Below are 57,671 nucleotides of genomic sequence, written 5' to 3'. Positions count from 1 at the left end.
GGCACCGTCGTCTCGCTCACCGCCGTCGGCTCCCTTCTGGGAGCCCTGCTCGCCCCGCGCATCCCGCCCCGGTGGCGCTCCGCGACCCTGATCGCGGCGACCTGCTGGGTGTGCGGCTTCGACGCCCTGCTGTTGACGGTCAGTCAGAATCCTTTGTACGTAGGCGCGTTGTGCGCGGCCTGCGTCGCGATGGCGGCCGTCGCCGGCATCGGCTTCCTGACCTCCCTGCTGGAGTCGGCCCCGCAGCACATGGTCGGCCGGGTGCAGAGCGCCGCCGGATTCATCTCCTCCCTCGTCCAGCCGCTCGGCCCACTGGCCGGAGGCACCCTGCTCGCCGCCTACGGCGCGCGCACCGCCTATGTCGCGCTCGGAGCGGTGTTCCTGGTCTGCGCGGTCGTCCTGACCACCGCGCCCTCGGTCCGCCGAGCCGACGCCGTACCGGTCGCCGTCCCCACCGAGGCACTCGGCGCCGACTGAACACTCCGCCGGACAGCCCCCGCCTCTCCTCCGACCGACCCGACGGGAGACTCACCATGGCCGAAGCACGCCAGTCCCTGACCTACTGCGTCGCCGACCGCGACTTCTTCGAGACGCCCGCCCGGCTCCCGGACGACGGCAACCGCTACCCCCTGGCCTGCGGCGAGGCGCCCGCGGGCTGGAACCGTGCGGCGCGCGGGCTGTGGAGCGTACTGACCCCGGACGGCGTCCGGCTGCCCGAGCAGGGCTGGAAGATCCATCTGTCGGCGACCCCGCGCGTCGCCGGCGTGACGCTCGACCGGGCCACCGCCGTCCTGCTGCGCCGCCGCGTCCCCTTCAAGTTCCTGCGCAGCCGTGACGCGCTGCTGCTGATGGTCGACAAGCACATGGCGCGGGGCAGCAGCGGCAAGTTCATCACCGTGTACCCGGCCGACGAGACCGAGTTGGAAGAGGTCGTGGCCGAACTCCGGTCCGCCGTCGACGGGTTGCCCGGTCAGCACATCCTCAGCGACCTGCGGATCGGCCCGGGCCCCGTGCACGTCCGTTACGGGGCGTTCGTGGAACGGTGGTGCGCGGACGAGGACGGGCAGCAGGTCCCCGCGCTGCGCGACCCCTCCGGCACGCTGGTGCCGGACGTACGCTCGCCCGTCTTCGCCGTGCCCGACTGGGTCACCCCGCCGTCGTTCCTGGACGAGCCGCTCGCGGCCCTGCGCGCGGCGGGCTTCGGCGACTTCCCCTACCGGGTCGTCAAGGCCCTGCACTTCACCAACGCCGGCGGCATCTATCTCGCCCGCCACCGGGTCAGCGGCCGGACGGTGGTGCTGCGCGAGGCACGGCCCTTCGCCGGACTCGACGGCGCCGCCGCCGACGGTGTCGAGCGGCTGCACCGCGAGTACCGCGCGCTGACGGCCCTGCGCGGACTGGACTGCGTCCCCGAGGTCCTCGGCCTGCACACCGCGTGGGAACACCACTTCCTCGCCGAGGAGTACGTCGAGGGCGAGACGCTGCTGGACGCCGTGCTCAACCGCTACCCGGCCGTCGGCCGGGACACGGGCGAGGAGGCGACGCGCGCCTACGCCGACTGGGCGAGCGCCGTCATCGCCAACCTGGGCCGGGCACTGGACGCCGTCCACGAACGCGGGCTGCGCTTCCGAGACGTACACCCCCTCAACGTCATCGTGCGCCCCGACGACTCGGTGGTCCTGGTGGACTTCGAGTACGCCACCGACCTCGACGCGTCGGACGGACTGCGCGTCGGAGCCCGCGGATTCGCCGCCCCGGCCGGTACGGCACCCTCGGAAGTGGACGACCACGGCCTGTGGGCGACCTGGCTGTTCACGCTGCTGCCCATGACGGAGATGGCGGAATTCGCCCCGGACAAGGCGCCCCTGCTCGAAGCGGTGGCCAGGGAACGCTTCGGTCTGTCACCCACCGAAGGCCCGCGCCGACCCGACGCGGCACGGTCCCGGCCGACCGCCCCCACCGCAGACACTGTGCACGCCGACGACGTGTTCGGTCCCTCCGAGTGGCCCGCACTGCGCGACCGGCTCGCCGAGGGCATCCACGCCTGTGCCACACCCGACCGCGAGGACCGGCTGTTCCCCGCCGACTGGGAGGTCTTCCGCACCGGCGGCCACACCCTCGCCCACGGCGCCGCCGGTGTGCTCCTCGCCCTGCACCGCGCGGGCGCCACCGTGCCCGACCCCTACGTCGACTGGCTGACCGCGGCAGCCCGCCGGGTCCGCCCCGAAGCGGGCGGCGGACTGTACGACGGTCTGTACGGCGCGGCCGTCGTCCTCGACGAACTCGGCCGTCCCGACGAGGCGTCGGAGATCCTCGCACGAGCCCGGTCGGCCGGTGACACACCCCGGGCCGGCCTCTTCGGCGGCCAGGCCGGAATCGCCCTCACCCTGTGCCGCTTCGCCGTCCGCACCGGTGAACCCGCCCTGCTCGACGAGGCCGTACGCATCGCGGAGCGCCTGGAGACGCTACGGCGCGAGGGTTCGTCGCCGGGCCTAGGCCTGCCGTCCCACGCGGGCCTGATGTACGGCCTCGGCGGCCCCGCGCTGCTCCAGCTCCGCCTGCACCGCGTGACCGGTGAGGGGCGGTATCTGAAGGCGGCGCGGGCGGCCCTGGAGTGGGACATCCGGCAGTGCGTCCCGATGGCCGACGGGACCGTGCAGGCCAAGCAGGGCCACCGGCATCTGCCGTACCTGGACGAAGGCAGCATCGGGATCGCCCTGGTGGCACGGGAATACCTCACCCATGCCGACGATCCCGCGCTCGCGGCCTTCGTCGCCGCGGCGACACCCTGCGGCGCGGCCCCCTTCGTCCGCGAGCCGGGCCTGTTCCACGGCAGGGCGGGACTGGTCGCCGGGTTCGCCCTGCTCGCCCCGGCCGACGAGAACGAGGAACTCCTCGCGGCGGTACGGAACTTCTCCTGGCACGCGCTGCGCAGAGGCGAGGGACTGTATGTCCCCGGCGCCGGTCTGCTGCGCCTGTCCGCCGACCTCGCGACCGGCTCGGCGGGCGTACTGCTCGCCCTGCACACGGTGTTCGAGGGCAAGGGCGACCTGGGCACCCTGCTGCCGGTGAGCTGACGGGCCCCCGCCCGGGAGGCAGGTCCGGCCTCAGACGCGGGCCGCCTCCCGGGCATAGAGGTGTGTCAGGTACGGCAGCGAGTAGGCGGCGGTGTGCGCGGTGACCTCGCTGTCGGGCAGTACGACCGCGCCCGCCTCGATCATCCGCTCCAACTCCCGCTGAGCGCCTCGCTGTTCACCGTCCAGCACCGTGGCGGCCTCCGCCGCGGTGAACCAGCCGGACAACGGCAGGCGCGCGAGGCGGCACAGCGCGTCCTGGTGCCGGTCGGTCAACTGCGCCCAAGCGTCGGCCACATGGGAGCGCACCTGGAGATCACCGACGGTCAGTTCGTCCAGGAGCGCCCGGGGATCGGCGAGCCGCTCCGCGTACTCGGCGAGCGGCAGATGCTGGAGCACGGCCAGTTTGAGGCCCGCGGCCCGTATCGCCAGCGGCAGTTCGCCGCAGGCGGCCACCACGCGCGCGGCGGCGGCCCGGTCGCACAGCACGCGGCCGGTGCCGATCAGCCGGCCCAGCAGCTCCAGGGCCTCGGCCGTCGACAGCGGCGGGACCTGTACCCGATGGGCCGGGGCCAGTCCGGCCAGCTGCGTCCGGGCCGTGACGATCACCGTGCTCCGGCCGGTGCCCGGCAACAGCGGCCGGACGGCGGCCTCGTGGGGCGCGTCATCCAGCACCATGAGCGCCTTGTGCTCGGCCAGCCAGTCCCGCCACAGCGCGGCGGCCCGCTCCGGAGAGGTGCCCGGAGCCACGCCGAGACCGGTGTGCGCCAGCAGTTCCGTCGTCACCGACTCCAACGACTTCGCACCGCCGTCCCGCCGCCGCAGGGACACGAGGATTCGGCCGCCCGGGAACCCGCCCTCCAGCCGGTGCGCGGCGCGCACGGCGAGGGCGGTCTTGCCCACCCCGGCCGGACCGACCAGGACGTGGGTGACACCGTCGCCCCCGGCGATCGTCTCCAGCAGCTGGGCGAGGGTCTCCCCGCGGCCGGTGAAGTCCGCGGTGTCGACGGGCAGTTCGACCGGTGCCGAGGGACGGGCGGCCGGTGCCGGGGCGGCTTCCTCGTCGGCGAGGACCGTACGGTAGAGCGATTCCAGGGCCGGACTGGGGGACAGCCCCAACTCCCGTGCCAGGTGCTGCCGTAGTTCGTCGTAGGCGGCCATCGCCTCGCCCCGGCGGCCCGATCGGTGCAGGGCCGTCATCTGGGCGGCGCGCAGTCGTTCCCGTAGCGGATGGCTCTCCACCAGTCCGTCGACCGTCTCCGCGACCTCGCCGGGCCGGCCGGCCGCGAGGGCGGCCTCGGCCCAGTCCTCGCAGACGCCCAGATAGCGGAGGGTCAGGCGGTCGGCCTCCGCCTGGAGGACCTCGGAGTGGCCGAGTCCGGGCAGCGGCGGCCCGTTCCACAGGGTCAGGGCCTCGCGCAGCAGTCGCGCCGCGCGTTCCACGTCGCCGTCGGCGAAGGACTCGCGCCCGGCCCGGGCCAGTTCCAGGAAACCGAGGGAGTCCAGTTCTTGGGCGTCCGCCCGGAGCACATAGCCGCCGCAGCGCAGGGAGATCCGGTCGCCCGCGCCCGCCAGGGACAGCGTCTTGCGGAGCGCCGAGACGTACAGCTGAAGGTTCTTGCGTGCCGTGCGGGGTGGATCGTCGTCCCACACCGCCCTGGTCAACAGCTCAACCGAGACAGGGGAGTTGGGGTGGCACAGCAGTGCCGTCAGCACGATGCGCTGCTTGAGGGGACCGAGCGGGAGGGCCTGTCCGCCCGCCTCGGCGGAGAGCGGCCCGAGGACGGAGAGCCGCAGGGGGGAGGTCACGGTGGTCGGGTTCGCGGGAGTGGTGTACACCGGGCGTTCCTGTCTCACGGGACGTGGGACCGGCTCCGGCCCACGCGGTGATCGCGTGGGCCGGAGCCGGTCCGGGGGCCGTGGACGACTGTGCCGCGAAGCATGATCCCTAACATCGGGGAAAACCCGACGCCCGGCCGAGGGACCCTACGGCCCGCCGCCGCAGGGTCCCCCGCCTTCGTCACGCCGTGTGAATGCTCCAGGTGCTCCAGCCGGAGCTGATGCAGAAGGCCGCGGTCTCGGTCTCCGTGTCGGTGTCCAGGGTTTGCAGGGCGAGGATCTGGGTCATCGGGGTTCTCCTGTTCGACGGTGAGGAAAGGGACGTACCAACCCGGCGGACGACAACGGGTCTATCCGCCGGGCGCTGTGGATCCGGCGGCGGGGCCCAGGGTGAACACCTCGTCACCGGGGCCGTGCAGGACACGGCGGAGCGCCAGGAGCACCCCGGCCGCACCGCTCGACAGATCGGCACTGAAACGCTGCGCCCCCGACCCGAGGAAGCGGACCCCCCGGGTGTGCGGCACGGCGTACTTGAGCAGACCGGTGGCCGCCCGCACGGCGGCGGCGCGAGCGTCGGCCCCACCGTCCGTGTCGGCGCGGTCGGCGAGGAACCAGGCCAGCCCGGCCAGCCCCTGATACAGCCCGGCCTCGTTCGGCCAGCAGGACGCGGACGTCCCCGCCGCCACCAACGGGATTGCCGCTACGAGGCGTTCGTCGGCGCAGGTGGCCGCGTACCGGGTGAGGACCGTACCCACGCCCGCCGCTCCGACGGCGAGATACGGCATGGCTCGCTTGAGGACGGCGTTGTCGGCGAAGGACAGCGTGCCGTCGTCCATGGCGATCGCGCGGTCCAACTCCTCGTGCAGGAGCCGTACTCCGGCCGCGCGGTAACGGTCGTCGCCGGTCTCGCCGCCCAAGTGGTGCAGGAACAGGGCCAGTCCGGAACGGCCGTGGAACAGCCCGCGGGCGTCGTCGCCGCCGAGGGCGGGTACCAGGTCCGGGGCCGCGAGGAGGGCGTCCCCCGCGGCGGCGGCCCGCTCCAAGTGCCGTTCGTCGTCCGTCCGCCGGTGCAGGGCGAGCCAGGTCAGTCCGACCCCGGCCAGTCCGCCCGCCAGGGTCGCGCACGACGCGGTGAGGGGGTGGCGGTCGGCGTGCCGGGCGAGGTCGACCGCCTCGTCCAAGTGGCCGAGCGAGGCCAGGACGCGTGCGATCCCCGCAGTGCCCGCGTCGAGCCCCGGGGGCAGTTCGTCACGACGGTCCAGCGCGTCGTGACGCAGCCGCTTCTCGACGGCCTCCGGGACGGGTGCCCCCGCCTGATGCAGGGCGTGGACCACACCCGCGGTGCCGTAGGCCACGCACACGGTGTTGACACCGAACGCCTGTGGCGACGGCGGGAACACCCAGTCGGGCCGGCCGGTGTCGGCGGTCTCCAGCAGACCCGCCACCACGTCGTCGGCGAGCCGGGCCAGCGCGCCCAACGGATCGGCGTCGATCTCGGCCGGAGAGAGACCGGCCGGGCAAGGCCCCCCACTCGCCGGGTAGTTGGAGACGGCGCGCGCCCACAGATCGTCCGGGGGCACGGCATCCGCCAGATCGTGCCGGAGCAACGTGAGCCCGCCGGGGACCAGTTCGGCCGTCTCGTGGAAGGGCGCGACAAAGGCGAGGGCGAGCGCGGCCGTGCCGTACCGGTCCGTCAGCAGCGGATCGTCACTCGCGCCGAGCAGCGCGGCAGGGGGAGTGAAACCCTTGGTACCCATGGCCGCCGGGGGCCCGTCGAGCGCCGAGGCCGACTCGAAGTCGACGAACCGGGCGGTGCCCGACGGGGTGACGATGATGTTGCCGAGGCTGATGTCCCCGAAACGGTGTCCCAGCGCGTGCAGTTGCTCCAGCGCGGCGTCCACGTCCCGCAGAAGTCCGCGGCAGCGCGCGAAGAACTCCGCGCGGTCCTCCGCCGTACGGCCGTACCGCATGAGGGGGGACGTCCGGCTCAGCCATCTGCGCAGGGGATCACCCTCGATGAACTCGGTGACCAGGAAGTCGTGTTCCCACTCGGAGAAGTGCTCCAACGGTTCCGGGCACACACCGGGAGCCGCCGCGTGCACCGCGGTCAACACCTCGTACTCGTGGCGCAGCCGCTCCCGCGCGCTCGTACCGTCCCAGATGAGGCCGTTGTGGGCGCGGGCCTCCTTGATGAACACACGGCGGCCGGTGCGGGTGTCCCGCGCCTGGTATGTCCCTCCGGCGTTGCTCGGCTGCAACGCGGCGAGAATCTCGTAGTCGCGGATGAGGATCGCGCCCGCATGCGGCACCTGCTCCTCGGCGACGAACGGGTCGGTGATCCCGGCGGGCAGCACGAAGAACGGCCGTCGTTCGTCCGGGACATCACGCCCCGAGGCGTCCCTGACGAGCCCCTGCCGAGTGCCGTCGGGCAGCAGCCCGCTCCGGGCACCGAACGCGCCGTACCGGTAGTGCACGGTCTTGGAGTCGCCGAAACGGCGGTCCGAGAGGATGTACGGTCCGTCCTCGTCGCGCAGCGCGTCACGGAGCAGACCGAGCAGCTGTCGCGCGGTCTCGGTGTCCGGAGGGTAGATCGCGCAGAACTTGCCCGCCTGGGCGCGGTGGGCGTGCTTGTGGTGCAGGGCCAGGAAGAACATGCGGGCGGCCAGGTGCTTGAACGGCACGCCCTGCGCGAAGCAGACCGCTGCCACCTGGTCGAGGACCTCCTGGGCCCGGTCGAGGCGCGCCGACACATGGATCTTCCACCCCTGTTCGGGACGGCGGGCGTGCGGCCGGCTCCACACCGTCCAGACGTCCTGACGCACGTGCCGCCAGTCCGGGGCCGGACGGCTCGGTGTGAAGCGCGGGCCGGGGTCGGCCATCGTCGCGAGGGGAGCGTAGTACTCCTGGTCCGCGAGGGTCTCCGCGAAGGCGTCCAGCACGGGATCTCTCCTCAGGGCATGTGGTGGGAGCCGGGGATCACATCGTGCGGACGGTGATCGTGCTCGCGGAGACGCTGAAGCAGGGAGCCGCGCCGTTCTCCTGCTCCACCTCCATTTCCTGAAGGGCGAGGATCCCGGCCACGTCGGACGTCTGGGCCGGCTCGATCATCTGGATCACTTGTGCCTCCGGTGGGGTTGTCGTGCGGCGGTGGGAGTGACGGGCCGGCGGGTCGGGCGGCGCCGGTTCCTGTCGGCCGGGGTCGACGGTAGGCAGTCCCGGTTCAGGGTTCTGCTGCGATCGGTATGCGACGGGTACTGCCGCAGGTGGGGATGGTGTCGGAGGGGCCTCTGTGCCGCAATGGACCACTTCGCGACGTACAACCTTCCGGAAGGTCGCTGGTCTGAACAGGCACACACCTACGCGAACTACTGGGGGGTAGTCATGCGACGGTTAGCCACTGCACTGGTCACGATGATGCTGGCGGGCGGCAGCCTGCTGGTCGGCACGGCTTCGGCGGTGGCCGCGCCGACGACCGCGGACTGCGCCGTGACGTGGGGGAGTCTGGACAAGACGGGTGCCTCTGTCGCATCCCGTCGACTCACCGACGTCAGGGCTGGACAGCACGAGTGCTTCGACCGACTGGTCTTCGACGCCCAGGGCACGGCGGCCGATCCGATCGGCTACAGCGTCCGGTACGTCGACGTACTGCACCAGGACCCGTCCGACGTCGTGATTCCGGTCAAGGGCGGAGCCATTCTGGAGATCTCGCTGTTCTCCCCCCGCTACGACCCGGCGACCGGACAGCCCTACCCGGCGCTCCCGGGCGTCGACGTCACCGGGTACCGGACCTTCCGGGAGTTCAAGTTCACGGGTGGCTCCGAGGGATACACCCAGGCCGGACTGGGCGTACGCGCCCGGCTGCCGTTCCGGGTCTTCCAGACGGCCAACCATCTCGTCGTGGATGTGGCTCACACCTGGTGACCCCGTGAGGCCGGGGCGCGTCTCCTTGGCGCGCTCCGGCCTCCACTCCACCCCGGAGGATGGTTGCAAGGGCGGGCGCCCGCTGGGCGCCGGTCCGGAGCGGGATACGGACGCCTGGTGAGCCGGCATACGACGGGTGGAACCTGGCCGGACGGGCGGGAACTACGGGAGGCATGTCACGGTCCGGACGAAGTCGGCGACGGCTCTGGACCGGCTGTGCGGTGGCCAGGCGATCACGGTGGTGACTTGCGGCGCGTCCAGCACGGGCACGGCCGCGACGTCACCGTGCAGTTGGGCTCGCGACGACTCGGGTGTGACCACACAGGCCCGGCCGAGTGCGACGAGTTGCAGCACCTGGGCGTGGTCGCGGACTCGGGGGCCGGGGCCGGGCGGGTAGGTGCCGTCGCGGTTGGGCCAGCGGGGCAGGGGCAGGCCCGGCAGCCCCGTGATGTCGGCCATGTGCACATGGGACCTGACGGTGAGCGGATGCCCGGCCGGCAGGACCACCACTTGGCCTTCCGTGCCGAGTTCCTCGGTGTGGAGTCCAGCCGTCGAGTCGAAGGGCCGGTGCAGCAACGCCACGTCGGCCCGGCCCTCGCGCAGCAGTCGTTCCTGCTCGGCCGGGCCGCACAGGATCACGTCGACGGGGACCGCGTCGGGTTCGGCGGCGTACGCGTCGAGCAGTTTCGCCAGCAACTCGCTGGACGTGCCGGCCTTCGTGACCAGGACCAGGCCGGGCCGGCCGGTCACGGAGAGGGCGACGCGGCGGGTCCTGCGCTCGGCGGCGTCGACCGCGTCGAGGGCGGCCCGGCCCTCGGCCAGCAGCACCGAACCGGCCTCGGTCAGAGTGACCGTACGGCTCGTCCGGTCCAGAAGTGCCGCACCGAGGCGGCGCTCAAGCTGCTGGATCGCCCGTGACAGGGGCGGCTGTGCGATGCCGAGCCGCTGCGCGGCGCGCCCGAAGTGCAGCTCTTCAGCCACGGCGACGAAGTAGCGCAGTTCCCGGGTCTCCATCCGGCCACCGTACTCCGGACCGATACCTGGAAGGTATCGATGCCCCCTCGATCGGTCTTGGACCCCCACCGGGGTCCAAGAGCAGCATGGACGCCATGAGCGAACGAACGATCGCGCTGGTCACCGGCGCGAACAAGGGAATCGGCTACGAGATCGCAGCGGGCCTCGGCGTCCTCGGCTGGAGCGTCGGGGTCGGCGCCCGCGACGACCGACGCCGCGAGGACGCGGTGGAGAAACTGCGCGCGGCCGGCGTCGACGCGTTCGGAGTACCACTGGACGTGACCGACGACGCGAGCGTGACCGCCGCCGCACGGCTGATCGAGGAAAGGGCCGGGCGCCTCGACGTGCTCGTCAACAACGCGGGCATCGCGGGCGCCATGCCGCAGGAACCCACCCGGATCGACCCGGCCACCATCCGGACGGTCGTGGAGACCAACGTGATCGGCGTCATCCGCGTCACCAACGCGATGATGCCGCTGCTGCGCCGCTCCGCCTCGCCGCGGATCGTGAACATGTCCAGCAGCGTCGGCTCCCTCACCCGGCAGTCAGGAACGGCCGCTGAGCGGACGACCGGGCCGGTGGCCGCGGCGTACGCGCCGTCGAAGACGTTCCTGAACGCCGTCACCCTCCAGTACGCCCGGGAGCTGAGCGGCACGAACATCCTGATCAACGCGGGCTGCCCCGGCTACGTGGCGACCGACCTCAACAGCTTCCACGGCGTGCGCACCCCTGAACAGGGCGCGGCGATCGCGATCGAACTCGCGACCCTGCCCGACGACGGTCCGACCGGTCAGTTCTTCGAGGACGCCGGCGAAGTGCCCTGGTGATGTGCGCGGCGGTCACGAAGTCGTGGAAGGAGAGACCCTCTCTCCTTCCCGGCGGAACAACAGGGTGTCTACCGGTTGGCGCCCGGCTGCCAAAGGACGTCCCCCCGGGCGACGTTGGCCTGCCGGGCGAGAATGAAGAGCAGGTCGGAGAGGCGGTTCAGGTACTTCGCCGTGTTGCTGTTCATGGTCACCCCGTGCTCGTCGAGAGCGGCCCAGGTCGTGCGCTCGGCACGGCGCGCCACGGTCCGGGCCTGATGGAGGAAGGCGGCACCGGGCGCTCCACCGGGGAGGATGAAGCTGCGCAGTTTTTCAAGACCCTCGTTGAAACGGTCGCACTGCTCCTCCAGGAACTCTATGTACGAGTCCTCCACCCGAAGCGAGGCCGTGTCGCCCCCGGATTCCGACAGGGGCGTGCAGAGGTCCGCGCCCACGTCGAACAAGTCGTTCTGGATCCGCACCAGAAGCGTGGCGATCTCGTCGGAGAGGTCTCCTGCCGCGAGGGCCACGCCGATCGTGGAGTTCGCCTCGTCCACGTCGGCGTAGGCGGCGAGGCGCTTGTCCAGCTTGCTCGTTCGGCTCATGTCGCCGAGGGCGGTCGTGCCGTCGTCTCCCGTCTTCGTGTAGATACGGGTGAGGTTCACCATGGCTGCTCCGAGAGGTTCGAAGGGGAATGAACGGTCACGTGTGACGCGCCGTCACCCTGAGGGCGAGTTCTCGCGCGTGGTCGGCCGCGGCCGGTCCGCGGCCGGGGTCGGGCGCCTCGGAAAGGAAGACGAGAGCCAGCATCAGCGCGGCGTCCAGTCGGCACACCGACAAGCACGGATCGCTGTCGGGCGGAACCGTCGCCGTCCTCGCGTATCCGCTGCGGATCGCCTCCACATCGAGCTCGTTCTCCGGATACCGGGCGTACTCGACAAGGCGCCCGAACTCCGCCGAGGGGGCGCCGAGCAGGGCGTTCGACCAGTCCAGCAGGGCGACGGTCCGCCCCTGCCGCCGCCGGATGTTGTCGCTGCGCACGTCGAGGTGCAGGAGGCAGGCCTCGGTGAGGCCGGTGAGACGTCCGGCGAGGAGGGATGCGTCCGGCGGTTCGGGCCAGTCGTCGACAAGGCGGCCGATCTCGGCCCAACGGCGCCCGATGCGTGCCGTGATGGCACTCGCCGTAGGAACTCCCTCCGACGCGACGGGCGTCAGACGCGGTGGCGGCACCTGGTGAAGCCGCGCGAGGAGTTCCCCGAGGGCGAAGGAGTCGAGTTCCGATCCGTCGTCGGGTACGTAGGCGGACAGCAGTACGTCAGGGGACGCCGGTTCGTCCGCCAGGACGAGTTCTCTGGCCTCGGGGACGGGCAGACCGTGGGCGGCCAGATGCCTCGCGATCTCGTACTCCTGAACGAGCAGGGCCCGGGTGTCGACATGGGGGTCGTTGGCGTTCGAGTCGAACCGCCGGTGCGCGAGACGTACGGCGACGGGCCGCCCGTCGCGCTCCCGCGCCCGGTAGACGGAGAACTCCAGCCCCTTGCCGACCAGTTCGAGGCCGCTCAGGCCCCACCGTTCGGCCAGGCCGTCCAACTCGGCGAATCGCTCACTCATCATGTGCACCCTCGGGGGTCGTGCGGTCGTCGGTGATCCTGCTGTCCTTCAGCAAGGTGAGAGCAATGGGCAGGCACATCACCAGTGTGACCGCGCCGCCGACCGCGAAGGCCGTCCGCGGTCCCGCCGACGTGCTCAGCCAGCCGAAGACCAGCGCGCCGAGGGGCATCGTCCCCCAGGCGAACAGCCGGTACACGCCCGTCGCCCGGCCGAGGAGGCGATCCGGGACGAGTTCCTGCCGCAGGGACACGGCCACGACGTTCCAGACCATGAGGCCGAACCCGGCGGCGCCGTAGCCGATGGCGACGACGTACACGCTGTCGGTCGCCGCCACCGCCAGACCGCCGACACCCATCAGCGCCAGGTTTCCCACCAGGGTGGGGACCCGGCCCATCGTCGCGGTCATACGGCTTGCGGCCACGCTGCCCACCACGCCCCCGGCGGCTCCGGCGGCGAGCAGTGCCCCGTATGCGGCGTCCGGGAGCTTGAGCACGTCGCGCACCAGGATCACGAAGACGGCGATCTGCCCGAGGTACACGGCGTTGATGACGCCCGCGGAGAGAGTCAGGGCGCGCAGCAGCGGGTCACGCAGCACGTGGACCAGGCCCTCGCGGATGTCGGCCAGGAGCCGCGGCCTGGCCGTGGACCGCACCGGCTGCGGCCCGCGCACGCCGGACAGCAACGCTGCGGACATCAGGAAGGACAGCGCGTCGAGCAGCAGGGGAATCGCCCTGCCTGCCACGAAGAGCACACCGCCGAGTACATGGCCCAGCAGATCGCGGCCCACGGTCTGGAGCGCGAAGAGCCGGCCGTTCGCCGCCTCCAGCTTCTCCTTGGGCACGATGCTCGGCAGCAGGGCGAAGGACGCGCAGTCGAACAGCACCTCCCCGACACCCAGCAGGAACGCCGCGATCAGCAGGGGCCACAACGTCAGCCGGCCGGCGGCGAGCAGCACCACGGTGACGATCAGGGTCACGGCGCGCAGCAGATCGGCGATGACCATCAGCCGACCGCGCTCGAACCGGTCGGCGTACGCTCCCGCCGGCAGGCCGAACAGCAGCCAGGGCACGGTCGTGGCCGCGGTGACCGCGGACACCTGGAACGCGTCGTGCAGCAGCGCGGCGGCCAGCAGCGGAAGGGCGGCGAACCGCATGCCGTCGCCGACCGCCGACGCGCTCGCGGCACCGATCACACGGTGATAGCCGGAACTGAAACGGAAGGCGGTGTGCGCGCTCACCTCTGGGCTCCCGGTGAGAACACGGCGCACCGCAGCTCGCTGGTGTAGCGATGACCGCGCAGGCTCAACCAGCGTTGGTCGGGCGTGGGCAGCATTTCGGAGATCTCCAGCGTGCCGTCCTTCCGTGCGGCCAGGCGGCACAACTGCCGTACCAGGAGCGGCGCGTGCCAGTCGACGTAGATCGGCTTCGGCTCGCCGGGGACCTTGACGAAGACGTGCCGGGGCAGGCCGAGCTGGGAGCGCAGCCGACAGGCCGCGACGAACTCGGCGGCCTCCTCCCCGCCCGTAGGTCCGGCGGGGCCGTCGAAGGCGGCCATGCCACGCAGGCGGGCGGCGGGGACCCGCCAGGTCTCCCGTTGCAGGACGACACGGCCGCAGCGGATACGGGGGATGTGCTCCAGGGCGGGGGCGTCCAGTCCCGCCCCGCCGAAGTGACGCGGGAAGGCGAACGGGGAGAGCGGGTCCTGACGGATGCTCGGTCCGCCGGCCGGGGGTGCCATGAGGCGCAGCCGTCCCGCGACACCGTGGGCGCGCAGCTCCAGCCGTTCGTCACGCAGCACGACGTACAGCTGGGAGGGCTGCATGACCCGGTCGCGCGACTGTCCGGAGCGGCCGTACACCTCCAAGTCGTAGCAGGGGTAGACGAGTTGCGTCGACGACTTGTCCGGATGGCCGCGCGACAGGTTGGCGAGGACCTCGCCGTCGTCCAGCAGGGACAGGTAGCCCTCGTAGACCTCCGGCAGCAGCTCCGGGGCGCGCTCCTGGATCAAGGGGCCGAAGCTGGTGTGGGTGATGACCTCCCGTACGGCGTGGCAGTCTCCGATCACCGCGGTGAACCGGCCCTCGCGCAGGTCCTGACGGCTCGTGGCGGCGAACAGCACGTCCGGATCGACGACGGCAGCGGGCGTACGGGGACGGGCGGCGAGGATCGCCTCCATCCGGTCCCGCTCCACGACGACCTCCGGCCGGTCCACACCCCCGTCCCCCAGCAGGGCGTCGGTGATCACCCGGTCGAGCGCGGCCAGTTCGGCCTCGACGGCGGCGCACTCCTCCTCAAGGGCGTGCCGGTCCCGGAAGAACTCCGAGTAGAGGCGGTCCAGGGGGACCTCGACATCGGCGCCGAAGCGCTCCGCCACCCATCGCGTGAGGATGGCGAGCTCACGCCGCATGCGAAGCCGTGGGCGCGCGAGCACGGTCTCGTACACGATGGACAGTTCGTCCGTGATGAAGCGGGCGATGTCCGGGCCGATGGTCAGGCCGGCCGGTTCGCCGTGGGCCTCCTCGAACAGGATGCTCCGGTCGGCGTAGTGCAGGCCGCTGTTGCGGTTCGCGGCGGTTCCCGTCAGGTTCTCGAACCTCGCCTTGGTCGCGGTCAGCGCGGCCGGGCGCTCGGCGAGCGGCAGCTGCGCGAAGCGGGCCAGGTCCTCCTCGAAGCGGCCGATGGCCGAGAGCATCGGTGCGGCCTCTTCCGGTGGAGCGGAGAGCAGGAGTCGGCGCAGCGCGGTCAGGGGCTCGTGGTCGCCGACGGGGATCTCGAACTCGGCGACCACCCATTCGCGCGCGACCAGTTCCTTCAGCACCTGCTCGAAGGGAACGGCGGTGTGGGAACCGGGGCCGGTGTCCCACTGCGAGCGCAGCTCGCGAAGCGTCCGCCCGCCGTCGCAGCGCCGCCACAGCCATTCCTCGTGCGCCGCCGCCCGCCTGCCTCCGAGGTGCTGGAAGTTCCAGTCGGTGTCCAGTCCGTCCCGGGTGGTGAACGCGTAGAGGTCGATACGGCCGTCGCGGAGGAAGGACAGCGGGCGCCTGCGAGGACGTACGAAGTCGAACAGGCCGGGGACCGCCGCGGCGCTCTGAGCGAGCTTCTCGGCGGCCCAGTGGCTGAAGAGTGTCCGGCGCTCCATCTCCCGCTCCGAGGTCCATGCGATGCCCGGCGCGTCGCCGACCCGGCCCACGGTGAACGGTCCGAAGTGGGAGTGGGTCTCGTTCTTCGTCGTCACTCGCTGGAGGTACATCGTGAGCAGGTCGGTCATCCTTCGGGTGTGCCGACCCATGTCCCCCTCGAAGGAGTCGAGCCATGCGGCGAACTCCGGATACGCGGCGTCGTTCGACAGCAGCAGCACGTGCCGCAGGCGCTCGTCGCCGAATGCCTCGACCACGGCGATCCGTGCGCGGTCCAGGCGGGCGCGGTGCCGGGCGGTGAAGCTCTCCTGTTCTCTGGCGAACTCCGCTGCGAAATCCTGGTAGGCGCGCAGGGCGCGCGCCGCCTCGTCGGGAAGTGCCCTGACGGCACGCCGCAGTTCACGGCCTGGCAGGGGCCGTAACTGGCCCACGCGCGACGCCGACTGCGGGCAACCGGGTACCGGGTGCCGGCGCAGCACCGGTTTGAGGTCCCGCGCCAGCGAGGTCAGCCTGCTCCGGCTCTCAAGGAGAGCGTGGGCCTCGTCGACGGAGGCGGTGTCCACGAGGCGGGTGAGCGCCTCCATCGGAAAGCCGGCCTGCCGGAGTACGACGATCGGGACGAGCCGCCACGCCCCGCCCGGGACGGGGTTCGTGGTGGTCTGGGAGTCGTTGACGCTGATCACAACCCTGCCTCGGTGCTCGTGCGGACGGGACGACGGTCGTGCAGCGCGTCGACGACGGCCAGGGGATCCGCGGGGAGAGCGGGCAGCAGGCCCGGTCGCGGCGCCCAGGGCTTGACCCGCACCCCGTGGTAGTCGGACCCGGCGGTCGCGACCAGGCCGAGCCGGTCGCACAGCTCGCCGAGGCGGTCGCTGTCGGCGGGCGTGTGCCAGCTCGTCCACACTTCGAGGCCGGCCAGTCCGGCTTCCCGCAGCGGCTCCAGCAGCGCCACGCACTCGGAGCCGTCCAGGGCGGTGACGAACTGACCGGGGTGGGCCAGGACGGCGACCCCGCCCGCCTGCTCGATCCAGGACAGGACGTCGACCACGTCGGGCTTCTCAGGATGCTCCACATGGAGCGGCCGACCGGGACGGCACCAGTCGGCCACGAGGCGGCCATGCACCTCCGCCGTGTAGTCGGCGAACCTCGGGTCGCCGTGCGCCGCCTCCAGCAGCAGGGCGAGATAGTCGCCCACGTAGGCCACACGGTGGCCGCCGAGGCGCCGCACCACGTCGTCCCAGGCGAGTGGCACGCCTATGGCCCGCGCGCGATCGGTCCAGCTGCGCCACCACGCCAGCTCGGCGTCGTGGACACCACCGATGCGTTCCTGGAACCGCAGGTCATGGGGGTCGACGAAGTAGGCCAGACAGTGGGTCTCCTCGCCCCGCCAGGTGGCGGTGACCTCGCAGGCCGGTACCACGGTGAGGCGTCCGTCGACGGCCTGCTCGAACGCGGTGAGGCCGGCCATCGTGTTGTGGTCGGTCACGGCCGCCACGCGCAGCCCCGTCTCGACACAGTGCCGTGCCAGCTCGGCCGGGGCCTCGTCGCCGTCGGAGTGCCGAGTGTGCAGGTGCAGGTCGACCGGGCCGGCGAGAGTGGCCGGTGCCCCCCGCATCAATGCGCTCCGGGCAGGGAACGCCGCCAGGACGCGGCCAGCCATCGCTCGTATGCGAGGCCGGCCGGGGTGTCGATGACCAGGCACAGCGGCTCGATGACGCGCCCCGGGCCGCCCGCCAGGCCGCCGTGGAGCATGGTGAGGTTGTGACCGAACAACAGGTCGCAGTGCTCACCCGGTGCCAGTACTTCCCAGCGGCGTCGGAACTGCGCCCAGGTCAGGCCGGTGGCCATGAGCACTTGGTGGCAGAAGAGACGGGCCGCCTCGCCCTCGCACTCCCCGCAGGCACAGCGCTGGACCAGCGGTACGGCGGCGGGATAGCGGACCCGCTCCTCCTTCGTCAGCACGGCCTCGCCGTGGTGGAAGGACAGGCCGTGCCACAGGGGTTCCTCCAGCCCGAGCATGGCCCCGAACGACGGATAGGCGCAGCCGTGCTCCGGCTGACGCTCCAGCCCCCGGCGCAGGTTGTCACCGATCCAGCGTGCCGCCGTGGCCGGCCGATCGTCCCCTGCGCCGATGCCCCGCCGGTCGAGCACGTCGTCGATGACGCCGAGCCAGTCGTAGTACGTGGTGACGCTCAGCCCTTCTCCCACGTCGGGCAGGAAGATGCCCTGGTACATCTTGTGCGCGGGAGTGGTGGTGTAGCCGGAGCCGCCGAACTCCCGCCAGGCGGGATCCCAGCCGGACGCGTCCAGGAGACTGGGCGTCAGGTACGAGCAGTGCTGTCCGTCGTGATGGGGCAGCAGGGTCCGGGTGGAGAAGCCCTCGGGTACGTACGTCTGCTGCGGTCGGTCGATCTCCAGCCGCATCTGCCCGGGGGCGCCACGGGCGATCAGCGCCGCGCGGATCCGTTCGGCCAGCGCCGCCGACAGCCGGCGGCTCTCCTCGACGCCCAGCCGCAGGCGGCCGATGCGGAACACCGCGAAGCCGACCCGGTGGATGATGTCGACGGACGCGGCGGCCAAGTCGTCCAGTGCCCGCTCGCGCCGGTCCGGCGACCCGGAGACGAGACCGGCGCAGTCGAACTGAGCCTCGGTGGGGGTGAATTTCACTGCTGCTCCAGGGGTTCGGCGGAGGCGCTGTCGGACCAGGGCGCGAACTCGGGCGGTGTGCACTCGGTGCGGAAGAGGAACTCGAAGAGCAGGCGGGCCGCGATCTGGGCGGTGCCACCGGACGGGTCGTAGCGGGGTGCCACCTCCGCCACGTCGACGGCGCCGACGGGCAGCGCGCGGAGTTCCTCGTAGACGTCCAGGAGGTCCCCGGTGCTGATGCCGCCCATGGTCACGTGGCCGGTGCCGGTTGCCGAGGCGTTGTCGAGCACGTCGATGTCGAGCGAGACGTAGACCGTGTCGCACCGTGAGCCGAGTTCCTCGACGAGGGGGCGCAGCGCGGCGGCGCCGTCCCTGACGAGCTGGGAGCCCGGCACGATGTGGAAGCCGCTGTCGATCAGCCCTCGGTACTGGTCGTACTTGGTCACGTCGCCGACACCGACGAAGGCCATGTCCTCGGGGCGCATCTGCGGGATCTCGCTGATCCTGCGGGAGTTGGAGCCGTGGTAGAGCGGCCCGTGCAGTGTGCTCCAGTTGCCGAAGTCGAAGTGGTGGTCGATGTTGATGAAGCCCACGCGGCCCGCGCCGCGGTCGAGCCGCCCCGCGCGGAAGCCGGCGAACGTGGGGAACGTGCAGGAGTGGTCACCGTTGAGGAAGACCAGCCGTGGCGCGGACTGGCTCAGCCGGCGGCTCTCCGCCGCGACGGCCTGGAATGTCCGCACGGTGTTCGTCGGGTAGACGTGCAGGTCACCGGCGTCCGCGACCTGGGGGGCGCGGTAGCGGAAGGACTGGCCGGTGCGGGTGTCCAGCATCCGCCACTGGCCCAGACTGGTCAGATAGCTGGAGAAGACCAGGCTCGCCTGTCGGATGGCCCGGGGGCCCTCCGCGGCACCCGGCCGGGAGCTGGCGGTGGCGTCGAAGGGGACGCCGGACACCACCCAGCCGTCCTCTCCCACGTCCACCCGGTCGGCGGAAGTGGTGGGGGTGCCGAAGAGCGTCGCGACGCCGGCCCATCCCGGCAGCGGGTCCTCTTCGAAGTCCTCGGCCTTGACGCTGTTCTGAAGTGCTTCGAAGTCGGGGAGTTCGGTCATCTCACTTCACCTGCGCAGAGGACGTGGGAACGGGCATCGGAGTGCGGATGATGTCGTGCGCAGCGGCGATCTTCTCCTGGAACAGGTCCCAGCTCGCTTCGGGAGACAGGTGCCGCGGCCGGTAGACGACGGGCAAGTCCTCCCGCCAGTCGGCGAAGTCCCAGTTGAATACGCGCTCGCGCAGCCTCGGGAAGTCCGGGGTGAGCGGATAGGGCACGAAGTTGTAGAGATTGAAGAGCCACAGCGCCGAACTGTTCTCCCGCATCCAGTCGACGGTCTGGCCGTGTGCGGCCTCCGTCTCCTCGTCGAGGCCGCCCATCATGTTGAGCACGACCTTCAGGCCGGCGTCGCTCAGCTTGCGGATCTTCGTGGTGTAGTCGTCGAGGCCGCGCGAGAGCTTGTTGAGCCGTTTCAGCATCTGGGAGTCGGCGGACTCGAAGCCGAGTTCCACGGCGACGACGCCGAGTTCCAGCATGGCGTCGACGATCCAGTCCTTCACCTGCATCACATGTGTCTGCACGATGAACCGGTATCCGGGCCGGTCACGGAAGACGTCCAGCAGGTTGGCGACCGCTTCGCGTGACTGGCCGAACGTCTTGTCGCCGATGTAGAAGAGCCGGGTGTCCGGGAACCGGGCGGTGAGTTCGTCCACTTCCTGCTTGAGGGCACTCTTCTCGACGAGGGTGAGCTGCTTGCTCCAGGCGTCGCCGCAGAAGGAGCACTGGTACAGGCATCCGTGGCTGGCGTTGAGCCGCAGCAGCGGGACGCGGCCCTCGTAGCCGCCGAGATGGCGGTAGTCCGGTGCCCAGGTGATCCGCTCCGACGCCAGCCCGGGCAGAAGAGGTTTCTCCAGGTCCCCGCCCGTTCCGGAGGCGAGCCCCACGAGCCTGCGGACGAAGGTGGCGTCGAGTTGGCCGCGGTGCACGGCGTGGACGGCGCCGTCCGGGGCGAGCGGGGCCATGTTCCCGCCGAGGACGACACGGCGTCCGGCGTGCTCCAGGTGTTTGGCCACGTCCAGAGCGAGGCGGAAGTTCTGGGCGAGAGGCGACATGAGGACCAGATCGCCGGGGGCTGTCGCCTCCAGCAACGGTGCGGAGCAGACGTCCGATTCCGGCGGTGTCCTCGACAGGTCACGGAAGACGGAGTCGATACCCGCGGTGTCCAGCAGGGCGGTCAGATGAGCGACCCACAGCGGCATTTCCCATAAGCCGTCGCTCGGGATGAAGTATTCGGGAAGTAACGCCTTGAATCTCCGGTCGTAGTCGTCGTAGTAGTCCGACAGACGGGGGTCCGGGTCATGACTGGACGGGAAAGGAAGTTGGACTATGCAGCTCTTGGGCATGGTTGTCCCTTTGTTCGATGATGATGCGGGCATCCTCGAAGTGGAATGGTCAGCGTGAACCGGGGGAGAAGACCGCACAGCGCAGTTCGCTCGTGTGGCGTTTCCCGTCGATGTCGAGCCAGAGTTGTTCCGGTGCCGGAAGCATTTCGCTGAATTCCACGGGGGAATCGGACTTCCGGGCAAGACGGAAGATCTGCCTGACGACGAGAGGGGACTCCCAGTCGACGTACACCGGTTTAGGCTCGCCGGGGATCTTCAGAAAGCCGTGGCGAGGCAGGCTCAGGTCACGGCGGAGCCTGCGAGCGGCGGCGAACTCGGCCGCGTCGCCCTTCGCCGATCGGGTGCCGGGGCTCCATCCGCGAAGGACGTCCGCCGGTATACGCCAGCGCTCGCGGTGCAGTACGACTCGGCCGCAGCGGATGCGCGGCACATGGTCGTGGCCGACGCTGCGTATTCCGACGCCTCCGAAGTGCCGGGGGAAGGCGAACGGGGACAGCGGGTCCTGGCGGATGCTGGGTCCGCCGGCCAGCGGGGCGAGCAGTTTCAGTCGGCCCTCCACTCCCTGCGCGCGGAGCTCCAGGCGTTCGGCGGTTGCCACGACGTAGAGCTGATGAGGTTGGAGCACGGCGTCCCGTGTCTTCGGGGACAGTCCGTGGACCTCCAGGTCCGGGCAGGGGTAGGTGAGTTGGGCGGCGGTCTTGTCCGGATGCGCGCGGGAGAGGTCGATCAGCACCTCGTCCTCATCCAGAAGGCTCTGGTACCGCGCGTAGATCTCGTCGAGCAGTTCGGGAGCCTCGGCCTGCATCATCGGGGCGAAGCTGGAGTGGGTGAGCGCCTCGCGGACGGCATGGCAGTCGCCCACTACGGCGAGGAAGTCGCCGTCGGCGAGCGCGTCGGTGTCCCGCGCGGCGAGCATGACGTCCGGATTGCACAGCGCGGGTGGCGTGGCCGGATGGCGTGCGAGCAGTGCTTCCAGCCGGTCCCGGTCGACGACGGTCTCCTGCTGATCGCCGGTGGTCCCGGCCAGCAGTACGTTCGTGATCTCGCGGTCGAGCGCCGCGATGTCCCGGTCCACTTCCTCGCACGCTCGGGCGAGTTGGGGCTTGTCCTCGAAGAAGCCGGCGTAGAAGTGATGGAGCGCGACAGGGTTTCCCAGGCCGAAGCGTGCCTCCATCCAGCGGTGCAGGATGTCCTGCTCGCGGCGGACCCGGAGCCGGGGAGCGAGCAGTGTCAGGTCGTAGACCACGGACAGCTCGCGGCTGATGACCTTCTCGACGTCCTGGCCTAGGGTCATGCTCCGGACCGGGCTGTACGCCTCCTCGTAGAGGACGCTCCGGTCGGCGTAGTGCAGACCCTGCGACCGGTTGGCAGGGGTCCCGGTGATCTCCTCGAAGTTCTTCTTGAGGCGGCTCAGGAGAGTTGCGCGGTCTTCGACCGGACCGCCGGCGAACTGCCGCAGCGTGTCGTCGAACCACCGCACGACCGCGAGATCGGCCGCCCCTTCCTCCAGGTGCCCGGTCAGCGCCCGGAGGGGATCGGCGGCCCCGACGGGTATCTCCCAGCGGGCCGTCAGCCAGTCCTTGCTCACCAGTTCACGCAAGGTCTCGTCGAAGGTCCGGCGGGGCGGGGTCCCGCGTCGCGCCCATGCGGCACGGAGCCGGGCCACCGTGCGCTCGCCGTCGCACCGCTCCCACAGCCATGACTGGTCGTCGTCGAACGTTTCAGCCGTCACCTCGACGAAGCGCCAGTCGTCCGGCATGCCCGTCCGCGTCTCGAACGCGTACAGCCGGACCCGCGAGTCCTGGCTGAACGCCAGCGGGCGCCGCCGAGGACGTACGGTCTCGAAGTGCTCGGCGGCGCTGCTGAACGTCTCGGCGATGGCCTCACCTGCCCAGTGACTCAGGAAGGCGACGCGACGGAGCGGACCGGTGGACCAGGAGATCCCCGTGGCGTCGGGTGCCACCCGGGCCACCGCGAGAGGGCCGAAGTGCGAATGCGTCTCGTTCTTCGTCGTGACCCGCTGGAGGTACATGGTGAGCAGGTCGGTCATACGCCTGACATGGCCGTCCGATCCCCCTCCGCCACCGTCGATCCAGCCGACGAACTCCTCGAAGCGCGCGTCGTTCGACAGCAGCAGAACCTGCTGGAGCGCGGGGTCCCTGAACAGGCGTACGACAGTCTCGCGACCGCGAGCCAGCGCGGCGGCGTGATCCTTCTCGAAAGCGACCCACACGCTGTCCAGGGCCAGAACCGCGTCCTGGTAGCGCCTGACCATCTCCACGGACGCCGGGCCGAGGTCCGCCTCCAGGCGCGCGAGGTCCCGCGGCGGGAACGGACGCAGCATGCCCACCCCGGAGGCGATGTCCCCCTTCGTACCCACGCGTTCCTCGCGCAGCAGCGCTTTCAACTGCTGCGCGACCCGAAGCGCCTCGTCGCAGCGGGTGAGTACGGCATCCGCGGCGTTCGGACTCGACGAATCGGCCACTTCCTGCAGGAGAGAGCACGGGAATCCGGCGTGGCGCAGGAGCATGATCGGGGCGAGTGCCCACTCGTTGCGGTGATGGGATCGGCCGGTCAGGGTGGTGCCGCCCCGTAGCCGTGCGTCGTCCTTTTGCTGTCCTTGTCCGTCCATGACTGCCCCCGTTTGGCCGTTCAGTGCCCAGACACTGCGTGACGCTAGTCATGCGATGAGGGGTCTTCAATGGCATATGCGCGGGTTGGCTGAGTTCAAGCCAAAGATGGTGTCGTCGCTCTCAGCCGGTACGGAAGAAGGCTCGCGGACACGGCCATCGGCGGGAAGGAGACCCGGGTCGGCCTGGAGGTCCGCCGCTTCTTCCGTGCCGACGCGGAGTACCCCAGGAAGACGTTCGTCGAGCCGGTCGAGGGGCTGACCCTCCGCCACGAACGTCGGACGGTTCCGCTCCAACAAGCCCTGGAACAGCTGGCCTTGGCACGGGTACGGGTACGGCAGGCTGAGACCGGGTTGGCCCCGAACACGGGGACGGGCGCCGCCGATTCCGCGAGAACGACCTCCGCCCTCGCGGGGTTCGAAGACGACGGTGTCGTCACATCGCTCATGGCAGCGGGTCGCCCTGTCCGGCAGTCGTGCCCTGGTGGGCCCGGATCGCCGAGATCACGGAGTCGGTGGTGCGGTCGAGGTGGCTGCGGCCATCGGGGAGTTCAATCGGGGAGTTCAGCGGTGGGGCTGATGGATGCGCATGCCCTGGAGATGCCCATCACCGCGGCACCGCGGGCGATCGGGCGTGACTGGCATCGCTCGACAAGTCGCCTACGGTCCTCAACGGAGAGCGGCGCGTTGCCGTGGCTGCCCATCACGTCGCGGCGAGGCTGTTGAGCAGGCGCCCCAGTTCTGCCGGCGCCTGAATGTGGGCCAGGTGACCCTGGCCAGGAAGTTCGTGGACCGCGGCATGCGCGACGTGCTGCCGCACAAGGTCGAATGACGTTCCGTAGGGGGCCGTTCCTCGATTACGCCGGCCGATGATCAAGTCGACTCGCTCCGCCTGCTGCGCCATCACATCCGGCGGCGGTGTCGCATTGAGCGCGCCGAGTTCGGCGTACAGCGGTCTGCTCAAGCGACGCAGTATCGCCCAACTGTGGGGATCGGCCCGAAGGTCATCGACATACGCTGCGGAGAAGCCGGAGATCCGCCGATTGACGATCTCGACGCAGCGATCCCAGTCCGCCGTCTCCGCTGCCGCTTTCAGGTCCGGCAGCGCATGGCGTCCGAACGGCCGCATCACCGGCTCATAGGCGATCACCTGGTGAATCGGGCGCTCGTTGGTGGCCAGCAAGGTGATCATGCCGCCGTAGCTCCAACCGAAGAGAGCCCGCGCGCTGTCGAACTCGTCGAGGACCACGCCGAGGTCCTCAACCTCGGTCCGCAATGAGTACGAGTTGGTCAACGGCCCCGAGGGGGCACGGCCACGACGGTTCACGACCACCACTGAGGGCCAAGCGTCGATGGCGCCCGCCACATCGCGCCACGTATGCGCGTCGCTCATCACGCCCGGGACGACGACGAGGCCCGGAGTGTCCGGCTCCCCGTACACATCGACCGTGACCCAGCTGTCTCCACCGACCGGCAGTGTTTTCTGAATCGTTCGCTCCATAAATCTATTATGGAGCGAACGATCTACAATGCAAACGTGACTGAACGCAACCGCGGACGCCCCCGAGCCTTCGACCGCGACCGAGCGGTCCTTGACGCCGCTCGCCTCTTCTGGCGACGCGGCTACTCCGGCACCTCGACCCGCACCCTGGCCGCGACCCTCGGGCTTTCCACCTCCAGCCTCTACGCCGCCTTCGGCAGCAAGGCCGGACTGTTCGAGGAAGCGGTGCGGACCTACGCCGAGCGTTACCGCGAGATCTACCAGCAGGCAGTCGCCGAGAACGACATCCAGACGGTCATCGACCGCATCCTCACCGACTCGGTCCACGAGTTCACCCAGCCGAGCGAGACGCACCCCGGATGCCTCATCAACAGCGCCGTGATGACCGACAGCACAAGCACACTCGATACCAGCGCCTACATCACCGAACTGCACAGCACGAACGAGCAGGCCCTCCTCGCGCGCATCGAAAAAGCGATCCAGGACGGGGAACTAGCCGCAGGCACCAACGCATCCGCCCTGACCGGGCTCATCCAATCCGTCTGGCACGGACTGTCGGTGCGATCCAACATCGACACGGCTCGCGAGGACCTACTCGCGACAGCGCAACTTGCTCACCGGCTGATCTGCCAACAACTCACGTCACCAACGTCCTGACCCGCAACGACTAAAGGGCGTGAAATGCAGCACGCGGCGGTCCACGGCCTGGAGTTCGGCGAGGATCTCACTGCTGGGCATCGCCATTGGTTCGGCCCTTCTGGCGCGAACTTGGCGAATGTGGCGAACGTGGCGAACAGAGCAGGATCGGGCTTCGGTGCGATTGGGGGTAAGCAGACTATCCCCGAGGGGCTCGGCGCCCGGCCTGGACGAAGCCGTAGCGTCATCGAGAACTTGCCCAGCTCGTCACGAGGGTGCTCGGTAGGCTGCGTCGGGATTGTTCGGGAGATCAGATGGGGAGGGCCGATGCGCAGGCTCCTTGTCGAGCACCGTTTCGTCGTGCCGGTGTCCTTCTACCTTTTCGGTATCCAGGACATCGACGAGACCGCCCTCGACTCGCCCTTCCCCGACGGGGCGGTGAGCGGTGAACTGGTCACGGTTCTTCCGGGCCGATTGGATGTCACCACGGGGGTGCACACGCAAGCCGTGGCCTTGCATGTCCAGTGCTGGTCCGGCGAGCCGGGCCGCCTGGAGGGCGGGGACGGCTGGGATGCGACGGCGTCGGGGTCGCTCACGGTGCCGAGTGGGGGTATGGCGGTCTGGGAGGTGATGGGCCGGACGCCTGACACGTTCGCTCTGCCGGATGGAGCCGGGGCCTACCAGTTCGATGCCTACGACTCCGGACGCGAACAGGCCCGCTCGCTCTCCCGGCACAAGGCCACATGCATACCTCAGGAAGTTGAGGAGATCACCGTGCGGTTCTGGCCCAGCTAAAGAGCTCGTGCACGGTTGGCCGTAGCTCGGCGCTCAGGTGGCTCGTTGAACTGTGCATGGTGGGGGCTGGGGCTCGTGAGTTGATCGTGGAGGAATACCGGATCACCGGGTTGTGTCCGGTGGTGATCGCTGAACTCATCGCCGAGATAGGCCCGTTGTGACACGAACGGCATCAGGCGCGTCTGGCGGAACGGCCGTGGCAACGGGCGGTGGGAGCCGGGGCGAAGCACCGGTTCGTCTTCATCTACCGGCTGCTGGCCACGCTGGTGAGTCTGCGCCACGGCACCACGCATGACGTGCTGGCTTGCTGGTTCGGCGTGGACCGCTCCACCATCACCCGCGCCATCGGCGAGGTGCGGCCCCTGCCCCCAGTGGACACCCTTCTCGCTGCGGATGCGGGCTCGTTTCACTCCGTGCGGCCCGCCCGGACGGCGCTCCGATCTACGTCATCCTCGATAGCCTGTCCGCCCATAAGGGCGAGACCATCCGGCGCCGGGCGAGGAAGGACCGGGTCGAGCTGTGCTTCACCTCGACCTACGCGTCCTGGGTCAACCTGGTCGCGGCCCACTTCGGACCCTCGCGGTAGTTCACCGTTGCCCACTCCCATCACCGCAGCCACACGGCCCAGACCGGGGCCCTGCACGCCTGCCTCCGCCGGCGCAACACCCATGCCCGCCGCCCTGACGTCCTCGCCGCCCAGCGCCGCGAACGCGCATGTATCCGCAGCGATAAAGGCATCCGATGGGGCGGGCGGCCCGTCGATGAAGCAGGGTGAGGTCAGGTCTCAGGCCTGAGGTTCGCTCCGCAGGTCGACGAAGCCGGATTCGATGTCACCGCGGAAGGTGAGGGCTTCTTCGCCGATACCGAGGGCACCCAGCAGGAGGGCGAGAGCCGCGTCGACGTCAGCCTGGGCGCGGCTGACCCAGACGAAGACATCGGGGCAAGGGTTGCCCTCCAGTCGGCTGAGCGCAAAGTCGATCTTCTGGATACGGAACATCGCCGCATCCACCGCGCCCAGGTCCTCCCAACCTCGTTCGATGTTCAACCGCAGCCGCGTGGCCAGAACGTCCAGCGACGGCGACAGGCCGGCAACCAGCCGGAAGGAACTCGCCGCGTACTCCCACATGCTGGCCTGGAAGGCCGGGTTTCGCTTGCCGCCCTGATACTCCAGCGCGCGTTCCCAGTCCGACTCCGCTCCAGGAACCTCGACCTCCGCCATGCGCCCCCCACCACGCCGCTGAGCCGTGACCGCTCATTCTAGAAGCTCAGTTCCTGGCGTCCCGGATCACCAATCCGGTGAACGTATGCGGTCACAGCACGAGCCATACCCGGCACGGCGACCAAAGGTCCAACGCGAGTTCGCGCAGTGCACCTCACCGGTACCCCGCCGGATCGAGTCGGAACAAGTCTTCCATCTGGACCTCCGCCCGCGATGCGTCGCACTCCCATGGCTCCGCGACGGCCTTGTCGGCCTGGTGGAAGCCGTCGCAGATCTGACTCGCGAGGGTGAACCCGAAGAGACCTCATCCTGACTGCCCGTCACGAGACGTCTTCATCGTGGTCGTTGAGGGACATCCCGCACGTCAGAGCGCGGGCGACGTCGGCGAAGTACTGCTCGTCGGCATCAGGTGCGAGACCGAGCGGGACGCCCTGGCTGAGGCCGATGAACAGTGCCCTGAGCGCCGTGGTCAGGCGTTGCGCCTGTCGCGGCGTCACGAGGGTTCCGTTGTGCGATCTTCCGGTGAACAGCGAGATCAGGTGGTTCTCCTGCGCCCGTACGGATGTGGCGAGTTGGGCCCCAAGTTCTGGGTCGTGCAGGGCCATGTCCAGCAAGGTGATCTGGAGTGACAGGCCGGACAGCGCGTCCGGGGCGTCGCAACTGCGCCAGTAGTACCGGGCGAAGGCGTCGACCGCTTCCAGCAGATCGAGTCCAGCGGGAACCGTCTGCTCGATCTCCTCGTAGTAGGGCCGCAGGTGGTCGGCGACCAGAGCGACCACCAGGCCGTTCTTGCTCCCGAACAAGGAGTAGACGGCGCCGGTGGTCAGGTCGGCGCGTTCGGCGATCTCATCGAGCCTGGCCCGGTATCCGTCCCGCGAGACGACCTGGAACGCGGCGTCCAGCAAGGCGCGGCGGTTGCGTTCCTTGGCCTCCGCTCTCGTCATTCTCATAGTTTGATTATTACCATAATCTACTTACGAAACTAGTTCAGGACGAGTTTTGAGGAGGACGCTCATGGCCCAGGTCGTGACATCGCGGGTGACCCGCCAGACGGTGGGGGCCATTGCCGATGGCGCCTTCAAGGTGCTGCTCGGCGCTGTCTACATCGCCGGCGCTGTCCCACTCGGCCGGTTACTCGGCACGTCGGCCTGGCTGATGGTCCTCTCCGGCGTGGCCCTGCTGATCGGCGGCGGCATCGAGATCAGATACACGGGCAGCCGGTCGATGCGCACTTGTACGTGGCTCATGCTCGCCTACGACAGCGGCTGGGTGCTGACAGCCCTGACCGGGCTCCTGATGGCGCGACACGGCAGTACCGCCGGGGGTGAACTCTGGATGGGGTATCAGGCAGCCGCCCCCATCATGTTCGCCGCACTGCTGATCGCCGCCGCCCCTGCGCAGATGACCACCGGCACTCAGCCCGACACCTCGGTTTGAGGGAGACGGTCGGCCCAATCCCGTTTCCCTCAAGCCGAGGCACCCCAGGTCGGGCACTCACGCCGCCTCACCTTGAGCGAGACCGGACACGGCTCCGCCTAACGCCTCGTCGCTGAGCCGCCGTTGGACTGCGTGTCGGTCAGGTTCGAGGACGCGATTCCGGTACGGCCGTCTCGGTACGGCCGTTTCGGTGGCCGCCGGGTGGGCGCCATTTCCCAGGCTGGTACTGGTCGGCGACGACCGGGCAGCACCGCAGAGACGGGTCCCCTGACCGACCCTGTCACAGGCGAACTCGCCGACCTGGTCGAGAGCATGATCATCGGTAGGAAGCTCAACGGGAGGCAGATCTGGAAAGAACTCATAGACCACCACGACTACTTGGTCACATACGACAGCATCCGCCACTACATCCGATACACACGATCCCAACAGTGCCGGCACGAGCAGAATCGTTGACATCCAGATGCGGGGCGCGCCCGCCGCGGGCCGTTGGCGACATTCGTACAAGACCGGCAGCCGCCGCCTTTGCACTATCGCTCCATGAACACCCACGACGCACAGCACGCGCAGCCGATGCATGTCGACCGTGACGGACCGCGGGACGCACCGCCACTGCTGCTCATCCACGGGTCTGGAGCCTCGGGCGCCTCCTGGGGGCCGGTGGTCCCGGCCCTCGCAGCCCGTCATCATGTCGTCCGGATAGACCTCCCGGGCTGCGGCCAGTCCCCGCGCGCCAGGTCCTACAACGTTCCGGCGCAGGCGGGCCGCGTGGCGGCGCTGCTCGACGAACTCGGGCTGCGCGCCGTCACCGTGGCCGGCCACTCCAGCGGCGGATACGTCGCCACCGCGCTCGCGGAGCAGCGCCCCGACCTGGTGGGTTCGCTGGCGATGATCAGCACCGGCCCGCACCTCGACGCGCTCCTGCCGCAGTCGGCCATCCTCCGCGTGATGCTGGCACCGCCCTTCGGGCCGCTGCTGTGGTGGCGGCGTTCGGATGCGATGATCCGCAAAGGCATCGGCGCCACGCTCGCCGGGCCCGCGCCCATTCCGCCCGGCATGGTCGCCGACGCGCGGAGTACCACGTACCGCGCGTTCCGCAAGGTGCTGCGCGAGAACACCACGTACCTCGCCGAGCAGTCCGTGCCCGAGCGGCTCGCCGCTCGCGGGCTCCCGGTGCTCGTGGTCTTCGGCGCCGCCGATCCGCGGTGGGATCCGGCGTCGGCACGCCAGTACGACGTCGTGCCGGACGTGCGGGTCGAGATGCTGCCGGGCGTTGGGCACATACCCATGCTGGAAGCGCCCGAGCTGGTGGGCCGGCTGCTGCTGGACTTCGCGACTCTGTGCGCCGGAACCCCGCCGGCAGGCCCGGCCTAGACTGGCGCCGTGTTGTCGCAGGGCGTGCCACCCGCGTGGTCGGGCGTTGACATCGCAGTACCGGAGCCCTTGGACCGGCTGCCGGGCATCAGCATGGCCGGATTCCGCCACCGTGTCCTCGCGCCCGTCGACATCGCGATGGTCGCGCATCCGTCCGTCACCTTGCTCATCGATCTGAGCGACGATGACGGCCTGGTTCACGACACGCAGGGGCGGCACGGACGCGGCAGTGTCGTGATCGGCCTGGCCCCGGGGGAGTTGCGGGTGTCCGGCCTGGTGGGCGAGTGCTTGCAGATCCGGCTGCAGCCGGGTGTGGCGGCCGCAGTACTCGGCTCACCGGCCGGGGTCAGCGGGAGCGTGGAGTCCTTGGGGGGAGTCTGGGGTCGCGACGCCGAGCGCTTCGAGGAGCGGCTGCGTACAGCCGGATCGTGGGACGAGCGGTTCGCGATGGCGGCGGACGCCGTCCGCCGGCGGATCGGGGACGGCCTGCGGGTCGATCCGGAGGTCGCCCACATCTGGAGGCGGACGGTCGCCAGCAGGGGCCGGACGCGTATCGACGGCCTGGCGGACGAGGTCGGCTGGAGCCGCAAGCGCCTGTGGGCGCGTTTCCGGGCGCAGCTCGGCGTCACCCCCAAGCGGGCCGCCCAGCTGGTGCGGTTCGACCATGCGGCCCATCTGCTCGCGGCGGGTGTCCCTCCCGCCGGTGTCGCGGCCGAGAGCGGTTATGTCGACCAGTCCCATCTGCACCGCGAAGTGAAGGCGTTTACGGGGATCACGCCGACTGCCGTCGCCGCCGCACCGTGGCTGGCGATCGACGACGTCGCTTGGCCCGCCTCCTGGCGGGCAGGGAGGCCCGTGACAGGTGACGCACGCGGTTCCGGCCAGCGCTGAACCGCCCGGCCGCGGCCTTCCTATGGCTCGGGGATTGCGATCGCGCGCTTGGTCCCGTGCCTGTCGGCGGCCTTCGGCCTGCTTGCGCGGATGGCGGAAGATCTTGCTGGCGAGACCACGAACGCTTCTGCCGTGGTGGTGTTGTTGTAGTTGACGTACCAGCCCCCGGTTGGTGCCAGGCAGCCAGCTGCTCGGCCAGACGTTCGACGTCGACCTCCTCGGTGTTCGATCATGGTGCTGGCGTGCCGGTAGTCACCGTCAATACGCGTGATCGCGTCGGTCGGTGCGGCGACGAGCATGGATCCTGGACCCTGGGTGCTGCGGTTGGGTGGGGCGGTTCGGACGTGCTGCCGGCAGCGGACGGTTCGTGTCGAGCGTCGTAGGGCGGCTGTGTTCTGTTGCCCGAGATACCGGACGCCGGGTGGACGGTCTTGGGCGCACACAGGATTCCGTCACCCTCACCACGGCCACCGCGGGCGGCGGCTCAGGCATCCCTCTGAGCACCAGGTTTGTCTACGACGGGCCGGGCTCGGTCATTCGGTCATCAAGAGATCTGCGGCTTCCTCCTTGGGCCGGGGGCGGGCCCGCTCCCTCGTCTTCGAGGGGCCCGGTAATGATCTCGATATGACTGGGACATTCGATCCGCTCGTCGCGATGATCTGCGATACACCTCCAGCGTCCGGAGTCCGTTGGCTTCGGGCGCGCCCGGCGGTGCGCGGGTGGGACGGCGTGGGGGTGCCGATCGGTCGTGCGCGTGTCGCCAGGGCGCTGTGCCTTCTGGCTTGACCGCGCTTGGAGAAGAACTGGTGTTTGCGCATGGACAGTTGCCCGGACAGCTACTGCGTTCGCGCAGATTGCGATGGCCACGGGCCGTCGGCCGGGCGGTGGAGCTTGGCCCACACCCTGGCCTCGGTCCACTCGGTGAACCGTCGGAAGGCGGTGATGCCCGACAGGCCGAAGCCCGGCGGCAGTTGGTTCCAGATGCAGCCCGAGGTGGCCACGAAGATGATCGCGGCCAGCACCTCACGATCCCCTCGACGACGATACCCACCGCCTTGCGGACGTTGCGGGGCTGGCGGTACCACCCGCTGGAACAACTCCCACAGGTCTTCCGGCGCCAACCTTTCGACAAGCGCAGCAGTCATCACCCCGGACTGCCGCAAGATCAAACCAACTGAAATGGCGTCTTATGCCTGGCAGCAACCCGCGACAATCAGCTTGAAATGCCTCAGAAAAAACCGGTCCCGATGCTGCTACAGGCCTCAACTGTTCGGCGAGGTCGAACCGGGAGCTGCCCCGGCCGCCACTCCGGTGATCGCATCGATGTCTACCGGAGTGGAAGTGGCTCTTGGCGGCGGGGTGAGGACCGTCATCGGCTGCCCAAGAGCCGGGGGTGGTGGGGTCAGGGCGGACGAAGGCAGATCAGGCGGAGTGGTCTGTCGCAAGAGGGTCTGGTCGAAGTTGACCAGTCTCGTCTTTTCCATGACCGTGATGTGATCCAGTACGGTGTCGTTGGCTTGGTCGGCCAAGGCGCGGACGAGCGTGTTCTTCGTGGTAGAGCGGATTTTTGCCACCGTGTTGAAGATCGATCCGTGTGTCATTCGCAGGATGTTGGCAAAGTCCGAATCGAATTGCTGGCTGGTGTCTGCCGTCAGTGCGGAAACAAATCCTTGCTGCTGAGGGCTCGCGACATTGGGCAGCATGATGTTCAGCATCGGCGCTATCTTGCGGCAGGTGGCGTCCAGTGCGGCGTGCCCGTCGATGAGGTGTCGACTCGCAGTGATGACACTTTCTGTTGTGCCTTTCTGTAGGCCGAGCTGTCCGACAGGGTATTCCCACAGCCCGGCTGCGCGGACCTTCACGACGAAGTCTCGGTCCGACTCGGTCAGGGGGCCCCACGGCGTTTCGGAAATGATGCTGTCGTGCGCGGTGGTGGCGGCACTGGCACCCGGAGTGCTCGGGTGGATGAGGGACGCGACCGTAAGACTCACGGCGCCGCCGACAATGAAAGCTCCCGTCACATTCCATGAGAACCGCACTGTGCCTCCTGTAGGTCATAGATCCGTCCACCGGCGGGTGTAATCAGCGGTACGCGCGTGGCGCGCACGCGACTCGACGTCTTTGGCAAAGAATTGACGGATTCTGGCTCAAGTCCATGCCGTACCTCGGCGGCGTGTGGGTGCTGCCTGGATCCAGTTGCCGAGTTGCCTCGGCAACTACGTCCTGCAACGCGCTCGATGTTCTCCTTTGACCTGATTTGCCGAAGGTGGCGGCGTGACTTCCTTTAGGCCACCTCCAGAGCTCGTAACACGATCTTGTTGAGGTTCCCTGGGTGGGCGTGTCCGATGCGAAAGTCCCCGCACGGAAACCGAGACGATCTGTTTGCGGAGGCGCAGCGGGTGGTGGTGCCGAAACCGCCACCCGCGCGGACCTCATCGCTCCTGTCGTCCCCCACACGGTGACAGGCCACTTGGTCGACGCGAGGGGATCGACCGGTCCGCGCGGCCCCAATAGCGACCGCGCGGACCGGCAACGTGGCTTCGTCTGGCCCTGAATTCCGAGCGCCCATTCATCCGTAGCCGGTCGCGCTGCGGATTGGTCCGGAAAAAAGATTCATCCGATCGGGCAAACGGCCAATCCGCCGGGCCGCCGGGGCCGGATTCCCCACGTGACCGACGAAGAGAAAGAACCGCGAACCATCGGGAAATCACCCGTCGTTCAGCGGTTCATTCCGGCCGGCCCACAGACCTCGAAGATCCATTCATCATCCCGTCCACAGACGCCACGCATCGCATCAGCCACAGGAGAAACACCATGACTACTCGTATTCGCCGTACCGCGGTCGTCCTCGCTGCGACGGCTGTGCTTCCGCTGGCGCTGAGCGCCTGTTCGAGCGGGAGTGACTCCGCGAAGTCCGATGCCTCCACCAAGGCGTCCGCCTCGGCGTCGGCGTCGAGCGACGGCATGACCGGCGCCGGTGCCACGACCTCCGACCAGCCCTTCGGCACGGCCTGTTCCGGTGTGCCGAAGACCGGTGCCGGCTCCTTCGACGGCATGGCCAAGGACCCGGTGGCCACCGCCGCCTCCAACAACCCCGCGCTGTCCACGCTGGTGGCGGCGGTGAAGAAGGCCGGGCTCGTCGACACCCTCAACAACGCCCAGGGCATCACCGTGTTCGCGCCGACCAACGACGCCTTCGCGAAGATCCCGAAGGCCACGCTCGACAAGGTCCTGGCCGACAAGGCACAGCTGACGAAGATCCTCACCTATCACGTGGTGGGTCAGCAGCTCACGCCGAAGGACCTGGACAAGGGCTCCTTCACCACCCTGGAGAAGTCGAAGCTGACGACGTCCGGCTCGGGCGAGTCCTACACCGTCAACGACTCCGCCAAGGTCGTCTGCGGCAACGTCAAGACCGCCAACGCCAACGTGTACATCATCGACACCGTCCTGATGCCCACCAGCTGACGGACCACCAGCAGCACCGGGCACCCGATCTCGTGGTGCCCGGTCGCAGGCCTCCTGTGACGGGGAGATGGGTGAGGGGCGGGGCATGTGCCCCGCCCCTCACCGCTGGGCCGGCACGGGGCGGTACGACGACGAGGGCTCGGCCTTCGCCCCGGAGACGCGCGTCCCGTTGCCGGAGCCGCGCCGCCCGGAGCAGGAACAGTCCCGGGCGAAGCGGCTCGCGGGCAGTGGCTCAGGTGTACCAGTCGTGCGGGGTCGCAGCCATTCCCGCGCTCCCGCCGGAGGTCGGCCGTACGCTCAGGATCTGGTCGACTCCCATCCGGCGCTCCTCGAACGCCAGGGCCCCGCCGACCAGATACAGCCGCCACACCCGAGCCGTCTCCTCGCCGACGAGCCCTGCGAACTCGTCCCACCTCTCCTCCAGGGTGCGGTGCCAGGCTGTGATCGTACGGACGTAGTGCTCGCGCAGCGACTCCACCGAGCGCACCTCAAGACCGGCCTCCTCCAGCAGCGCGACCGTCTCGCCGAGGGGGCGCATGTGCATGTCGGGTGCGATGTACGCCTCGATGAACGCGCCGCCGCCGGGCGCCTTCGCGCCGCGGGACATCTGCTGCACTAGCACGCGGCCCTGCGGGCGGACCAGGCGGTGCAGGGCGGCGGTGAACGCCGGATACTCCGCGTCCCCGACGTGCTCGCCCATCTCGATCGTGGAGACGGCGTCGTAGCCGCCGCCCGTGATGTCGCGGTAGTCCTGGCACACCACCTCGACGAGGTTCTCCAGACCGCGCCCGGTGACCTGCTCGCGGACGTGGGCCGCCTGCTCCCTGGACAGGGTGACGGCGGTGACCTGCACCTTGTGCCGTTCGGCCGCGTACAGGGTGAGCGAGCCCCAGCCGCAGCCGATGTCCAGCAGCCGCGCGCCGGGCCGCAGCGCGAGCTTGCGGCAGACCAGCTCCAGCTTGGCGCGCTGGGCGTCGGCCGGGGTGAAGTCGGCCTCCTCGCTGGTCCAGTAGCCGCACGAGTAGGCCATCGTCTCGTCGAGGAGGAGACGGTAGAAGTCGTTGGAGAGGTCGTAGTGGTGGCTGATGGCCGCCCGGTCACGGGCCTTGCTGTGCAGGCCGCCGCGCAGCCGCGCCTGCGACGCGGGCGCGGGCGGACGCGGCCCGGCCGCGCCCAGGAGCACGGCCGACCCGGTGGCACGGGCGAGCTCGGCGAGTCCGAGCCGGGGCGCATGCAGCCGACGCTCCCGGGCCGCGGCCCACATGGTGCGCAGCCCTTGTGCCAGGTCTCCTACGACGTCGATCTCGCCGGTGACGTACGCCTGGGCCAGGCCCAGTTCACCGGGCTGCCACAGCAGGCGCCGTAGCGCCCGCCGGGAGCGGAGCACGACGACGGGTCCTTCGGCCGGGCCGGTCTCGCTCCCGTCCCAGGCGCGCAGCCGCAGCGGGAGGGGACCGCCGAGCGCGGTCTCGGCGAGGGCGGCGAGCCGGTGGGCGACACCGGGCCGGGTGGTCTGACTGGTACTCATCGTGCGGTGTTCTCCTTGGTGAACGTGTACTGCTGAACGTGTACTGCTGCATGCCGAGGTGTTCACAGCGCGATCCGGCTGCGGAGCGGGGGAGCGCGTGCCATCGCCCTGCCTCCCAGCCGACCGCGGACACCCATGTCGCGCGTAATCCGAAGCCGCCGCCACGGCGGATTGGGCAAAGTCGGCGACAGGGCCGTCACACCGCGGCCGAAGCATGCCGGGGCCGCACGTATCCGGCCGGCCGACCCGGCTGCTCTGCGGCTGTCGTCCGGCCACGTGACGCGACAGCGGTTCTAGACGAAGACGGGCCCCGGGCCGGACCACGCCCCGTGCGGTCCGGGCGCCAGGGGCTGCGGCACCTGGCTCACCGCGGACACCGCGATGCGATGCCAGGCGGCGGCCCGTCGCATCATCCACGGACCGCCACCCCGGACGACCACCACACCCGCCCGCGCGCCTGCCGCGCGAGCGCGCTCGACATAACGCCACGCCTCCACCTCGGCGTCGGTGCCTTGGCCGTCGTGCCCCCGCACCAGCACGACGCTCCGGCCGGCCAGGTGGGCGGCGGGCTCCTCCGCCGACAGCCATGGCGCCAGCGCCACCACACCCCGCACCTGGGGATGCGCGGCGACCCGTAGAGCCGTACGACCGCCCATCGCGTGCCCCACCAGGACCACGGGGACCTCACCGGCCAGCCGCCCCAATTCGCTCAACGCCCGCAGCGCGTCCTGCTCCGCGTCGCCGTCGTTCCATCCCCGGCACCGATAGCGGACCTGTCCCAGGAGCACCTCGTCCAGCGACACGGCCGACGCCGAGGACCGCAGCACGGGCCGCATCCGCAATGCCGCCAACTGCCAAGGGCGGGTGGGGCGATGCCCTACGACAGGACCAGCGTGCAGCGTGATCACGGCCCCGCGCGTCCGCCGCGGCATGTGACGCACCCACAGCGCCGACCCGGGCGCCGACTCCCACCAGACCGTCATGACACCGCTTCCCTTGACGAACGCGGATCTCGCGCCCCGGGGAATCCGTTGCCACGGCCGCGCCCGCCTGCCCGGATCACGGACTCGATCGGGTGAACCAGCAGGCGGCCGACGGTCGAACCGGTCGGGTCATCCGAAGGTGAAGGAGTACGCCTGGATGCCTGGTGTGACGCGGAGTTCGAGATGCGCGGTGCGGGCCGTCCTCTCGTCGACCAGGCGGTAGAGGGTGGGTGTCCCGGAGACCGGCACCGTCTTCATCGTTTTCCCGTCGATCAGGACGGTGACCGTCCCCGTGCCCCCGAGGACGAGGTTGACGTTCTTGGCCCGGTAGGTGAAGGCGAGGCGGGCATCGGAGCCCGCGGTGAAGTACTGGTAGCCGGCCGTCCATGTGCCGTCCAGGGAGAGGCTGTTGACCGGGATGTCGGCGGCGAAGCGGTACGTCTTGGCCTTGTCTGGCTGGAGCGGTTCGCCGACGTAGCCGCTGATGCGCTGGTTGCTCAGGTAGGTCTCGGGGGTGCGGTCCTTGGTGAGCTGGTCGTCCTTCTGCCCTGTCTTCGGGGGGAGTTGGACGCTCGGGTTCGCCTGCTTGAGCAGCGTGCGGATCAGGTCCTCGGTCTGCGCGTACTGTCCCTCGCCGAACTTGAAGTAGCGCACCGTGCCGTGGGCGTCGATCAGGTACTTGGCGGGCCAGAACCGGTTGCGGTAGTTGTCCCAGGTCGTCAGCTTGTTGTCGAGGGCCACCGGATAGGTGACCCCCAACTTCCGTGCCTGGCCTGCCACGTTGGAGGCGTTCTTCTCGAACGCGAACTCGGGCGAGTGCACCCCGATGATCTCAAGACCGGAACTCCTGTAGGTGCGGTTCCACGCCTCGATGTACGGCAGACTCCGCTGGCAGTTGATGCACGAGTAGGTCCAGAAGTCGATCAGGACGACCTTGCCGCGCTCCTGCTTCAGATCGACAGGCTGCCCGCCGGGCGTGTTCAGCCACTTCGAGATCCCGGCGATCGGCGGCGCCTGCCCGCAGGAACGGAGTTCGTCGACGCCGTCCTCACAGCGCGAGAGTTCCCTGTTGGAATTGTCGTACAGACCCGACAGCTTCTGCCGGGCCACGTCACTGTCCTCGATCTTCTGCTGCGCCGCCGAGGTGTAGTCCGGCAGCGCCCGCTGGATCGCGTCGGTGACGTTGAAGGCCAGGGCGAGCGCGAGCGCCATCATCAGACAGCCCGCCACGATCCGAAGCTTCCTGGCCCGCTTGCGGAAAGCGCCGATCCGCTCGGCCACCCGGCGCCCCGCCAGCGCGAACACCAGCAGCGGCAGCGCCGTACCCACCGCGAACGAAACCGTCAACGCCACGATGCCCAGGCTCAGTTCACCCCGCGCACCCGCCACCGTGATCGCCGCCAGCACCGGGCCCGCGCACGGGACGTAGAGCAGTCCGAGCCCGAGTCCCAGAACGAACGCGCTGCCCTCCTTGTTGACCTGCCGCTGCGGGATCCGCGCGAACGGCTTCTCCAACAGCCGTTCCACCGGCGGGAACACCAGCCCCAGACCGATCAGGACCAGCAGCACGAGGCCGACGTAGCGCAGGATGTCGTCCGGCAGACCGAGCGCGGAGATGATCGTCACCCCGAGCAGCGTGAAGAAGCTGAAACTCAGCACCAGGCCCAGAACCACGGCATACGGCCGCCGATTACGCACCGGCACCACAGGCGGCGGATCGGCGATCAGAACATCGCCCGCCACCGCCGTGGCTCCGTCACCGCTGTGCCCATCCGTACGCGACCCCGCCGCGACGGGAGGACCCGCACCGGCCGGACCTCCTGGTCCTCCTGCCAGGAACACCACCGGAAGCACCGGCAGAATGCACGGCGACACGGCCGTGATCAGTCCTCCCAGCAGCCCGATCAGAACCAAAGTGACCATGCGATTCAGCCTCCGGAGTAAGCGCCGGCCCACCCGGCCCGCTCACTCCTGATCCGAGACTGCTTGCCCCCAAGGATTGGTCCATGACCTACCCGGCTCTGCGGATTCGGAAGCGCAGCCGCGTCAGAGCTGAGGTCGCGAAACGGCTGTACGCCGTCGACTTCGACGCGCCGAAGCATGGTGGCACGGTCCGCCGGGCGCAACGGCTGACCAGTACGCGGATGCTCGCGGCGATCACAGCCTCGTCATGGATGTGCGCGATCCCGCCGTCCTCAGGCCGTACCCGGGCCGACGTCAGCAACGGCTTAGGGCTCGGGCTCGGGACCTCCCTGTACTTGCGCAGGGCGCCGCCATGGCAGGCTGATGCCGCATGATCGATGAATTCGCGAAGGACAACCTGCTCGGGAGACTGCGGCGGGACCGCGAGGCGCTGCTCTGGAAACTCGACGGCTTGTCCGAATACGACGCCCGTCGGCCTTTGACGGCGACCGGGACCAACCTCCTCGGCCTGGTCAAACACGTGGCCTGCGTCGAGGCCAGATACTTCGGCGAGGTCTTCGAGCGCCCTTCACCGGAACCGCTGCCCCGGTGGCAGGACCATGACGGCGGCGATCTGTGGGCGACCGAGGACGAGAAGCGCGATCAGATCATCGGGTTCTACCGGCGCACGTGGGAACACTCGGACGCGACGATCAACGAGCTACCTCTCGACGCCCCCGGCCGCGTGCCGTGGTGGCCGGAGCCCTATTCCAGCACGAACCTGTTCGCCGTCATGGTCCACGTCCTCGGCGAGACCAACCGGCATGCCGGGCACGCCGACATCCTGCGCGAAGGCGTCGACGGCCGAACCGGGATGCGCCCCGAACACGAGACGCAGATCGACGCGGAAGCCCGCGCCGCCTACTGCGCGAAGATCGAGCAGGCCGCCAGATCGGCCGCACCGGTCAAGGCGGAGAACGCTGCGCCCGCCGGACCAAGTTCAAGTGCCGCTTCTGCGCCAAGCGGACCACGGACTCCGCATCCGCTGTCCTGATCATGGGGACACCGGACTCCGGACTCTGCCTGCCGCCTTTCGCGGCAGTGCCAAGCTTCCGTGGGCCGCAGGGTACGCCGTCTGCGGCAAGGACATGGCCCCGGCACTCGGCAAGGTGATGCAACGCAGATGCGAACCGTGCCGACACTGCGCCAAGTACGGCTTCCAGCCCGTCCGGAACGGCCGGGCACCCCGCCGGCCTTCCCGTTGTCCTGCGCCTGATCGATCTGCCGGACGGTACGCCACTCGACCTGGCCGTGCTCCCTGGCGGCCAGGTTCCCCCAACGTCCGTTCTGGGCGCCGGATTCACGGCGCATCGCCTACGTCGGCTGTCCGATCGGTGACTGCCAGCCCTTCTACTGAGCCTGAAGGCGTGATGTCGGGCGACCGGACGCTCCGCGCACCGAAGTCCTGGACGACGTGGGGGTATGCCTGAGCAGTCGCGGAAGTGGCCTCTGACCAGTGGAACAGTGGTCACACACATGGACTATGGCTTCAGGGTGCAGGGTCCGTCCGGGGAGGTTGGTGTGGTCGACCGCGTCGATATCGCTGAGCGCTGTCTCGGCCCCACAGAGTGGCCCGCGGTCGGCGATCTCCCCGCTGAATGTGTCCATCGCCGACTGGGGCGCCCTGGGGTTCATGGCCGACCGGCACACGTTCGAGCGGGAACGAGGCGCGCTGTACTACGAGGAGACCGCTGCCCGGGCCGCGACCCTTCACCGACCACAACCTGGTCATCGGCTGGGCCTGCGGCAGCCAGTACATGCACGCGCCCGGCCGGGCCCCTCCTGGCCAAGGACGAGGATCTGTACGAGCTTGCCCAGGCGGGCCGTACGCAGGAGGCCGGCATGCGCGCGGTCGCGCAGTGTCTGGAGTTCTGGCGCAGCGAATGAACTGGCCTTGTCCGACTGGGCGTTCTGCTGTGCGGGGTCGGGCTGTCGGGTGAGGATGGCGCCATGTTAAGACGCCTGCGCATCTCCCTGGTCGCCCTCGCCCTCGCCGCCTTGTCCGCTCTGCCGCTGGCCACCAGCGCGAACGCGGCCGTGATCGTCTATGACTCCGGGTACCTCACCACCAACGCCACCGCCGCGGCCACAGAGGCCACTGCCTCCTGGTCCCAGCCGGCCGGTACCTGCACTTCCGTGGACTCGGGAGCCAGGTTCTGGACCGGAGTGGGCGGCCTGGACGGCAGTCCGGGCGCCTGGGTCGGCACGGACACCGACTGCTCGGGCGGGAGCCCGGTGTACTACGGCTGGTACCGGGCCCCGGGCACATCCGAGTTCGTCTCTTACGGTAACGCGATCAGCGCGGGTGACGTGATGGAAGCGACAGCCACGTGCGACAGCGCCAGCTGCGCCATGATTCTTCGAGATGTGACCGCGAACTGGATCGTCAGGTCCGTCCAGCCGCTGTCCGGCACCCCGCACAGAGCCGAAGCGATGATCTCGCGCAACGGCAGTCAGCCGCTGACGAACTTCGGCACCGTCACCTTCAGCCCTGTGTTGTTCGAAGGCTCCGCGGCCACTCCCTCCGGCACGACCCAGATCCTCATCATCGGACCGTCGGGTCGGCTCGACACCATCAGCGACTTGAACACCTTCACCGACCCCAACACCGGTCTCGAAAGCAACTCCTTCAGCGGCACCTGGGTCAGAGCCACCTAGCCTGAGCCTGGGGCGTGTTGCGAAGGCCGTAGGCGCCTGGCTCGACCGCCCCAGCCAGGCTTTCTTGAAGGAGCTGACGGGCCGGGATCGGCCTGCTGGCACTCCCAGTTCGCAGGCGACTGGGGTGTTTGAGAGTCGGGTCCCGCAATTCCCGCGTTCCGCCGGGAGCGCGCAGATAGCCTCGGCGCAGTGATCGTCCGACGGGGAGGGCAGGGGTATGCAAGGGCAGGACTGGATCGAACGTGCGGGAGAGCTGTTCGAAGCGGCGATGTTCGGCGGGGACGCGGCTGCGCTGGACCGGTCCGATGAGGTGCTGGACTCGGTCGAGGCGCCGCTCGCCATGGCGCGGGGCAAGGTGCTGCATGTCCGTTTCCTGAACGATCGCGAAGAGAACGCCCAGGAGCTGGCGCTGTTCGAGCGTGCGGCCGAGTTGTACGCGCGGCTGGGCAATACGTCGGGTGAGGCGGACGCGTTGTTCTGGGTCGGCTGCTGGCACCAGGTGGTCAAGGGCGACGGCGTTGCCGGCAGGCCGTACTTCGAGCGGTCGTACGGGCTGGCGAAGGCTGTCGGCGACCGGAGGACGATGTCCTATGCGATTCGGCATCTCGGCTTCACCGACAAGGACGCGGGCCGCTTCGAGCAGGCCCGCGAGAGGTTGACCGAATCGGTGACGCTGCGCCGTGAGATCGGCTTCAAGCCTGGGGAGGCAGCCGGCCTGGTGGCACTGGCCTACCTCGCGGCCGAAACTGGCGACCCAGCGGCTGCGTTCCGCCACCTTGACGAGGCGCAGTCGGTTGCCGAGAGCTGCGAGGCCAAGGCTGTGTCGGGATGGATCGAGCAAGCCCGCACGGACATCCGCTCCTAGGCTCTGACTGGGAAGTGCTGGTCGCAGCCATCCGTTGAGGACTGCGACCAGCACGGTCGCCTCGTGGCGGACGGCGAGCTAGTCGTACCTCGTGGCCACGGCCCGGTGGCGCTTGAGCCGATTGATCCCGCACTCGGCGGCATGCCGCTCGCGGTAGTCGGTCTTGTCGAACTTCGGCGCCGTGTTGGTGGGCTCTGTAGACGGTGGAGTCGACGTGCACGTCCCAGGTGATCAAGCCCTTGGTGTCGGCCTGGGCCCGGAGCTGGGCCCGGCTTGATGCCTCGGGGCAGCAGCGGCTCCAGCCGGGTCCACTGGCTGTTCGTGAGATCCCCACGTCCCACGGAGTTCGCGGCAGTGGAGTTGTGGTTGGCGACCTGCCGGACGACGCGGACAACGTCGGCAACGTCACCTTCGAGCGCTCCGCCGACGGCTCGCACCACTACGCCATCGACCAGTCCCGCAACAGCCGAACACCAATCTGGACAGTGGCCTGGAGGGCATCTACGTCTCCAAGTCCGGCTCCCCGGGCGGCTGTTGGGCGAAGATCGCCGACAACCATGTCCTGGCCGCCAGCGGCTGCATGCCCGGCGTCGTACGTACACGCCCCGCCGTCCACAGATCGGTGTGCACCCGTCACGCTTCGCGGGCGACAGAGGCTGGTTCATTCACCCTGCTCTTGTTACTCTCCCGCCCATCAATCATACATTCACTCACCGCTTGTATGAATGGGGACTTGATGCGAGGCAGAACAGCTGTGGTGCTCGGTGGCAGCGTGGCGGGACTGTGCGCCGCGGGAGTGCTCGCAAGATATTTCGACGAGGTGATCGTGCTGGAGCGGGACCATCTCCCGCCGGACGCGCAACATCGCCGGGGCGTGCCCCAGAGCAAGCACCCGCACTTCCTCCTCGACTCCGGGCGCCGCGCGATCGGAGAGATCTTTCCCGGGTTCGAGTCGGCCCTCGTCGCCGCGGGCGGAATGCTTCTGATGCCGTCGATGGACGCGGCGTACTGCGAGAACGACGGCTGGTCGGCACGCCAGTCGGGGTCGATGACGATGGTCTACAGCTCACGTGTGCTCATCGAGCGGGTGCTGCGGGACAAAGTGCGCGAGATGCCTGCCATCGAGATCCGCGAGGGCGTTACCGTCACCGGGCTTCATCGCGGCCCGGGCGGCACCGCGCACGGGCGCGTCGAGGGAGTCGACTTCAGGGCGGGCGACGGCTCGGGGTACATCGTCGCCGACCTGGTCGTCGACGCACTGGGGCGTGGCTCCTCCGTCACCGACTGGCTGAGAGCGGCGGGATGGCCGGCGCCGCCGGAGCGGACCCTCGACGCCAAGGTCACCTACACCTCACGGTGGTACGACCTGCCGCCCGCCGACCGGCGCCCGCGGTCGTGGTGGTGGAGACACCTGGTCATCACTCCGACCCAGGACACCGGCGACCACCCCGAAGAGCACGACTTCCTCAGCAACTTCTTCCCGATCGAGGGCGATCGGGCCATCGTGTGCATGGGGGCGTGGGGCATCCGGATGCCCCACGAGATCGACACCTTCGAGGCCGCGGCGGACCGCGTCCGCGCCAAGGCCTTCGGGCAGGCGACCCGCGCCTGCGTTCCGATCTCCGAGGTGCACCTGACCCGCTCGACCGGTAACAAGTGGCGTCGCTACGACCTGCTCGACCGGCCTCCGCTCGGGCTCGTCTGCATAGGCGACTCCATCTGCGCCTTCAATCCCTTCTACGCCCAGGGCATGAGCTCCGCGGCCCGCTCCGCACTCGTCCTCGACGATCTCCTGCGCCACCGCGCCGCCCTCGACGCCGACTTCGTCCGCGAGTTCCTCGCCCGGCAGAAGAAGTCCCTCGACGTGCCCTGGATGCTCGCGATGGCCCGTGATCAGGCCTACGACTTCGCGACCGGCACCGAGACCGTCGCCCCCTGGCGCCGCAGGCTCGCCGCGCGCCTCAGCTGGCCGGTCTTCAACGCCATCAACGCCGCGAGCCGCGAAGACCCTTACGTCGAGCGGACGTTCGCCCAGGTCTTCAACCTCGACAAGTCGCTCCGGGAGATGACCACCGATCCTCGGTTCTGGTTCGGCATCGCACGCTACAGACTCCGCCAGCGCCTGGGACGGACCGTCATACCCAGCGGATTCGACGACCAGCAGGACCCGCCCGGTACCGACTACACCGGCCACGCCCGTACGGCGGGATCGCCCACCGCCGGGACCGCCCTCGCAGGCGACTGACCCGAGGAGCGGACAATGAGCTACTCATGCGACCCGACGGCCGAACGCCTCACGGAAGAACTGGGCTTCTCCTGCCGCGACGCGCATCCCGTCGTGGACTTCCACAACCCGTTCCGCCTTGAGAACGCCACCATGCCGTTCCTCGAACTGCTCGTCATCGGCGGTGCCGTGTTCGCCCTCGTCCACGCGTGGCGGCGGTGGCGGCGCGACGGTGACCCGATCAACATCTCGCTGTGGTTCGCCTCGGTCGTCTACCTGGCGGTGATCGAGCCGCCGCTCTACTTCCCCAGCTGGTTCGGCCTGGAGAAACAGGTCGGATTCATCTTCGCCCACAACGAGTTCACCGTGCAGTTCATGTACGACCGGCTGCCGCTGTACATCGTGGCCTTCTACCCGGCACTGTCCCAGCTCGCCTACGAACTGGTCCGCGTCCTCGGCGTCTTCGCCCGGCGCGGCCCTCTGCCCGGCTCGCTGGCCGTCGCCTTCGTCTGTCAGGTGTTCTACGAGATCTTCGATCAACTCGGCCCCCAGCTGAAGTGGTGGGCCTGGAACCCCGACAACAAGACGATCAACGAGCCGGCCCTCGCCTCCGTTCCGATGAACAGCATGTTCCTGTTCGCCTCGGTGTCCTTCGCCTCGTTGACCTACCTCGTCGTACGACTGGTCGGTGCGAAGGAGGGCCGGGGCACGCTCACCGGCCGGCAGATCACTCTGCGCACCCTGGCCGCCGGTGCCCTGACACCGCCGGCGATGTCACTCGCCGGAGTGCCCAGCAACATCTTCCGCGGCGGGAATCACCTCGCCATCCAGCAGACCGTCCTCGGCGTGGAGCTCGCCCTGGTCTGGGCCATCGGCCTCCGCATCCTCATCGACACCCGGCGCGCGCCGCGAACGGACTCGACCCCGCCAGGACCCGCATTGTTCGCCCGTACCTATCCCGCGCTGTACCTCGGCGTCCTCATCGCTCTCTGGGCGGTCGCGCTACCGTCCTGGTTCTCGGCGACCGACGGCATCACCCAGCAGGGCACGCCCATCGGCAGCCTGTGGTACACCGCGTTGTGCGTCATCGCCGCGACCTGGCTCGTCGTGGCCGTGACGCGCGCGACCGCACCCAGACGGACCAAGGAGCCTGTGCGATCCTAGGGCCATGGGGCACCACGGCTGGGGAGGTCGGCCTCCGGCATCGGACACGGAGGCCCGGCAGCGCATCATCGACGCGACCACCCGTTGCATCGACCGACACGGTGTCACCAAAACGACCCTCTCCGATGTCGCCGCCGAGCTGGGCGTCACCCGCCAGACCGTCTACCGCCACTTCCGGCGCATCAGCGACATCATCGGCGAAGTGGCCGCCCGGGACGCCGCGTCGTTCGTCGACCGGATGATCGAGCACCTGCAAGGGACCACACAACCCGCCGAAGCCGTGGTCGAAGGCATGATCTTCTGCGTACGGACCGTCCCCGGGGAGCCGCGCCTGAGTCTTCTGCTGCAACTCGGCGACTCCACAGCCTTCGGCCGCGGCGCCACCACCCGGAACACCATCGCCTACGGCGCCAAGATGTTGCAGCGCTTCCCCGTCGACTGGGCCACCGTCGGCATCGGTGACGAAGACCTCGAAGGCCTCGCCGAGATGATCATGCGTCTTCTGACATCACTCCTTCAGCACCCGAACGAGTCACCACAGGACGAGGCCCGACTCCGCGCCTTCCTCAACCGCTGGCTGGCTCCGGCCCTGTCTCCGGCGTCAGGCTCCGCGCATCAGCCCTCGTGACGTCTCATGGTGACGGACCCGCGATGCGGTCCATCAGGACCTCGAACGCGGCCTGCCGGCGGGTGGGTTCTGCGCTGTGGCTCGCGGCCACCGGCACCATGGCTCAGCCTCCGGCCGACCAGGACACGGTACGGTCCGGGACGATCGTGACGATGGTGCGCAGGTCCGACCAGCGGGCAACGTAGGCCTCGACGTCCTCGGGAGCGACGTAGCGGCGGGCGATGGCCCGAGCCTCCTCGACCGTGGCGGCGTCGTCCGCCGTCGCGACGGTCGCACGCCCGCGGATCATGACTGCCGGGTAAGGCGCATCGAAGGTCTGGACGGTGAAAGAGACCCGAGGGTCGCGCAGTAGGTTGCGCACCCAGACGCGTGTGTCGGTCGTCCACAGCGTCACGACGCCCGAGTCCCATCGAAACCACACCGGGATGGCGTGTGGTGATCCGTCACGGCGCAAGGTCGCAATGACGCCAAGCGGGGTGGGGAAGGTCTGGGCGAGGAATGCTTCGCGTTCCGCCTCGCTCATGCTCATGTTGTCGTTCCTCTCGGGAGTCCGGGCGTGCCGTCTCGACGCGTGCTCGTGTCGGTGCGCCTTGTGCTGGTCCAGGGCCGCGATGCCGACGACGATCACCGTGATCCCTGTGACCGTGGCCCAGTGGCGGCACTCTTCAAGGCACGGCAGACCGAAGACCGGCGACACCAGAACTCAGGCCAACCCATCCCATGACGCGCCTCATGTGTAGCGACCGCTACGAATGTAGCAGTCGCTACAATCGGACTCAACGGGACGAGGAGGCGTCATGGTCCGCAACACCGCGCGACGCGAGGAACTGGCCGCGCTGGCGACCGACTACGCACTCGACCACGGCCTGATCGGCCTGAGTCTGCGACCCCTCGCTGCGGCAATCGGCACCAGCGACCGCATGCTGCTCTACCACTTCGCCGACAAGGACGACCTCGTCGCCACAGTGCTCCGGATCTCCAACGACCGGTCGGTCCAGGCCGTCCGCGCACTGCCACGGTCCCGGAGCGTGCGCGCGGCGGTCCTGGACCTGTGGCGGGTCAGCACCTCGGACCAGGCCGACCACTGCCACCGGATGTACGTCGAGGCCGCCGCCCTGGGGCTACTCGGGCGTGAGCCCTACGTGTCGGTCGTCCGCGAGGCCAACGGGCGCTGGGTGGAAGCCCTCGCCGACCATCTGGTCGCCGCGGGCTGCACCCGGGCACGGGCGGCGCGGTCGGTGGCGTTGCTGGACGCCGCGTTCATGGGCCTGCAGTTGGACCTGCCGCTCGCACCCGACGAGTCCCACCGCAAGCGCGTGGTCAGCGACTTGGCGGACGCGGTTTCCGCAATCGCGGGAGGCTGACCAGCACCGCGACACCGCCCTCAGCGACTCCCGCCGACGGCGTACCCAAGGCCCACGTGGTCGCAGTCCGTCAGTCCGGGCCGTGCCCGCCCGTCCCCGACGGACCGCCGTCGCCGCGAGGTTCGCGGCCCTCCGGGCGTCCTGCGCCGTGCGGCGTTCTCCGCCGCCTTCCGGGTCGCCCCACGCTGGTGCTCGGCCCACACGCCGAGCGGAAGTCGTCCCGGACGACGAACGTCAGCGGTGCTTTCGGCGTCTCCGTAACGGTCGGCAAGGACCGGCCGCGCGTGAAGCGCCGATCCGTACGAGGAGACGCCAATGGCCCAAGCTCCGCGCCGCCGCCGTGGCCGTACCGCGCTGCCGGCCCTGTGCCTGACCCTTGTGGCCGCCGGAGCGGCCAGCTGTTCCGGGCCGGACATCAGCAGTGGCGCGCCCCCGCTGAAGCTGTGCGGGATGACGTTCTGGAGCGGTGCCGAGGGGATCGGCACGGTGTCTTTGAGCAGATCCACCCGGGGTATGCCCGCCGCTCCGGCCGTCTCCCGGTTGCCCGCCAGTTCAGGCCGTCACGACGGCGGTCCGGCGCCCCGCGTCGTCTCCGTCTCCGCCGACTGCTCCCACGGCCGTACGGTCATCGTGTCGCCCGTCTCTCCCGTGCGGGTGCGCACCGTCGCCAAGGACGCTGCCGGCCGCGTTGTCGCGCTCTCCCTCGTTCCCGCGAAGCCCGGCACGTCGGTCGAGGTCCACATCTACGCCTACGACGGCACGCGTCCGACCGGTGAGGTCGCCACCACTGTGTCCTGACCGACAGGGATTCCGATATGCGCAAGGTGGGGTGAGCTCATTGGGGTGCCAGAAATGCCCGCTCCGTCACGGGAACTTGTTCGCCTCCGGTTCCGGGCAGACCCCGTCCCTGTCCTCAACTCCAGGTCGCCGCAACGGCATTGACGTCTGACACGAGATGGAGCTGCCCCGAAGGTAAGGCGTGCGCGCTGTAGATTGACGGGTCATGCTCAACGTTCAGGTCTTGGGGCCTCTCGGCGCGGACATCGATGGTGCGCCGGTGAACCTGGGAGGTCCCCGGCAGCGGGCGGTCCTTGCCCTCCTGCTGGCCGACCGAGGCCGTGTGGTGTCCGTCGACGGGCTCGCCGACCGCCTGTGGCGGGGGAGGCCTCCGGAGAAGGCGGCTGCCTCCCTGCATGTCTATGTGTCGAACCTGCGTCGTGCGCTCGAACCCGGTCGGCCGCCCCGCACCCCGGCCGGTGTCCTGGTCAGTGCCCCGCCCGGGTACGCGCTGCGGTTGCCCGAGGACGCGGTCGACGCCTGGCGGTTCGAGGCGGTGGTCCGGCGGGCGCGCACGGCGCCGCAGGCCGAGGCACGGCGCCTGTTGGAGGAGGCTCTCGGATGGTGGCGCGGAGCGGCGTACGTCGAGTGGGCGGACGAGGAATGGGCGGCGCCCGAGGCCGCCCGGCTGGGTGAACTCCACCTGGCGGCAAGGGAGATGGCGATCACCGCGACCCTCGCCATGGGGGCCGCGCGGGAAGCGGTGCCGGCCGCCGAGGCCTTGGTGCGGGAGTATCCGCTGCGTGAGGAGGGCTGGCGGCTGCTGGCCCTCGGGCTGTGGGCCGCCGGACGCCGCGCCGACGCGGTGGCCGAACTGCGGCGGGCGGCCGGCGTGATGGCCGACGAACTCGGCCTGGGCTTCGGCGACGAGCTGGCCGAGTTGGAGCGGGCCGTGCTGGCGGGGCGGACCGAGTTCCTGCACGCGGTGGTCCCGCCGAAGTCGGCCGTGCCGGGAGCTTCGGAAGCGGTTGCGCCGCTGGTGTCGAGGCCAGGGCCTTGGGCGGCGATACCGGAGGGGGGCGTCCCGCTCCGAGGGGTCGGGGAGACGGTGGGTGCGGCCTGGCGGGACGACGACGATCTTTTTGTCGGCCGGGACGACGAACTGAGAGCCTTGGAGGAGGTGGCGCGCCGGGCCCGGAGGGGTGGCGGTGTGGTCTTGGTGACCGGGGAGGCCGGGGCCGGCAAGTCGGCGCTGCTGGGCCGGTACCGGCGGTGGCTGCGGGAACAGGGCTGGACCGTGGTGGTCGGACGCTGTCCCGAGTTCGACGGAGCCCCTTCCGCCTGGGCCTGGGTGGAGGCGCTGGGCGCTCTCGCCCGCCTGACTCCACCCACCGACCCGGACGCTCTCGGCGCCCTGTTCCAGGACGCCGGCTACGGCGAACGGGGAGAGAGCGGAGACGGGACCGGCGCAGGCGTCGCCGAGGGAATCCCGGGGCGGGACAGCGGAGCGTCCGTAGGGCGGTTCCGGCTGCACCGGGCGTTCGGCGCCTGGCTGCGGGAGGCCGCCGCGGACGCGCCCCTGGCGGTGGTCGTGGACGATCTGCACCGGGCGGACGGTGAGACGCTGGCCCTTCTGGAGCGGGCCGCCGAGCTGGTCGGATCGCCGGTGCTGGTGATCGTCGCGTACCGCCCGGCGGACGCGGCGGACCGGTTGACGAAGACACTCGCCGAACTCGCCCACCGCTCTCCGCACCGACTGGTGCTCGACGGGCTGCCGTTTCCCGATGTGGACGCCCTGGTCAGGGCGGTGTGCGGGAAGCCGGTCGACACGGCGACCGTGAGCGCGCTCGCCGACCGAACCGGCGGCAACCCCTTCTACGTCCGGGAGAGCGCGCGGCTGCTCGCCAGCGAGGGTGCCCTGGTGGCGGTCTCCGAGGTGCCGCAGGGCGTGCGCGACGTGCTGCGGCGTCGGCTGCGACAGCTGCCCGAGGGGGCGCTGGCCGTCCTCCAACTGGCCTCCGTGGTGGGCCGAGAGATCGAGATCGCTGTGCTCGTCGAGGCCGCGGACCCCGTCCGGCACGACGAGCACGCCGTACTCGACGCCGTTGAAGCGGGTGTTGTGGCCGGGCTGCTGACCGAACCGGCCCCCGGTGTGGTCCGGTTCGCCCACGCGCTGGTCCGCGACACCCTCTACACGGACCTCGTCGGAGTGCGTCGGGCCCGTCTGCACGCCCGGCTCGCGGAGGTGCTGCGGCGGCGCCGGCCGGACGACCTGGCGGCTCTCGCGCACCATTTCGCCAGGGCCGCGAGTGTGCGGACGGCGTCGCTCGCCGTCGAGTACTCCCTGGGCGCCGCCGATCTCGCCGAGCGGCACTATGCCCATGACACCGCGGTCCAGTTGCTCACCCAGGCCATCGAATCCTTCGCTCTGATCCCCGCCGTCGCGGACGATGCCACGGGGAGCGGGCGGTCCGGGCGGCTGGTCGCTCTGCTCGGCCGGTTGCTGCGGGCGGAGATACGGGCCGGAGCGATCGTGGCGGCACGGCACACGCGGCAGCGCGCCTTGGAGGCGGCCGAGGGTGTCGGCCACGACGAGCTGGTCGCGGCCGCGCTCGGGGCGTGGGGCGGACCGGGACCTGCTCTGAGCGGGCCCCAGGGACTCGCCGAACCTGCCGCCGTCGACCTGTTCGTCGACCGTCTGCTGGCCCGCGCGGACCTGGACCCGGCCGTCCTCGGCATCCTGCCGTTCGGCCTCGTGGACGACCCGGGTGGGCGCGTGGCGGAGGGCGCACCCGTCGTACGACACCACGGCGTACGTGTCGAAGGCGGAGCGAAGGCCACCGGGCCGCGGCCCACCGCGGGCGGTGTGGCGGTGGTGGGCGACGACGAGGTGCTCGGTGGGGGAGGGGCACGGCGGCGTGCGGAGGCCGATCGACGACTGGTGGTGGCCCGTGCCGTCGGGGATCCGTCACTGCTCTCCTCCGCGTTGACGGTGGCGTCCGTGACGATGCCGGAGCGGTTCCCGGACCGCCGGGAGTCACTGGCGGCGGAGCTGCGGCTGCTCGGGTACGCGCACGACCTGCCCGCCAACAGCTGGGTGCGCGAACACACCGGGGCCATGGCGGCCGGGGCCCGCAACGACGTCTTCCAGGTCCGCCGGCACACGGAGGACGGGCGGGCCCTCGCCGTACGGCACCGGCTGGTGGAGGCGGAGGCGATCAACCGGCTGACTCTCGCGATGGTGGCCCACGTGGAGGGCCGTTTCGCCGAGTCCGAGGCCGGCTACGCGGAGGTACGGGACCGGCTGCGCTACCACGGTTCGCCGTTCGGCGACTTCGTGTACGTCATGGGGCTGACGACCGTACGGCTCGGGCAGGGCCGCCCGGGGGAGGCCGAGCCGCTGCTGCGGACCCTCCTGCCCGGATCCGTGCCCATCGCCGACCTCGCCCTCGGCGTCGCCCTCGCCCGGCAGGGCGAGCGCGACCAGGCGTACCTGCTCGGCCGACGCACTCCGACCGTCGTCCCCGTCGTCCCCGACCACCTGTACGGCATCGCCCTGTCCCTCCGGGCCGAACTGGCCTTCCTGCTGGGCGACATGACGACCGCGCTGGAACTGGTCCCGCTTCTGCTGCCCCTGCGCACCCAGTTGGCCGGCGCCGCCAGCGTCTCCTTCGCCACCCGCCCGTTCGCCCACTCGCTGGGCGAGTTGAGCCGACTCCTCGGCGACGAGGACGAGGCGCTGCGGCAGTTCGCCCGCGCCGAGGACGTGGCGCGGCAGTGGGGTTCGCGCCATCTGGTGGAAGCGGCGCGGGCCGCCTCGGCCGAGCGGTCCGTCCGGAGGTGAGGTGACGGCGGCCGGGATCAGGCCAGGTGCCACTTCTGGTTGGACGTCCCGCCGCAGGTCCACAACTGGAGCCGGGTGCCGTTGCCGGTGCCCTCGTCCTTGGCGTCCACGCACTTGCCGATCACGGTGTTGACCAGGTCGTGGGAGCTGTTGAGGTTGAAGCGCTGGGCCCAGCCGCCGTTGCAGGTCGCCAGTTGGATGGCCGCGCCGTCGGACTGCGAGGCGTTCGCGATGTCCAGGCACAGGCCCATGGACCGCACACTGCCGTCGGACTTGAAGACCCATTTCTGCCAGGCGCCGCTGCCGCATCCCCACAGCCGCAACGGGGAGCCGTCCACACTCGCGTGGGCGCTCACCTCGATGCACTTCGAGGACCCGTAGCCGACGATCGCGGTACCGGCAACGGCGGCGGCCGGCTTCGGCGTCGGAGTCTTCGTCGCCGTCGTGCTGCCGGTGCCGGTGCCGGTACTGGTGGTCTGGGGGGCCTTGGTGCCGGACGCCTTGTCTGGTTGGGCGGTGTCCGTGACGGGGGATGAACTGCCCTCGCTGTGCGGGCCCTTGTCCGTGTCGGCCTTCGATCCCTTCGTGGGGTGGGCCGCCCGGCCGCTGCCCGACGGGGAGCCGGTCGGACCCTCCGCGTCGCCCGCCGTGAGCTGGGGGACGGCGCCGTCCCCGAGGGCCGTGGCCTGCGGACCGGAGTCGTCGTGGCCCGGCAACGCCATGAACGCGGCGCTGCCGATGCCGAGAACCAGCAGAGCGCAACCGGCGACCGCGACGCCGACGACCCGGGCGCCACGCTCCGGCCGCGCATCCCCCGCGCCCGCCTCGCCCCGCGCGTCGGAGTCGCCCGGACCCGCGGTCCGGGGCCGGAACAGCGCTCCGGGCGCGCCGAGGGGTTCCTGGCTTGCGGGTGCGGGTGCGGGTGCGGGTGCGGGTGCGGGTGCGGGTGTGGTGGCGGTGGCGGCTGCCGGTGCCGCGTCGGGCGTAGGGTGGTGCGACCGTGCCGGGCGTGGCCGGAACAGCGCGCCAAGGGTGGCGGACCGCTCGTCGGTGCCGGGCCCGGTGACGGTACTCGGCGCGGGTGCGGGCGCCGTTGCGCGGTCGGGCGCGCTCTCGTCGTCCGGCGCGGATCCGTCCCCGGAGGGCGGCGCGGACTCGTCCCCGGAGGGCGGCACGGGTTCCGCCGCGGGCCGGCTCCCGGACGCCGACGTGGGCTCGGTCTCCCGAAGCCACGGCAGCGGACGTTCCCAGAGGGCCGGCTCCTCCGGTGACTCCGGCCGCCCCGCTGTGTGCTCCATGTCTTCCTGCCCGTCTCCGTACCCGATCGTCCCCGGCGGGCGACTCTAGGGTCGCCCGCCGGAAGCGCCCGCCGGGCGGCGCGGGTTCTGCCCCGCAGGACCGGAAACGCTTCCCCTGGGGGCAGGTGCGAGCGAGAGGCTCCGCACGTCTCCGTGCGGCACACCACCGGCTACAGGGTCCCCGAGCGCAGGGCGTAGGCGACCGCGTGGGTGCGGTTGCGCAGGCCCAAGCGGTTCATCATGACGCTGACGATGCTTTTGATGGTGCGCTCGGAGTAGTTCAGCTTCTGGGCGATCTCCGTCGTCTCCAACCCCTCGGCCAGCAGCCGCAGTACATCGACCTCCCGGGTCTCCAGGCCGGACGCGGTCAGCCCCAGCGGCCCCAGTACGTCCCGCTGGACCGCCTTGATGTGGTCGACGAGCTGCCCCTGGACCGGGAGCGGCAGGGCGGCCCCGCCCTCGGCCACCGCGCGCACGGACTCCACGACCTTGTCGTACGTGGTGTCCTGACGCCACATCACCCCGCGCAGGCCGTACCGCACCGCCCGCAGCAGGTGGGCCTCACCTATCCGTCCGGTGATCAGCACGATCCCCATGCCGGGGTTGGCGGAGCGCTCGGTCACCGACTCCATCAGGAGCATGGTGTCCTCGGTGACGTCGGGCGTGATCAGGAGCGCCACGTCCGCGTGCCGGTGTTCTTCCTGCGGCAGTACCGTCAGCTCCGGATACCTGCGCAGGCACCAGACGGCCCCCTCACCGGTGATCGGGTCACTGGCAAGGACTGCGATCGAGATCGTCCCCAACGTTGCTGCGTTCCTTCCGGGTGTGGACCGTCGCCCGGGAAGGGCGGGCGATGATCATCACCGGACGGCCTTAAGGTCGACTTGGCGTGTACTTGGCGACGCTGCCCCTCCGGTCAGGTTTCGCTGCCCGCGTGGGCGGACATCGGCCCGCACGACAGGGGCGCGAGCGGCCTTCTGCCTACTCTCCACGCGCGGATCCGGTCGAGGATCCCGTCCTCTGCCCGCGCGGATCCAGTCGGTGTATCCCGTCGCGGGAGGGCCTGAAGAAACAGAGAAGAGAGCACGTTGAGCACCGTCGTCGCCAAGCGCTCGCCGCGTGCCGAAGGCCCCTCGATGCCGGAGGGCCAGGTGGAACTCGCCGAGCCCCCGGTGCTCGGCGAACCGGCCACCGCGGACTTCGGCTCGGTGATGACGTACCTGCCGATGGGCCTGGGCGCGGGGGCCATGGTGCTGATGTACTCGGTCGGCAGCGGCGGTACGTCCATGTACATGATGACCGGGATGATGGGCGTCGCCATGATCAGCATGACGCTGACCCAGATCGGCAGGCCCGGTGCGGACCGCCGCCGCCGGATGCGCGCCGAACGCCGGGACTACCTGCGCTACCTCGCCCAGAAGCGCGTACAGGCCCGGCGGGCGGCCGACGAACAGAGGGCCGCGCTGCTCTGGGACAACCCGGAGGCGGCCGACCTGTGGGCGCTCGCGGCCGGCCCCCGCCTGTGGGAACGCAGGCCCGGACACGAGGACTTCGGCCGGGTCCGTATCGGTCTCGCGACCCGCCGCGCCGCGCTGGAGTTCCTGCCGCCGCAGACCAAACCGGTGGAGGACCTGGAGCCGCTGTGCGCGATCTCGCTCCGCCGTTTCACCAAGGCGCACCAGACCGTGCCCCTGCTGCCGGTACCGGTCTCGCTCCAGCGTTTCACCAGCGTCGAGTTCACCGGCGAGACCACGGAGGCGGTGGCGCTCGCCCGCGCGGTACTGGGGCAGTTGGCGGTCTTCCACTCCCCGGACGAGCTGCGCGTGGCGGTCCTCGGTGACGAGGCCGCGCGCCGCGACTGGGACTGGCTCAAGTGGCTGCCGCACAACGCCCACCCGACGCAGGAGGACGCGGCCGGCGCGGTGCGGCTGGCCGCCGGCGACCACGACGAACTCCTCGATCTGCTCGGACCCGACGTCCGCGACCGCCCCGACCACGACATCGCCTCCGCGCCCAGCGTCGCCGAGCCCTTCACGGTGGTCGTCGCCCAGGGCATACAACTCCCGCCCTCCTCGCGGCTGTTGGGCGCCGGAATACGCGGGGTGGTGCTGCTCGATCTGACCGGCGCGATGCCCGGCGGACCCAAGGTGCTGCGCCTCACGGTCCGCGACGGACTGGTCGGCTTCCCCAGCGGCACCGAGCACGTCAGCGGCCGGGCCGACCGGCTCGGCCCCGTCGAGGCCGAGCAACTGGCCCGCACGCTCGCCCCGATGCGCACCGGCGGTGGTGTCGACCTGGTGGACCGGCCCCTGGAGTCCGACTTCGACCTGGCCACCATGCTCGGCATCCGTGACGTACGCGCCTTCGACGTCGCGGCCAAGTGGCGTCCGAGGCTGGCCCAGGATGCCCGCCTCAAGGTGCCGATCGGCGTCACCGAGGACGGCGAGATCGTCGAACTCGACCTCAAGGAGTCGGCGCAGGGCGGAATGGGCCCGCACGGGCTGCTGATCGGCGCCACCGGCTCCGGCAAGAGCGAATTGCTGCGCACGCTCGTCACGGGCCTGGCCGCCACCCACTCCTCCGAGATCCTCAACCTGGTCTTGGTGGACTTCAAGGGCGGTGCCACCTTCCTCAACATGGACCGCCTCCCGCACACCTCCGCCGTCATCACCAACCTCGCCGACGAACTCCCCCTCGTCGACCGTATGCGGGACTCCATCAACGGCGAGATGATCCGCCGTCAGGAACTGTTGAGGGAGGCGGGCCACGCCTCGCTCTTCGAGTACGAGAAGGCCCGCGCCGCCGGAGCGAGCACCCTGGCCCCGCTGCCCTCGCTGCTGGTGATCGTCGACGAGTTCTCCGAACTCCTCGCCAGCAAACCGGAGTTCGTGGAGCTGTTCGTCTCCATCGGGCGGCTCGGGCGCAGCCTGGGCGTCCATCTGCTGCTGGCCTCGCAGCGGTTGGACGAGTCCCGTATCCACCGGGTCGAGGGCCATCTGTCCTACCGGCTCGCCCTGCGCACCTTCTCCTCGATGGAGTCGCGCAGCGTGATCGGCACCTCCAGCGCCTACGAACTGCCCTCCGCCCCCGGCAACGGCTACCTCAAGGTCGACACCACCAACCTGGTCCGGTTCAAGGCGGCCTACGTCTCCGGCCCGGCGCCCGCGGCACCCGGCCCCGAGGAGACCTCCGGGCGACAGGGCGTCGTACGCGAGGTGACCGCGTTCGGACTGGAGCGGCACGGGCCGCCCGCCGAGGCCCACGAGGCCGCGGAGGCCGCCCGGCTGGTCTCGCTCGCCGAGGAGAGCCTGCGCGACCCGGGCGCGGAGACCGGCGAAGAGCCGGACGCAGGCGAGGGCAGCCTGCTGGACGTCTTCGTCGGACGGCTGGAGGACAGCGGTCCGCCCGCCCGGCAGGTCTGGCTCGCCCCGCTGGCCGAGTCGCCCGGCCTGGACCAGCTGCTGCCCGGCATCGTGCCCGACCCGGACCGTGGCATGAGCGCCGCCGACCTCCGGGTCCAGGGGGCGCTGCGCGTCCCGTTGGGCCTGGTGGACCGCCCGTTCGAACAGCTGCGGGAACTGCTGACCGCCGATCTGTCGGGCGCCGACGGACACATCGGCCTGGTGGGCGCGCCCCAGACCGGCAAGTCCACCCTGCTGCGCACCCTGATGCTGTCGCTGGCCCTGACCCACACGCCCGGCGAAGTCCAGTTCTACTGCCTGGACTTCGGCGGCGGCGGGCTGGTCTCCACCGCCGGACTGCCCCATGTCGGCTCGGTGGCCACCCGGCTCGAACGCGACCGGGTCCTGCGCACGGTCGAGGAACTGACCCAACTCCTCGAACAGCGCGAGCAGTTGTTCGCCGCCCGCGGTCTGGAGTCCATGTCCGCCTACCGGGCGCTGCGCGCGGACGGCACGATCGCCGACCCCTT

44 protein-coding genes and 4 pseudogenes (2 of these 48 cut by a window edge) are annotated in these 57,671 nt (G+C 70.0%); 22 read left to right on the top strand and 26 right to left on the bottom strand.

Translation table 11 applies throughout. From position 1 onward, the window contains the following. Together ACIQPR_RS46665 and lanKC (ACIQPR_RS46660) are read left to right on the top strand one after the other, a co-directional pair. Nucleotides 1-477, top strand: partial view of an MFS transporter gene (locus tag ACIQPR_RS46665; protein ID WP_403663069.1) — the end only. It extends 801 nt beyond the left edge of the window; the window shows 477 of its 1,278 coding nt (coding positions 802-1,278); its start codon lies off the left edge, out of view; its stop codon occupies nucleotides 475-477. Between the two features lie 56 nt (nucleotides 478-533). Then, entirely contained in the window at nucleotides 534-3,077 is a 2,544-nt protein-coding gene (gene lanKC, locus ACIQPR_RS46660; RefSeq protein WP_403663066.1) for a class III lanthionine synthetase LanKC, read from the top strand. 30 nt (nucleotides 3,078-3,107) lie between these two features. Here lanKC (ACIQPR_RS46660) and ACIQPR_RS46655 read toward each other — a convergent pair whose 3' ends face one another. The 4 genes from ACIQPR_RS46655 to ACIQPR_RS46640 all read right to left on the bottom strand — a co-directional run bounded on the left by ACIQPR_RS46655 (nucleotide 3,108) and on the right by ACIQPR_RS46640 (nucleotide 8,030). Then, nucleotides 3,108-4,913: a BTAD domain-containing putative transcriptional regulator gene (locus ACIQPR_RS46655; protein WP_403663063.1), complete on the bottom strand. Its 1,806-nt coding sequence runs from the start codon at nucleotides 4,911-4,913 to the stop codon at nucleotides 3,108-3,110. Nucleotides 4,914-5,094: 181 nt separating this feature from the next. Next, on the bottom strand, nucleotides 5,095-5,202 hold the full coding sequence (locus ACIQPR_RS46650) for a class III lanthipeptide (RefSeq protein WP_403663060.1): 108 nt from the start codon (nucleotides 5,200-5,202) through the stop codon (nucleotides 5,095-5,097). Between the two features lie 61 nt (nucleotides 5,203-5,263). Continuing rightward, entirely contained in the window at nucleotides 5,264-7,852 is a 2,589-nt protein-coding gene (gene lanKC / locus ACIQPR_RS46645; protein WP_403663057.1) for a class III lanthionine synthetase LanKC, read from the bottom strand. A 37-nt stretch (nucleotides 7,853-7,889) separates the two neighbouring features. Next, on the bottom strand, nucleotides 7,890-8,030 hold the full coding sequence (locus tag ACIQPR_RS46640; protein WP_403663054.1) for a hypothetical protein: 141 nt from the start codon (nucleotides 8,028-8,030) through the stop codon (nucleotides 7,890-7,892). Nucleotides 8,031-8,294: 264 nt separating this feature from the next. On the opposite strand from ACIQPR_RS46640, the gene ACIQPR_RS46635 reads away from it, so the two are divergent. Further along, complete coding sequence (locus tag ACIQPR_RS46635) at nucleotides 8,295-8,834, top strand: hypothetical protein (RefSeq protein WP_403663051.1); 540 nt, start codon at nucleotides 8,295-8,297, stop codon at nucleotides 8,832-8,834. 162 nt (nucleotides 8,835-8,996) lie between these two features. Here ACIQPR_RS46635 and ACIQPR_RS46630 read toward each other — a convergent pair whose 3' ends face one another. Further along, complete coding sequence (locus ACIQPR_RS46630) at nucleotides 8,997-9,848, bottom strand: LysR family transcriptional regulator (protein ID WP_403663048.1); 852 nt, start codon at nucleotides 9,846-9,848, stop codon at nucleotides 8,997-8,999. 95 nt (nucleotides 9,849-9,943) lie between these two features. Between ACIQPR_RS46630 and ACIQPR_RS46625 the strand changes: the two genes are divergently transcribed. Next, nucleotides 9,944-10,675, top strand: coding sequence for an SDR family oxidoreductase (locus tag ACIQPR_RS46625; protein ID WP_403663045.1), 732 nt, complete (start codon nucleotides 9,944-9,946; stop codon nucleotides 10,673-10,675). Between the two features lie 68 nt (nucleotides 10,676-10,743). On the opposite strand, the gene ACIQPR_RS46620 is transcribed toward ACIQPR_RS46625, so the two are convergent. From ACIQPR_RS46620 to ACIQPR_RS46570, 11 genes and pseudogenes are all read right to left on the bottom strand, one after another. Continuing rightward, nucleotides 10,744-11,319 (bottom strand): cob(I)yrinic acid a,c-diamide adenosyltransferase, encoded by a 576-nt coding sequence (locus tag ACIQPR_RS46620; protein ID WP_403663042.1) that lies wholly within the window; start codon nucleotides 11,317-11,319, stop codon nucleotides 10,744-10,746. A gap of 34 nt (nucleotides 11,320-11,353) precedes the next feature. Then, nucleotides 11,354-12,262: a phosphotransferase family protein gene (locus ACIQPR_RS46615; protein WP_403663039.1), complete on the bottom strand. Its 909-nt coding sequence runs from the start codon at nucleotides 12,260-12,262 to the stop codon at nucleotides 11,354-11,356. After that, nucleotides 12,255-13,499, bottom strand: a complete 1,245-nt coding sequence (locus ACIQPR_RS46610; RefSeq protein WP_403663036.1) for an MFS transporter — start codon at nucleotides 13,497-13,499, stop codon at nucleotides 12,255-12,257. Before ACIQPR_RS46610 ends, ACIQPR_RS46615 begins: the two co-directional genes overlap by 8 nt. After that, on the bottom strand, nucleotides 13,496-16,081 hold the full coding sequence (locus ACIQPR_RS46605; RefSeq protein ID WP_403663033.1) for a lantibiotic dehydratase: 2,586 nt from the start codon (nucleotides 16,079-16,081) through the stop codon (nucleotides 13,496-13,498). The genes ACIQPR_RS46610 and ACIQPR_RS46605 overlap by 4 nt, the downstream gene beginning before the upstream one ends. Continuing rightward, complete coding sequence (locus tag ACIQPR_RS46600; RefSeq protein WP_403663030.1) at nucleotides 16,078-17,013, bottom strand: PHP domain-containing protein; 936 nt, start codon at nucleotides 17,011-17,013, stop codon at nucleotides 16,078-16,080. Before ACIQPR_RS46600 ends, ACIQPR_RS46605 begins: the two co-directional genes overlap by 4 nt. Continuing rightward, nucleotides 17,013-18,065, bottom strand: a complete 1,053-nt coding sequence (locus tag ACIQPR_RS46595) for a hypothetical protein (protein WP_403663027.1) — start codon at nucleotides 18,063-18,065, stop codon at nucleotides 17,013-17,015. Before ACIQPR_RS46595 ends, ACIQPR_RS46600 begins: the two co-directional genes overlap by 1 nt. Continuing rightward, complete coding sequence (locus tag ACIQPR_RS46590; RefSeq protein WP_403663024.1) at nucleotides 18,062-19,153, bottom strand: arginase family protein; 1,092 nt, start codon at nucleotides 19,151-19,153, stop codon at nucleotides 18,062-18,064. Before ACIQPR_RS46590 ends, ACIQPR_RS46595 begins: the two co-directional genes overlap by 4 nt. Nucleotide 19,154: 1 nt before the next feature. Further along, nucleotides 19,155-20,495 (bottom strand): B12-binding domain-containing radical SAM protein, encoded by a 1,341-nt coding sequence (locus ACIQPR_RS46585; RefSeq protein WP_403663021.1) that lies wholly within the window; start codon nucleotides 20,493-20,495, stop codon nucleotides 19,155-19,157. Nucleotides 20,496-20,544: 49 nt separating this feature from the next. Next, the gene (locus ACIQPR_RS46580) at nucleotides 20,545-23,127 is read right to left on the bottom strand and encodes a lantibiotic dehydratase (protein ID WP_403663018.1); all 2,583 of its coding nucleotides are present in this window, start codon (nucleotides 23,125-23,127) and stop codon (nucleotides 20,545-20,547) included. Between the two features lie 578 nt (nucleotides 23,128-23,705). Next, nucleotides 23,706-23,828: pseudogene (locus tag ACIQPR_RS46575) on the bottom strand (IS481 family transposase); the annotation flags it as partial. Next, nucleotides 23,828-24,625 (bottom strand): alpha/beta fold hydrolase, encoded by a 798-nt coding sequence (locus ACIQPR_RS46570; RefSeq protein WP_403663015.1) that lies wholly within the window; start codon nucleotides 24,623-24,625, stop codon nucleotides 23,828-23,830. The gene ACIQPR_RS46570 and the pseudogene ACIQPR_RS46575, both read right to left, overlap by 1 nt. 36 nt (nucleotides 24,626-24,661) lie before the next feature. On the opposite strand from ACIQPR_RS46570, the gene ACIQPR_RS46565 reads away from it, so the two are divergent. From ACIQPR_RS46565 to ACIQPR_RS46550, 4 genes and pseudogenes are all read left to right on the top strand, one after another. Then, entirely contained in the window at nucleotides 24,662-25,282 is a 621-nt protein-coding gene (locus tag ACIQPR_RS46565) for a TetR/AcrR family transcriptional regulator (protein ID WP_403663116.1), read from the top strand. Nucleotides 25,283-25,588: 306 nt separating this feature from the next. Next, nucleotides 25,589-26,056 carry a hypothetical protein gene (locus ACIQPR_RS46560; RefSeq protein WP_403663011.1) on the top strand — a complete coding sequence of 156 codons (468 nt, stop codon included), beginning with the start codon at nucleotides 25,589-25,591 and terminating at the stop codon, nucleotides 26,054-26,056. A 209-nt stretch (nucleotides 26,057-26,265) separates the two neighbouring features. After that, nucleotides 26,266-26,367: pseudogene (locus tag ACIQPR_RS46555) on the top strand (transposase); the annotation flags it as partial. Nucleotides 26,368-26,456: 89 nt separating this feature from the next. Next, nucleotides 26,457-26,831 (top strand): annotated as a pseudogene (locus tag ACIQPR_RS46550) (IS630 family transposase); the annotation flags it as partial. A 9-nt stretch (nucleotides 26,832-26,840) separates the two neighbouring features. On the opposite strand, the gene ACIQPR_RS46545 reads toward ACIQPR_RS46550, so the two are convergent. Together ACIQPR_RS46545 and ACIQPR_RS46540 are read right to left on the bottom strand one after the other, a co-directional pair. Then, entirely contained in the window at nucleotides 26,841-27,275 is a 435-nt protein-coding gene (locus ACIQPR_RS46545; RefSeq protein WP_403663008.1) for a hypothetical protein, read from the bottom strand. 320 nt (nucleotides 27,276-27,595) lie between these two features. After that, complete coding sequence (locus ACIQPR_RS46540) at nucleotides 27,596-28,219, bottom strand: TetR/AcrR family transcriptional regulator (RefSeq protein ID WP_403663005.1); 624 nt, start codon at nucleotides 28,217-28,219, stop codon at nucleotides 27,596-27,598. Nucleotides 28,220-28,289: 70 nt separating this feature from the next. Here ACIQPR_RS46540 and ACIQPR_RS46535 point away from each other — a divergent pair, with 70 nt between their 5' ends. From ACIQPR_RS46535 to ACIQPR_RS46525, 3 genes are all read left to right on the top strand, one after another. After that, complete coding sequence (locus ACIQPR_RS46535) at nucleotides 28,290-28,712, top strand: hypothetical protein (protein ID WP_403663002.1); 423 nt, start codon at nucleotides 28,290-28,292, stop codon at nucleotides 28,710-28,712. Nucleotides 28,713-29,252: 540 nt separating this feature from the next. Continuing rightward, nucleotides 29,253-30,086, top strand: a complete 834-nt coding sequence (locus ACIQPR_RS46530; RefSeq protein WP_403662999.1) for an alpha/beta fold hydrolase — start codon at nucleotides 29,253-29,255, stop codon at nucleotides 30,084-30,086. A gap of 9 nt (nucleotides 30,087-30,095) precedes the next feature. Further along, nucleotides 30,096-30,977, top strand: a complete 882-nt coding sequence (locus ACIQPR_RS46525) for a helix-turn-helix domain-containing protein (protein ID WP_403662997.1) — start codon at nucleotides 30,096-30,098, stop codon at nucleotides 30,975-30,977. 881 nt (nucleotides 30,978-31,858) lie between these two features. Here ACIQPR_RS46525 and ACIQPR_RS46520 read toward each other — a convergent pair. After that, nucleotides 31,859-32,122 (bottom strand): annotated as a pseudogene (locus tag ACIQPR_RS46520) (transposase); the annotation flags it as partial. Between the two features lie 117 nt (nucleotides 32,123-32,239). Next, nucleotides 32,240-33,016, bottom strand: coding sequence for a DUF4142 domain-containing protein (locus ACIQPR_RS46515; RefSeq protein ID WP_403662994.1), 777 nt, complete (start codon nucleotides 33,014-33,016; stop codon nucleotides 32,240-32,242). A 775-nt stretch (nucleotides 33,017-33,791) separates the two neighbouring features. Here ACIQPR_RS46515 and ACIQPR_RS46510 point away from each other — a divergent pair. Beyond that, nucleotides 33,792-34,445, top strand: coding sequence for a fasciclin domain-containing protein (locus ACIQPR_RS46510; RefSeq protein WP_403662991.1), 654 nt, complete (start codon nucleotides 33,792-33,794; stop codon nucleotides 34,443-34,445). Nucleotides 34,446-34,677: 232 nt separating this feature from the next. On the opposite strand, the gene ACIQPR_RS46505 is transcribed toward ACIQPR_RS46510, so the two are convergent. The 3 genes from ACIQPR_RS46505 to ACIQPR_RS46495 all read right to left on the bottom strand — a co-directional run bounded on the left by ACIQPR_RS46505 (nucleotide 34,678) and on the right by ACIQPR_RS46495 (nucleotide 38,699). Then, nucleotides 34,678-35,973 (bottom strand): class I SAM-dependent methyltransferase, encoded by a 1,296-nt coding sequence (locus ACIQPR_RS46505; protein ID WP_403662988.1) that lies wholly within the window; start codon nucleotides 35,971-35,973, stop codon nucleotides 34,678-34,680. 293 nt (nucleotides 35,974-36,266) lie between these two features. Next, the gene (locus ACIQPR_RS46500; protein WP_403662985.1) at nucleotides 36,267-36,956 is read right to left on the bottom strand and encodes an alpha/beta hydrolase; all 690 of its coding nucleotides are present in this window, start codon (nucleotides 36,954-36,956) and stop codon (nucleotides 36,267-36,269) included. A 129-nt stretch (nucleotides 36,957-37,085) separates the two neighbouring features. Beyond that, nucleotides 37,086-38,699 (bottom strand): cytochrome c biogenesis protein CcdA, encoded by a 1,614-nt coding sequence (locus tag ACIQPR_RS46495; RefSeq protein ID WP_403662982.1) that lies wholly within the window; start codon nucleotides 38,697-38,699, stop codon nucleotides 37,086-37,088. 550 nt (nucleotides 38,700-39,249) lie between these two features. On the opposite strand from ACIQPR_RS46495, the gene ACIQPR_RS46490 reads away from it, so the two are divergent. From ACIQPR_RS46490 to ACIQPR_RS46465, 6 genes are all read left to right on the top strand, one after another. Then, nucleotides 39,250-39,912, top strand: coding sequence for a DinB family protein (locus tag ACIQPR_RS46490; protein ID WP_403662979.1), 663 nt, complete (start codon nucleotides 39,250-39,252; stop codon nucleotides 39,910-39,912). 956 nt (nucleotides 39,913-40,868) lie between these two features. Next, a complete protein-coding gene (locus tag ACIQPR_RS46485) occupies nucleotides 40,869-41,576 on the top strand; it encodes a G1 family glutamic endopeptidase (protein ID WP_403662976.1) in 708 nt (235 codons plus the stop codon). Between the two features lie 217 nt (nucleotides 41,577-41,793). Next, the gene (locus ACIQPR_RS46480; RefSeq protein ID WP_403662973.1) at nucleotides 41,794-42,441 is read left to right on the top strand and encodes a tetratricopeptide repeat protein; all 648 of its coding nucleotides are present in this window, start codon (nucleotides 41,794-41,796) and stop codon (nucleotides 42,439-42,441) included. A gap of 796 nt (nucleotides 42,442-43,237) precedes the next feature. Beyond that, a complete protein-coding gene (locus ACIQPR_RS46475; protein WP_403662970.1) occupies nucleotides 43,238-44,686 on the top strand; it encodes an FAD-dependent oxidoreductase in 1,449 nt (482 codons plus the stop codon). 15 nt (nucleotides 44,687-44,701) lie between these two features. Then, nucleotides 44,702-45,829: a hypothetical protein gene (locus tag ACIQPR_RS46470; protein ID WP_403662967.1), complete on the top strand. Its 1,128-nt coding sequence runs from the start codon at nucleotides 44,702-44,704 to the stop codon at nucleotides 45,827-45,829. Between the two features lie 4 nt (nucleotides 45,830-45,833). After that, nucleotides 45,834-46,457: a TetR/AcrR family transcriptional regulator gene (locus tag ACIQPR_RS46465; RefSeq protein WP_403662964.1), complete on the top strand. Its 624-nt coding sequence runs from the start codon at nucleotides 45,834-45,836 to the stop codon at nucleotides 46,455-46,457. Nucleotides 46,458-46,560: 103 nt separating this feature from the next. On the opposite strand, the gene ACIQPR_RS46460 is transcribed toward ACIQPR_RS46465, so the two are convergent. Next, entirely contained in the window at nucleotides 46,561-46,986 is a 426-nt protein-coding gene (locus ACIQPR_RS46460) for a TIGR03618 family F420-dependent PPOX class oxidoreductase (protein WP_403662961.1), read from the bottom strand. Between the two features lie 268 nt (nucleotides 46,987-47,254). Here ACIQPR_RS46460 and ACIQPR_RS46455 point away from each other — a divergent pair, with 268 nt between their 5' ends. The 3 genes from ACIQPR_RS46455 (at nucleotide 47,255) to ACIQPR_RS46445 (ending at nucleotide 52,442) form a co-directional block, all read left to right on the top strand. Next, nucleotides 47,255-47,821 (top strand): hypothetical protein, encoded by a 567-nt coding sequence (locus ACIQPR_RS46455; protein ID WP_403662958.1) that lies wholly within the window; start codon nucleotides 47,255-47,257, stop codon nucleotides 47,819-47,821. 315 nt (nucleotides 47,822-48,136) lie between these two features. Continuing rightward, on the top strand, nucleotides 48,137-48,619 hold the full coding sequence (locus ACIQPR_RS46450; protein WP_403662955.1) for a hypothetical protein: 483 nt from the start codon (nucleotides 48,137-48,139) through the stop codon (nucleotides 48,617-48,619). 259 nt (nucleotides 48,620-48,878) lie between these two features. Beyond that, nucleotides 48,879-52,442 (top strand): BTAD domain-containing putative transcriptional regulator, encoded by a 3,564-nt coding sequence (locus ACIQPR_RS46445; protein WP_403662952.1) that lies wholly within the window; start codon nucleotides 48,879-48,881, stop codon nucleotides 52,440-52,442. 17 nt (nucleotides 52,443-52,459) lie between these two features. Here ACIQPR_RS46445 and ACIQPR_RS46440 read toward each other — a convergent pair whose 3' ends face one another. Both ACIQPR_RS46440 and ACIQPR_RS46435 read right to left on the bottom strand, forming a co-directional pair. Further along, a complete protein-coding gene (locus ACIQPR_RS46440; protein WP_403662949.1) occupies nucleotides 52,460-53,740 on the bottom strand; it encodes a ricin-type beta-trefoil lectin domain protein in 1,281 nt (426 codons plus the stop codon). A 170-nt stretch (nucleotides 53,741-53,910) separates the two neighbouring features. After that, entirely contained in the window at nucleotides 53,911-54,543 is a 633-nt protein-coding gene (locus ACIQPR_RS46435; RefSeq protein ID WP_403662946.1) for a response regulator transcription factor, read from the bottom strand. Nucleotides 54,544-54,828: 285 nt separating this feature from the next. Between ACIQPR_RS46435 and eccCa the strand changes: the two genes are divergently transcribed. Continuing rightward, nucleotides 54,829-57,671, top strand: partial view of a type VII secretion protein EccCa gene (eccCa, locus tag ACIQPR_RS46430; RefSeq protein ID WP_403662943.1) — the 5' portion only. 1,180 nt of this gene lie beyond the right edge of the window; 2,843 of the gene's 4,023 nt are visible here — the first part of the coding sequence; it begins with the start codon at nucleotides 54,829-54,831; its stop codon lies beyond the right edge, outside the window.

The sequence above is a fragment of the Streptomyces sp. NPDC091280 genome (genome assembly GCF_044768565.1).
Taxonomy (GTDB): Bacteria; Actinomycetota; Actinomycetes; order Streptomycetales; family Streptomycetaceae; genus Streptomyces.
The sequence above is the reverse complement of the archived record's forward strand: the minus strand, read 5'-3'. Positions and strand labels throughout refer to the sequence as shown.

What these genes read in the sequence shown, in the direction of transcription:
- ACIQPR_RS46600 (WP_403663030.1), bottom strand. Translation starts at nt 17,013, where the DNA reads ATGCGGGGGGCACCGGCCACTCTCGCCGGCCCGGTCGACCTGCACCTG.
- ACIQPR_RS46455 (WP_403662958.1), top strand. Translation starts at nt 47,255, where the DNA reads ATGGTCCGCAACACCGCGCGACGCGAGGAACTGGCCGCGCTGGCGACC.
- lanKC (WP_403663066.1), top strand. Translation starts at nt 534, where the DNA reads ATGGCCGAAGCACGCCAGTCCCTGACCTACTGCGTCGCCGACCGCGAC.
- ACIQPR_RS46545 (WP_403663008.1), bottom strand. Translation starts at nt 27,275, where the DNA reads ATGGCGGAGGTCGAGGTTCCTGGAGCGGAGTCGGACTGGGAACGCGCG.
- ACIQPR_RS46570 (WP_403663015.1), bottom strand. Translation starts at nt 24,625, where the DNA reads ATGGAGCGAACGATTCAGAAAACACTGCCGGTCGGTGGAGACAGCTGG.
- ACIQPR_RS46630 (WP_403663048.1), bottom strand. Translation starts at nt 9,848, where the DNA reads ATGGAGACCCGGGAACTGCGCTACTTCGTCGCCGTGGCTGAAGAGCTG.
- ACIQPR_RS46635 (WP_403663051.1), top strand. Translation starts at nt 8,295, where the DNA reads ATGCGACGGTTAGCCACTGCACTGGTCACGATGATGCTGGCGGGCGGC.
- ACIQPR_RS46625 (WP_403663045.1), top strand. Translation starts at nt 9,944, where the DNA reads ATGAGCGAACGAACGATCGCGCTGGTCACCGGCGCGAACAAGGGAATC.
- ACIQPR_RS46585 (WP_403663021.1), bottom strand. Translation starts at nt 20,495, where the DNA reads ATGCCCAAGAGCTGCATAGTCCAACTTCCTTTCCCGTCCAGTCATGAC.
- ACIQPR_RS46580 (WP_403663018.1), bottom strand. Translation starts at nt 23,127, where the DNA reads ATGGACGGACAAGGACAGCAAAAGGACGACGCACGGCTACGGGGCGGC.
- ACIQPR_RS46485 (WP_403662976.1), top strand. Translation starts at nt 40,869, where the DNA reads ATGTTAAGACGCCTGCGCATCTCCCTGGTCGCCCTCGCCCTCGCCGCC.
- ACIQPR_RS46465 (WP_403662964.1), top strand. Translation starts at nt 45,834, where the DNA reads ATGGGGCACCACGGCTGGGGAGGTCGGCCTCCGGCATCGGACACGGAG.
- ACIQPR_RS46490 (WP_403662979.1), top strand. Translation starts at nt 39,250, where the DNA reads ATGATCGATGAATTCGCGAAGGACAACCTGCTCGGGAGACTGCGGCGG.
- ACIQPR_RS46505 (WP_403662988.1), bottom strand. Translation starts at nt 35,973, where the DNA reads ATGAGTACCAGTCAGACCACCCGGCCCGGTGTCGCCCACCGGCTCGCC.
- ACIQPR_RS46470 (WP_403662967.1), top strand. Translation starts at nt 44,702, where the DNA reads ATGAGCTACTCATGCGACCCGACGGCCGAACGCCTCACGGAAGAACTG.
- ACIQPR_RS46530 (WP_403662999.1), top strand. Translation starts at nt 29,253, where the DNA reads ATGAACACCCACGACGCACAGCACGCGCAGCCGATGCATGTCGACCGT.
- ACIQPR_RS46440 (WP_403662949.1), bottom strand. Translation starts at nt 53,740, where the DNA reads ATGGAGCACACAGCGGGGCGGCCGGAGTCACCGGAGGAGCCGGCCCTC.
- ACIQPR_RS46500 (WP_403662985.1), bottom strand. Translation starts at nt 36,956, where the DNA reads ATGACGGTCTGGTGGGAGTCGGCGCCCGGGTCGGCGCTGTGGGTGCGT.
- ACIQPR_RS46650 (WP_403663060.1), bottom strand. Translation starts at nt 5,202, where the DNA reads ATGACCCAGATCCTCGCCCTGCAAACCCTGGACACCGACACGGAGACC.
- ACIQPR_RS46620 (WP_403663042.1), bottom strand. Translation starts at nt 11,319, where the DNA reads ATGGTGAACCTCACCCGTATCTACACGAAGACGGGAGACGACGGCACG.
- ACIQPR_RS46590 (WP_403663024.1), bottom strand. Translation starts at nt 19,153, where the DNA reads ATGACCGAACTCCCCGACTTCGAAGCACTTCAGAACAGCGTCAAGGCC.
- ACIQPR_RS46480 (WP_403662973.1), top strand. Translation starts at nt 41,794, where the DNA reads ATGCAAGGGCAGGACTGGATCGAACGTGCGGGAGAGCTGTTCGAAGCG.
- ACIQPR_RS46510 (WP_403662991.1), top strand. Translation starts at nt 33,792, where the DNA reads ATGACTACTCGTATTCGCCGTACCGCGGTCGTCCTCGCTGCGACGGCT.
- ACIQPR_RS46560 (WP_403663011.1), top strand. Translation starts at nt 25,589, where the DNA reads ATGCGCAGGCTCCTTGTCGAGCACCGTTTCGTCGTGCCGGTGTCCTTC.
- ACIQPR_RS46540 (WP_403663005.1), bottom strand. Translation starts at nt 28,219, where the DNA reads ATGACGAGAGCGGAGGCCAAGGAACGCAACCGCCGCGCCTTGCTGGAC.
- ACIQPR_RS46460 (WP_403662961.1), bottom strand. Translation starts at nt 46,986, where the DNA reads ATGAGCATGAGCGAGGCGGAACGCGAAGCATTCCTCGCCCAGACCTTC.
- ACIQPR_RS46615 (WP_403663039.1), bottom strand. Translation starts at nt 12,262, where the DNA reads ATGAGTGAGCGATTCGCCGAGTTGGACGGCCTGGCCGAACGGTGGGGC.
- ACIQPR_RS46450 (WP_403662955.1), top strand. Translation starts at nt 48,137, where the DNA reads ATGGCCCAAGCTCCGCGCCGCCGCCGTGGCCGTACCGCGCTGCCGGCC.
- ACIQPR_RS46535 (WP_403663002.1), top strand. Translation starts at nt 28,290, where the DNA reads ATGGCCCAGGTCGTGACATCGCGGGTGACCCGCCAGACGGTGGGGGCC.